Origin of the sequence: Synechococcus sp. MU1611 (assembly GCF_020514255.1) — a bacterium.
Lineage (GTDB): Bacteria > Cyanobacteriota > Cyanobacteriia > PCC-6307 > Cyanobiaceae > Parasynechococcus.
Window position 1 is genome coordinate 169,770 of record NZ_VTLC01000004.1, and the last position, 56,876, is coordinate 226,645.

Annotated in this window: 56 protein-coding genes, 1 tRNA gene, 1 other RNA gene and 1 riboswitch (1 of these 59 only partly in view); of the genes, 30 read left to right on the plus strand and 28 right to left on the minus strand. The window is 56.4% G+C overall.

The genetic code is table 11. The features are described from left to right. The 4 genes from FZZ92_RS09645 to FZZ92_RS09660 form a co-directional block, all read right to left on the minus strand. On the minus strand, window positions 1–614 hold the start of the coding sequence (locus tag FZZ92_RS09645) for an ABC transporter ATP-binding protein (RefSeq protein WP_226423106.1). It extends 1,225 nt beyond the left edge of the window; 614 of the gene's 1,839 nt are visible here — the first part of the coding sequence; it begins with the start codon at window positions 612–614; the stop codon falls past the left edge of the window. 66 nt (window positions 615–680) lie between these two features. Then, window positions 681–1,718, minus strand: a complete 1,038-nt coding sequence (locus FZZ92_RS09650; protein WP_226398753.1) for a glycosyltransferase — start codon at window positions 1,716–1,718, stop codon at window positions 681–683. 10 nt (window positions 1,719–1,728) lie between these two features. Beyond that, window positions 1,729–2,442: a heme oxygenase (biliverdin-producing) gene (locus tag FZZ92_RS09655; RefSeq protein ID WP_226398754.1), complete on the minus strand. Its 714-nt coding sequence runs from the start codon at window positions 2,440–2,442 to the stop codon at window positions 1,729–1,731. A gap of 75 nt (window positions 2,443–2,517) precedes the next feature. After that, window positions 2,518–2,925, minus strand: a complete 408-nt coding sequence (locus tag FZZ92_RS09660) for a hypothetical protein (protein WP_226398782.1) — start codon at window positions 2,923–2,925, stop codon at window positions 2,518–2,520. Window positions 2,926–3,038: 113 nt separating this feature from the next. Here FZZ92_RS09660 and FZZ92_RS09665 point away from each other — a divergent pair, with 113 nt between their 5' ends. Beyond that, a complete protein-coding gene (locus FZZ92_RS09665) occupies window positions 3,039–3,794 on the plus strand; it encodes a 5'-methylthioadenosine/adenosylhomocysteine nucleosidase (protein ID WP_166015749.1) in 756 nt (251 codons plus the stop codon). After that, window positions 3,794–4,999, plus strand: coding sequence for a ChbG/HpnK family deacetylase (locus FZZ92_RS09670; protein ID WP_370631270.1), 1,206 nt, complete (start codon window positions 3,794–3,796; stop codon window positions 4,997–4,999). The genes FZZ92_RS09665 and FZZ92_RS09670 overlap by 1 nt, the downstream gene beginning before the upstream one ends. Here FZZ92_RS09670 and FZZ92_RS09675 read toward each other — a convergent pair. Further along, complete coding sequence (locus tag FZZ92_RS09675; protein WP_226398756.1) at window positions 4,982–5,932, minus strand: glycosyltransferase family 2 protein; 951 nt, start codon at window positions 5,930–5,932, stop codon at window positions 4,982–4,984. The two genes, FZZ92_RS09670 and FZZ92_RS09675, sit on opposite strands and share 18 nt — an antisense overlap. Window positions 5,933–6,014: 82 nt before the next feature. Between FZZ92_RS09675 and FZZ92_RS09680 the strand changes: the two genes are divergently transcribed. The 3 genes from FZZ92_RS09680 to FZZ92_RS09690 are packed head-to-tail and all read left to right on the plus strand — an operon-like array spanning window position 6,015 to window position 9,606. Continuing rightward, on the plus strand, window positions 6,015–7,439 hold the full coding sequence (locus tag FZZ92_RS09680; RefSeq protein WP_226398757.1) for an NADP-dependent isocitrate dehydrogenase: 1,425 nt from the start codon (window positions 6,015–6,017) through the stop codon (window positions 7,437–7,439). Window positions 7,440–7,460: 21 nt separating this feature from the next. Beyond that, window positions 7,461–8,186, plus strand: a complete 726-nt coding sequence (locus tag FZZ92_RS09685) for a sulfotransferase family 2 domain-containing protein (RefSeq protein WP_226423108.1) — start codon at window positions 7,461–7,463, stop codon at window positions 8,184–8,186. A gap of 43 nt (window positions 8,187–8,229) precedes the next feature. Continuing rightward, window positions 8,230–9,606, plus strand: a complete 1,377-nt coding sequence (locus tag FZZ92_RS09690) for a (Fe-S)-binding protein (RefSeq protein ID WP_226423109.1) — start codon at window positions 8,230–8,232, stop codon at window positions 9,604–9,606. Here the strand turns inward: FZZ92_RS09690 and FZZ92_RS09695 are convergent. Continuing rightward, on the minus strand, window positions 9,505–10,851 hold the full coding sequence (locus FZZ92_RS09695) for a four-carbon acid sugar kinase family protein (RefSeq protein WP_226398760.1): 1,347 nt from the start codon (window positions 10,849–10,851) through the stop codon (window positions 9,505–9,507). The genes FZZ92_RS09690 and FZZ92_RS09695 overlap by 102 nt on opposite strands. Window positions 10,852–10,865: 14 nt before the next feature. Between FZZ92_RS09695 and FZZ92_RS09700 the strand changes: the two genes are divergently transcribed. Further along, window positions 10,866–12,017 carry an FAD-binding oxidoreductase gene (locus tag FZZ92_RS09700; protein ID WP_226398761.1) on the plus strand — a complete coding sequence of 384 codons (1,152 nt, stop codon included), beginning with the start codon at window positions 10,866–10,868 and terminating at the stop codon, window positions 12,015–12,017. Here FZZ92_RS09700 and FZZ92_RS09705 read toward each other — a convergent pair. Beyond that, window positions 12,002–12,856, minus strand: a complete 855-nt coding sequence (locus FZZ92_RS09705) for a galactose mutarotase (RefSeq protein ID WP_226398762.1) — start codon at window positions 12,854–12,856, stop codon at window positions 12,002–12,004. The genes FZZ92_RS09700 and FZZ92_RS09705 overlap by 16 nt on opposite strands. 28 nt (window positions 12,857–12,884) lie before the next feature. After that, window positions 12,885–13,805 (minus strand): alpha/beta fold hydrolase, encoded by a 921-nt coding sequence (locus tag FZZ92_RS09710; RefSeq protein WP_255614325.1) that lies wholly within the window; start codon window positions 13,803–13,805, stop codon window positions 12,885–12,887. Between the two features lie 36 nt (window positions 13,806–13,841). Here FZZ92_RS09710 and FZZ92_RS09715 point away from each other — a divergent pair, with 36 nt between their 5' ends. After that, entirely contained in the window at window positions 13,842–14,159 is a 318-nt protein-coding gene (locus FZZ92_RS09715) for a hypothetical protein (protein WP_226398764.1), read from the plus strand. A gap of 3 nt (window positions 14,160–14,162) precedes the next feature. On the opposite strand, the gene FZZ92_RS09720 is transcribed toward FZZ92_RS09715, so the two are convergent. After that, entirely contained in the window at window positions 14,163–15,536 is a 1,374-nt protein-coding gene (locus FZZ92_RS09720) for a cation:proton antiporter (RefSeq protein ID WP_226423110.1), read from the minus strand. A 212-nt stretch (window positions 15,537–15,748) separates the two neighbouring features. On the opposite strand from FZZ92_RS09720, the gene FZZ92_RS09725 reads away from it, so the two are divergent. Next, window positions 15,749–18,271 (plus strand): glycogen/starch/alpha-glucan phosphorylase, encoded by a 2,523-nt coding sequence (locus tag FZZ92_RS09725; protein ID WP_226398766.1) that lies wholly within the window; start codon window positions 15,749–15,751, stop codon window positions 18,269–18,271. A gap of 58 nt (window positions 18,272–18,329) precedes the next feature. Here the strand turns inward: FZZ92_RS09725 and FZZ92_RS09730 are convergent, their stop codons facing one another. Together FZZ92_RS09730 and FZZ92_RS09735 are read right to left on the minus strand one after the other, a co-directional pair. Then, a complete protein-coding gene (locus tag FZZ92_RS09730; RefSeq protein WP_226423111.1) occupies window positions 18,330–18,797 on the minus strand; it encodes a hypothetical protein in 468 nt (155 codons plus the stop codon). A 37-nt stretch (window positions 18,798–18,834) separates the two neighbouring features. Further along, window positions 18,835–19,161, minus strand: coding sequence for a hypothetical protein (locus FZZ92_RS09735; protein WP_226423112.1), 327 nt, complete (start codon window positions 19,159–19,161; stop codon window positions 18,835–18,837). Between the two features lie 321 nt (window positions 19,162–19,482). Between FZZ92_RS09735 and FZZ92_RS09740 the strand changes: the two genes are divergently transcribed. After that, a complete protein-coding gene (locus FZZ92_RS09740) occupies window positions 19,483–21,369 on the plus strand; it encodes a tetratricopeptide repeat-containing sulfotransferase family protein (protein WP_226423113.1) in 1,887 nt (628 codons plus the stop codon). A gap of 37 nt (window positions 21,370–21,406) precedes the next feature. On the opposite strand, the gene FZZ92_RS09745 is transcribed toward FZZ92_RS09740, so the two are convergent. Then, window positions 21,407–21,480, minus strand: a tRNA-Arg gene (locus FZZ92_RS09745). A 38-nt stretch (window positions 21,481–21,518) separates the two neighbouring features. Between FZZ92_RS09745 and rnpB the strand changes: the two genes are divergently transcribed. Beyond that, window positions 21,519–21,909: RNase P RNA component class A (gene rnpB, locus FZZ92_RS09750), an RNA gene on the plus strand. Between the two features lie 27 nt (window positions 21,910–21,936). After that, complete coding sequence (rnc, locus tag FZZ92_RS09755) at window positions 21,937–22,662, plus strand: ribonuclease III (protein ID WP_226423114.1); 726 nt, start codon at window positions 21,937–21,939, stop codon at window positions 22,660–22,662. Here rnc and FZZ92_RS09760 read toward each other — a convergent pair. Then, entirely contained in the window at window positions 22,620–23,447 is an 828-nt protein-coding gene (locus tag FZZ92_RS09760) for an ion transporter (protein ID WP_226423115.1), read from the minus strand. The two genes, rnc and FZZ92_RS09760, sit on opposite strands and share 43 nt — an antisense overlap. Before the next feature lie 4 nt (window positions 23,448–23,451). Beyond that, entirely contained in the window at window positions 23,452–23,637 is a 186-nt protein-coding gene (locus tag FZZ92_RS09765; protein ID WP_115024823.1) for an NAD(P)H dehydrogenase subunit NdhS, read from the minus strand. 55 nt (window positions 23,638–23,692) lie between these two features. Here FZZ92_RS09765 and rimM point away from each other — a divergent pair, with 55 nt between their 5' ends. Continuing rightward, window positions 23,693–24,226: a ribosome maturation factor RimM gene (gene rimM, locus FZZ92_RS09770; protein ID WP_226423150.1), complete on the plus strand. Its 534-nt coding sequence runs from the start codon at window positions 23,693–23,695 to the stop codon at window positions 24,224–24,226. A 76-nt stretch (window positions 24,227–24,302) separates the two neighbouring features. Beyond that, a complete protein-coding gene (locus FZZ92_RS09775; RefSeq protein WP_226423116.1) occupies window positions 24,303–25,763 on the plus strand; it encodes a mannose-1-phosphate guanylyltransferase/mannose-6-phosphate isomerase in 1,461 nt (486 codons plus the stop codon). A gap of 3 nt (window positions 25,764–25,766) precedes the next feature. On the opposite strand, the gene glmS is transcribed toward FZZ92_RS09775, so the two are convergent. Beyond that, window positions 25,767–27,656, minus strand: a complete 1,890-nt coding sequence (gene glmS / locus FZZ92_RS09780) for a glutamine--fructose-6-phosphate transaminase (isomerizing) (protein WP_226423117.1) — start codon at window positions 27,654–27,656, stop codon at window positions 25,767–25,769. A gap of 54 nt (window positions 27,657–27,710) precedes the next feature. Beyond that, window positions 27,711–27,956 carry a photosystem I iron-sulfur center protein PsaC gene (gene psaC, locus FZZ92_RS09785; protein WP_006850103.1) on the minus strand — a complete coding sequence of 82 codons (246 nt, stop codon included), beginning with the start codon at window positions 27,954–27,956 and terminating at the stop codon, window positions 27,711–27,713. A 148-nt stretch (window positions 27,957–28,104) separates the two neighbouring features. Here psaC and acpP point away from each other — a divergent pair, with 148 nt between their 5' ends. The 9 genes from acpP (at window position 28,105) to FZZ92_RS09830 (ending at window position 38,490) form a co-directional block, all read left to right on the plus strand. Beyond that, window positions 28,105–28,347 carry an acyl carrier protein gene (acpP, locus tag FZZ92_RS09790; RefSeq protein ID WP_011363161.1) on the plus strand — a complete coding sequence of 81 codons (243 nt, stop codon included), beginning with the start codon at window positions 28,105–28,107 and terminating at the stop codon, window positions 28,345–28,347. 8 nt (window positions 28,348–28,355) lie between these two features. After that, entirely contained in the window at window positions 28,356–29,603 is a 1,248-nt protein-coding gene (gene fabF / locus FZZ92_RS09795; protein WP_115024827.1) for a beta-ketoacyl-ACP synthase II, read from the plus strand. Between the two features lie 54 nt (window positions 29,604–29,657). Beyond that, complete coding sequence (gene tkt, locus FZZ92_RS09800; RefSeq protein ID WP_226423118.1) at window positions 29,658–31,667, plus strand: transketolase; 2,010 nt, start codon at window positions 29,658–29,660, stop codon at window positions 31,665–31,667. 66 nt (window positions 31,668–31,733) lie between these two features. Continuing rightward, on the plus strand, window positions 31,734–32,753 hold the full coding sequence (pseB, locus tag FZZ92_RS09805) for a UDP-N-acetylglucosamine 4,6-dehydratase (inverting) (protein ID WP_226423119.1): 1,020 nt from the start codon (window positions 31,734–31,736) through the stop codon (window positions 32,751–32,753). A gap of 8 nt (window positions 32,754–32,761) precedes the next feature. Next, complete coding sequence (gene pseC, locus FZZ92_RS09810) at window positions 32,762–33,955, plus strand: UDP-4-amino-4,6-dideoxy-N-acetyl-beta-L-altrosamine transaminase (protein WP_226423120.1); 1,194 nt, start codon at window positions 32,762–32,764, stop codon at window positions 33,953–33,955. A 1-nt stretch (window position 33,956) separates the two neighbouring features. Next, window positions 33,957–34,664 (plus strand): pseudaminic acid cytidylyltransferase, encoded by a 708-nt coding sequence (gene pseF, locus FZZ92_RS09815; protein ID WP_226423121.1) that lies wholly within the window; start codon window positions 33,957–33,959, stop codon window positions 34,662–34,664. Window positions 34,665–34,703: 39 nt separating this feature from the next. Further along, the gene (gene pseG, locus FZZ92_RS09820; protein WP_226423122.1) at window positions 34,704–36,299 is read left to right on the plus strand and encodes a UDP-2,4-diacetamido-2,4,6-trideoxy-beta-L-altropyranose hydrolase; all 1,596 of its coding nucleotides are present in this window, start codon (window positions 34,704–34,706) and stop codon (window positions 36,297–36,299) included. A 41-nt stretch (window positions 36,300–36,340) separates the two neighbouring features. After that, window positions 36,341–37,390, plus strand: a complete 1,050-nt coding sequence (gene pseI, locus FZZ92_RS09825) for a pseudaminic acid synthase (RefSeq protein ID WP_226423123.1) — start codon at window positions 36,341–36,343, stop codon at window positions 37,388–37,390. A 14-nt stretch (window positions 37,391–37,404) separates the two neighbouring features. Further along, window positions 37,405–38,490 carry a hypothetical protein gene (locus tag FZZ92_RS09830; RefSeq protein WP_226423124.1) on the plus strand — a complete coding sequence of 362 codons (1,086 nt, stop codon included), beginning with the start codon at window positions 37,405–37,407 and terminating at the stop codon, window positions 38,488–38,490. 1 nt (window position 38,491) lies between these two features. Here the strand turns inward: FZZ92_RS09830 and FZZ92_RS09835 are convergent, their stop codons facing one another. Then, window positions 38,492–39,418 (minus strand): NAD-dependent epimerase/dehydratase family protein, encoded by a 927-nt coding sequence (locus FZZ92_RS09835; protein ID WP_226423125.1) that lies wholly within the window; start codon window positions 39,416–39,418, stop codon window positions 38,492–38,494. A gap of 2 nt (window positions 39,419–39,420) precedes the next feature. Then, window positions 39,421–40,950 (minus strand): hypothetical protein, encoded by a 1,530-nt coding sequence (locus FZZ92_RS09840; RefSeq protein WP_226423126.1) that lies wholly within the window; start codon window positions 40,948–40,950, stop codon window positions 39,421–39,423. Window positions 40,951–41,152: 202 nt separating this feature from the next. Between FZZ92_RS09840 and FZZ92_RS09845 the strand changes: the two genes are divergently transcribed. Together FZZ92_RS09845 and FZZ92_RS09850 are read left to right on the plus strand one after the other, a co-directional pair. After that, entirely contained in the window at window positions 41,153–41,899 is a 747-nt protein-coding gene (locus FZZ92_RS09845) for a hypothetical protein (RefSeq protein WP_226423127.1), read from the plus strand. Between the two features lie 88 nt (window positions 41,900–41,987). Beyond that, window positions 41,988–42,704, plus strand: a complete 717-nt coding sequence (locus FZZ92_RS09850; protein WP_226423128.1) for a hypothetical protein — start codon at window positions 41,988–41,990, stop codon at window positions 42,702–42,704. Window positions 42,705–42,763: 59 nt separating this feature from the next. Here FZZ92_RS09850 and thiC read toward each other — a convergent pair whose 3' ends face one another. Then, entirely contained in the window at window positions 42,764–44,143 is a 1,380-nt protein-coding gene (thiC, locus tag FZZ92_RS09855) for a phosphomethylpyrimidine synthase ThiC (protein WP_226423129.1), read from the minus strand. Between the two features lie 46 nt (window positions 44,144–44,189). Next, a riboswitch (TPP riboswitch) is annotated at window positions 44,190–44,297 on the minus strand. Window positions 44,298–44,387: 90 nt separating this feature from the next. Between thiC and FZZ92_RS09860 the strand changes: the two genes are divergently transcribed. Then, on the plus strand, window positions 44,388–45,095 hold the full coding sequence (locus FZZ92_RS09860) for a class I SAM-dependent methyltransferase (RefSeq protein WP_226423130.1): 708 nt from the start codon (window positions 44,388–44,390) through the stop codon (window positions 45,093–45,095). A gap of 3 nt (window positions 45,096–45,098) precedes the next feature. Here FZZ92_RS09860 and FZZ92_RS09865 read toward each other — a convergent pair whose 3' ends face one another. Genes FZZ92_RS09865 through ruvB form a run of 5 tightly spaced genes read right to left on the minus strand, consistent with a single transcriptional unit; the run spans window position 45,099 to window position 48,951 of the window. Then, window positions 45,099–45,713, minus strand: a complete 615-nt coding sequence (locus FZZ92_RS09865; RefSeq protein WP_226423131.1) for a HEAT repeat domain-containing protein — start codon at window positions 45,711–45,713, stop codon at window positions 45,099–45,101. Next, window positions 45,710–45,937 (minus strand): DUF3188 domain-containing protein, encoded by a 228-nt coding sequence (locus tag FZZ92_RS09870; RefSeq protein WP_226423132.1) that lies wholly within the window; start codon window positions 45,935–45,937, stop codon window positions 45,710–45,712. Before FZZ92_RS09870 ends, FZZ92_RS09865 begins: the two co-directional genes overlap by 4 nt. Continuing rightward, complete coding sequence (locus tag FZZ92_RS09875) at window positions 45,934–47,130, minus strand: amidohydrolase (RefSeq protein WP_226423133.1); 1,197 nt, start codon at window positions 47,128–47,130, stop codon at window positions 45,934–45,936. Before FZZ92_RS09875 ends, FZZ92_RS09870 begins: the two co-directional genes overlap by 4 nt. A 1-nt stretch (window position 47,131) precedes the next feature. After that, window positions 47,132–47,896 (minus strand): tetratricopeptide repeat protein, encoded by a 765-nt coding sequence (locus FZZ92_RS09880; protein ID WP_226399010.1) that lies wholly within the window; start codon window positions 47,894–47,896, stop codon window positions 47,132–47,134. Next, on the minus strand, window positions 47,893–48,951 hold the full coding sequence (gene ruvB / locus FZZ92_RS09885) for a Holliday junction branch migration DNA helicase RuvB (protein WP_115094544.1): 1,059 nt from the start codon (window positions 48,949–48,951) through the stop codon (window positions 47,893–47,895). Before ruvB ends, FZZ92_RS09880 begins: the two co-directional genes overlap by 4 nt. Window positions 48,952–49,001: 50 nt before the next feature. Here ruvB and smpB point away from each other — a divergent pair, with 50 nt between their 5' ends. Next, complete coding sequence (gene smpB, locus FZZ92_RS09890) at window positions 49,002–49,502, plus strand: SsrA-binding protein SmpB (protein WP_115024835.1); 501 nt, start codon at window positions 49,002–49,004, stop codon at window positions 49,500–49,502. On the opposite strand, the gene FZZ92_RS09895 is transcribed toward smpB, so the two are convergent. Then, window positions 49,496–51,286, minus strand: a complete 1,791-nt coding sequence (locus FZZ92_RS09895; protein ID WP_226423134.1) for a serine/threonine protein kinase — start codon at window positions 51,284–51,286, stop codon at window positions 49,496–49,498. The two genes, smpB and FZZ92_RS09895, sit on opposite strands and share 7 nt — an antisense overlap. Before the next feature lie 68 nt (window positions 51,287–51,354). On the opposite strand from FZZ92_RS09895, the gene egtB reads away from it, so the two are divergent. The 4 genes from egtB to FZZ92_RS09915 are packed head-to-tail and all read left to right on the plus strand — an operon-like array spanning window position 51,355 to window position 54,195. Next, window positions 51,355–52,515: an ergothioneine biosynthesis protein EgtB gene (gene egtB / locus FZZ92_RS09900; protein ID WP_226423135.1), complete on the plus strand. Its 1,161-nt coding sequence runs from the start codon at window positions 51,355–51,357 to the stop codon at window positions 52,513–52,515. Beyond that, window positions 52,512–53,465 carry an L-histidine N(alpha)-methyltransferase gene (egtD, locus tag FZZ92_RS09905; RefSeq protein ID WP_226399005.1) on the plus strand — a complete coding sequence of 318 codons (954 nt, stop codon included), beginning with the start codon at window positions 52,512–52,514 and terminating at the stop codon, window positions 53,463–53,465. The genes egtB and egtD overlap by 4 nt, the downstream gene beginning before the upstream one ends. Before the next feature lie 20 nt (window positions 53,466–53,485). Next, on the plus strand, window positions 53,486–53,719 hold the full coding sequence (locus tag FZZ92_RS09910) for a hercynine metabolism small protein (RefSeq protein WP_226423136.1): 234 nt from the start codon (window positions 53,486–53,488) through the stop codon (window positions 53,717–53,719). Then, a complete protein-coding gene (locus tag FZZ92_RS09915) occupies window positions 53,716–54,195 on the plus strand; it encodes a hercynine metabolism protein (RefSeq protein WP_115024838.1) in 480 nt (159 codons plus the stop codon). The genes FZZ92_RS09910 and FZZ92_RS09915 overlap by 4 nt, the downstream gene beginning before the upstream one ends. 1 nt (window position 54,196) lies before the next feature. Here the strand turns inward: FZZ92_RS09915 and FZZ92_RS09920 are convergent, their stop codons facing one another. From FZZ92_RS09920 to rpaB, 3 genes are read right to left on the minus strand one after another with little or no spacing between them, the layout of a single operon-like run. Next, window positions 54,197–54,460: a hypothetical protein gene (locus FZZ92_RS09920; protein WP_006851112.1), complete on the minus strand. Its 264-nt coding sequence runs from the start codon at window positions 54,458–54,460 to the stop codon at window positions 54,197–54,199. Window positions 54,461–54,487: 27 nt separating this feature from the next. Further along, a complete protein-coding gene (gene lysS / locus FZZ92_RS09925; protein WP_226423137.1) occupies window positions 54,488–55,996 on the minus strand; it encodes a lysine--tRNA ligase in 1,509 nt (502 codons plus the stop codon). 44 nt (window positions 55,997–56,040) lie between these two features. After that, complete coding sequence (gene rpaB, locus FZZ92_RS09930; protein ID WP_115024840.1) at window positions 56,041–56,802, minus strand: response regulator transcription factor RpaB; 762 nt, start codon at window positions 56,800–56,802, stop codon at window positions 56,041–56,043. Between the last annotated feature and the right edge of the window lie 74 nt (window positions 56,803–56,876).

Below are 56,876 nucleotides of genomic sequence, written 5' to 3' on the forward strand. Positions count from 1 at the left end.
AGCACCGAAGCCACTGCGTAGGCAATCAACATCAGCAAGAAGATGGCCAAGGCCTGATAGCCAAGGACAAAAACAACACCAACCAATAGAGACGTGACCGACAAAGCATTGCCGGCAATCGCAATCAAAGGAATCACAACCTTGGTTGAAACACTATTGAGAATTCGATTGAATTTTTCGGAGAGGTTGGCCGTACGGTTTTCAATAAAAAATTCATATCGCTGCTGAAGAACATTTTGGTACACCTGATTGACGAGGTCATTCCAAATCTCCGCACTCAGGAGACTTTGCATCAAAGATACAAGAAAACGCACGAAAGATGTAAGCCAGAATGAAGCAATCAATAAGGCCAAAAGCCAGCCCGTTTGATCTAAAATTCCGCCACCAAAAACCCAAATTCCTGGCAAGCGATCTGCAAGCTTTGCACCTGAGAACAGGCCAACAAATCGGGCCAAAAATGCAATCAGAAGAAGATCAAGGATGCCCTGAAAAAACGACGCAAGAAGGACAAAACCGACCAACCGTTTCCGCCTTGCCGGCAACTTGCCCAGCAACGCCGAAATATCTTTCCAAGTCTGACTCTGCAGGGAAAATCTCGGAAACTGACGGCTCATCTTTCCCAAGCCAGAACCGACGCATCAACCTCTTCAGTGACCGTACGCGCCAAGGATCATGCTGCCCTAACGGGAAGGCCAGACGGGCAACCGATTGACCACTCGCTGAAGCCGTGAGAGCAGCTGCTGCAGCTGCAACCGCCACGTGGGGGCACTACTCAGATCTGGCCCGGATGCAGCTTCCAGGGCATCCAGAAGAGAGAAGGCGTCTCGCCAGCGCTTCAGCAGCTCAGCTTCTGAACATTCCTGCAGCAAAGCCTCCAAACGGTCGACTGAAGGGCGCCAGCTCTGGGGAGCAGCAACAGCGCCCTTGATTCGTTCGAGGTCGAAATGCAGCCGACCACAACCGATCTGATGCACGGTGTGACTGGGATCGCCGTAGTCGGCCAGGGCATGATTCAGGCTGCTGAACACAACACAGCCGCAAGCCAGCGCTTCCAGCGGCGGCAACCCGAAACCCTCGGTCACGCCGCGGCCGCGCCAGTACTCCGCTGAGTCGTAGAGGTACACCGTGGAGCGATTGAACAGTTCGACCAAGTCATCCACCCAGCCGGCCTGCACCTCCACCACAAGACCGGCCTGCCGCAACGCCGGCACCAACTGATTCAGTACATAAGGGCTGCTCTTGCGGGCTTGCACCAGCACATCGATGGATCGACTTTGGCGTGCCGAACGGTCGCCACGGTCAAGCCAAGCCTGGCCCAGGGCATTCGGAACCAAGAACAAGGGATTGCGGGGAGCCTTGTCACCCCAATAGCCCAGGGTGTTGCGGCTGACGGCCAATACCGGGACTCCAGGGGGCAACCCAAAGCCGTATTGGCTGCTGTGGGCGTGATACACAACCCGACGGCCGTTCAACCGACGGATCAAACCAGGAACGTCAAAGCCCCAGCTGACCACCCAGACAACTTGAGCATCAGGGAGCTCATGACGAAGACAATCATCCAGGTACGGATGATCGGGTGAACGCTCGCGGTAAGTGACCAATTCGGTCGAGCACAGATTTGCCACCAGTCGGGCGGTCTGCTGTTCGACGCTGAGCCCACCACAACGAAAGCGGCGACCGGTCCCGGGGACCAGAAAACGAATCAGTTCGGTGGGCACCAGCGAAAACTCAAGCGGCGGCGGCCTCGGTGCTGCCAGCCCGCTGACGACGAGTCAGGAAACCGAACAGAACCTTGCCAATGGCGGCAACGAGATTGCCCTCAAGCTCCTTGAACATGTTCATGTTCAGGTGGAAGGCATGGTTGGCTTCCTCAACAATGCGATCAGCCGTGGCCTGATCGATCGGGAGATTATCCATGGCAGCCCGGTACTGGGTCTTGAACGCCTTCTCGTCGGCAATGTCATCAAAGACATAGAAACGAAGACCATCGTCTCCATCCATATTCATTGCCTTCTGAGCGATGTTCTTGAGGATCTGACCACCGGAGAGATCACCGAGGTAACGGGTGTAGTGGTGACCCACCAAGAGCTCAGGGGACTCCTTCGCAACAGCATGAATCCGTTCGACATAAGCCACTGCCGACGGAGACGGCTGAATCTGCTCTTTCCAACCCTCACCGAAGTAGTAGGTGAGGTCTTGCTCGAGAGATTCACGACGATTGAGCTCTTTCTTGCCAATCGGTCCAACAACAGGATGATCACCCAGCTTGTCGATCTCCTCTTCCATCGCCTCATAGACGAAGTAGAGGTCTGCAACAAGCTTGCGATAGCTGGATTTGTCGACGACGCCTTTTAAGAAGCAACTCACAAAGCCGGTGTTTTCGGCCATGGTGTGAGACTTTTTCGTGCCTTCACGGATCTGGGCAGCCAGTGCAACGGACATGAATGCTTGTGATTGGACCGATAGAAGGACCCTATAAGCAGTCCACGTAAGGGTGGCCTTGAGCGTTGCGAAGGGTTACGCCGCTGTATCAGATACAGCATGTCCCTCGAACAGTTCAAACAACTGGCGACAGATCTGCTGAAGCTGCTTCACCTGCTGCTGCTGGGGCAAATGGCGGCCTTCCGGCAACCACTCACCGACCGTAGCCAGGCGCCAGCGTTCGCCGTCGTAGGTCATGCCCCGCATCAACACCCCCAGCAGACGCAGCTGTTCATCACCTCTCTCTTCGCTGATGCGCAATTGCATCAGCAAACTGCGGCATTCCAGCCGTGGACTCCAGCCAGGAAAGTGGAATGAAAGATCCAACGATTCCTCCTCACTCCACTGCCGGGTCTGCGGGTCATCCCGCCAGGGGCTGAGGTTGGCCTGTGCAGCAGGAAACTGTTGACGCACCAGCGTGATCGTGGAGGCCAGTGCTCGCATCCGGGCCACGCTGTGTACCGACTCACCCGCGTTCACTGGACCCTCCGACTTCCGCACAGTGTGCAGGGAGATGCAAGAGGTCGCCGTTACGGTTGCCCGAGGTTTAAGAAACCATGACGCAACCGCTGCACATTGCCCTGCTTGGCGCGATGCCGGAGGAGATCGGCTCCGATCTCAGCCACCTCAAGGACCTGAGCTGCAGCGAACACGGAGATCTCAAAATCCATCGGGGATCCTGGGGTGACAACGTGCGCCTCAGCCTGGCCTGGAGCGGCTGGGGCAAGGTGAGCGCTGCGCGGGCCGCCACACGTCTGCTCGCCAGCGATCCCAGCATCGATCTGCTGTTGTTCACCGGTGTCGCCGGCGCTGCGGATCCAGCCCTGCGTCAATGGGATGTGGTGTTGGCCGATGCCGTGGTGCAGCACGACATGGATGCCCGCCCCCTGTTCCCACGGTTCACGCTGCCAGCGCTCAATCAGGACCAGCTCCGACCACAGCCGACCTGGTTTCACTGGGCCAAGACCGCTCTTCAGGAGGCTCACGGCGCCAGCGAACTGGACGGATTCGCACGTCCACGCAGCGGTCTGATCGCCACGGGGGATCGCTTCATCGGCGATCCCGCGGTGCTGCAAACACTGCGGGACGCCCTTCCCAATCTGCTGGCCGTTGAGATGGAAGGCGCCGCCGTCGCGCAGGTCGCCGAGCAGGAGGGCGTCCCCTGGCTTGTGCTTCGGGTGATTTCCGATGGTGCCGATGAGGCGGCAGCCCAGAGCTTCGAAGACTTCGTCAAACGCTACGAGGAGAAGGCATGGCGGCTGATTGAGGCCCTGCTGCAACGCTGCAACGACACGCCCCAACGATGCGCATGATGCCTCTGCTGAACCGCTTGCTGCGGTACGGCGTCGTGGGGGGCACGGCCGCCGCGGTTCACATTGGCGTGCTTCTGCTGCTGGGCCAGTGGATGACCCTGAGCCTGGCCAACCCCATCGCCTTCCTGGCCGCCTCAGTAGCGGGGTATCTGGGCCACGCCTTACTGACCTTCCGGGAAGAGACTGGTGGTCGCCAGTTCGCCCGTCGCTGGCTGCTCCTGCAGTACGTCGTCAACATCAGCGTCTGCGCTCTGCTGCCGCTGCTCAACGCCCCGATCTTGGTGCTGGTGTTCACACCCACGGTGCTGAATGCACTGATCTGGAGTCGAGCGGCCCGCTTCAGTGCCAAGTCGCGCCACCAACAAAACGGCCAACCACCGCTGCTCCATGCCGACGACCTCGGGTTGGCTGACGGGGTTGATGCGGCGATCATCGATCTCGCCCGAAGGGGACAGATCCAGGGAGCCAGTCTTCTGGTGAATGGTCCAAGTGCAGCTGCCGCTGTCGAAGCCTGGCGCGACCTTGCTGATCCACCACCACTCACGCTTCACCTCTGCCTGACCGAAGGGCATCGCCTGCCCAACGCTCCGGATCTGCCAACCGGATTCGGCACCTTGCTGCTGGCCTCGATCCTGCCGTGGCAACGCCAACGCATCGCACCCCAGCTGCGCACGGTTCTGCTGCAGCAGATCAGCCGCTACCGCCAACTCACCGGGCTGCAGCGGATCCGACTCGATGGCCACCAGCACATCCATCTCGTGCCCCTGGTGCTGGATGCCGTGCTGGATCTGGCCCGTTCCGAATCGATCACCTGGGTGCGCACGACGCGGGAACCCCTGCCGGAAAGCTTGTCCCTGAAACTTTGGTGGCGCAGCCTGCACACAGGAGGGCTGATCAAGTGGCTGGTACTGCAGCTGCTGAGCGGGCTGGCCATCCCCCGGCTACGCCGGGCCGGGATTCCAACCAACCAGCGCTTCGCCGGTGTGTTGTTCAGTGGATCGATGTTCGGCAATGCGTTGCGTCGCAGCTGGATCACGGCCCACAGCCCCAGCACGATCCCTCGCGAATCAAGGCCCGTTGTGCTCATCCACCCGGCCCGCCGCCATGCCGCATCTGGCATGGATCAGGAGACCTTTCAGCAGTCCGTGGCCTTTTTCAACTCCTCCCACCGCCAAAAAGAGTGGACTTCAGCGCAACAGCTCTGAACCCTGATGCACGGCTCTGACGAAATAGTGCGGCCGCCGTTTGACATCGATGTAGATCCGGCCGATGTATTCGCCCAGCACACCGATGCCAATCAACTGAATCCCCCCGAGGAACAGAACAGCCACGATCAGTGAGGCATAGCCCGGCAGATCCACACCAAAGACCAGGGTGCGCAGAACGATCAGTGCGGCATAGATGAAGCTCAGGAACGAAATCAGAACACCGATCACGCCCCAAACCTTCAACGGCTTCACCGTGAACGAAAAGATGCCGTCCAGGGCATAGCGCCAGAGCTTGAGAGAGCTCCAGGATGTGGCACCAGCGACGCGAGCCACACGGCTGTAGGCGATCTCCTCGCTGCGATAACCGGTCCAGGGCATTAAACCCTTGGAAAAACGCGTGGCCTCACGCAACTGGGTCACCGCCTCAACCACGGGTGCACTCAGCAGACGGAAATCACCGGCCCCCTCCTGAAGCTGGATCGAATCCACCAGGCGGTTGAACACCCGGTAGAACCAGGATGCCGTGGCGACCTTCACCAGCCCTTCGGCATCGCGGTCATCCCGCACCGCGGTGACCACCTCGGCGCCATTGCGCCAGGCCTCCACCATCGCCGGAATCCGTTCCGGAGGGTGCTGAAGATCGGAATCGATCAACACCGCCGCGGCACAGCGTCCGTTGGCGTAGTCCAGCCCCGCCAACATCGCCGCCTCCTTGCCGAAGTTACGGGTGAGCTCCAGCAGCGTGACGCCCTGGTCGGCATGCCTCTGCTGCCAGGCTTGGATCACCGCCACCGTGGCATCAGACGATCCGTCGTCAATGAGGAGAAGACGGTCAACATCCGGCAAGGCCATAACCCGCTCGATGAAGGCGCTGATCACCTCGGCTTCGTTGAAGCAGGCCGCCACCACCCACACCTGCTCACTGGCCATGAATGCGCGGTTTGCACTATCGGGAACCGTAGGGCTACCGGCTCAGTCATAGGCTCGGCCTGCTGACGCCCGACCAACCGCCATGGCCCAGTTCGAGAAGCTCACCGCCCCCAGCCAGGGCACACCGATCCGCTTCGAGAACGGTCAACCCGTGGTGGCCAACAACCCGATCATCCCCTTCATCCGGGGCGATGGCACCGGCGTTGACATCTGGCCCGCCACGCAAAAGGTTTTGGATGCGGCCGTGGCCAAGGCGTATAGCGGCAGCAAGAGCATTGAGTGGTTCAAGGTGTATGCCGGCGATGAAGCCTGCGACCTCTACGGCACCTACCAGTACCTGCCAGAGGACACCCTCGAAGCGATCCGCAGCTACGGCGTGGCCATCAAAGGCCCCCTCACCACACCAGTGGGCGGCGGCATCCGTTCGCTGAATGTGGCCCTGCGCCAGATCTTTGATCTCTATTCCTGCGTGCGCCCGTGCCGCTACTACGAAGGCACCCCAAGCCCCCACAAGCGTCCCCAGGATCTGGACGTGATCGTCTACCGGGAGAACACCGAAGACATCTACATGGGGGTGGAATGGGAAGCCGATGACGCCGTCGGCCAAGAGCTGCGCAAGCACCTCAACGAAGTGGTGATCCCCGCCAACGGCAAGCTCGGAAAGCGCCAAATCCCCGAGGGATCAGGCATCGGCATCAAGCCGGTGAGCAAAAACGGCAGCCAACGCCACATCCGCAAGGCGATTCAGCACGCCCTTCGCCTTGAGGGCAACAAGCGCCACGTGACCCTGGTGCACAAGGGCAACATCATGAAATTCACGGAAGGGGCCTTCCGTGACTGGGGCTATGAGCTGGCCACCACCGAATTCCGCGATGTGTGCATCACCGAGCGGGAGAGCTGGATCCTCGGCAACCTCGAGAAGGACTCCAACCTGAGCGTGCAGGCCAACGCACGGATGATCGAACCGGGCTACGACAGCCTCACACCAGAGAAGAAAGCCGACATCGATGCGGAGGTGCAGGCGGTGATCGACGCCATCGGCAGCAGCCACGGTGACGGCAAATGGAAAGAAATGGTGCTGGTGGATGACCGCATCGCCGACAGCATCTTCCAGCAGATCCAGACCCGCCCCCAGGAGTATTCGATCCTCGCCACGCTCAACCTCAACGGCGACTACATCTCCGATGCCGCGGCCGCGATGGTGGGAGGCCTGGGCATGGCCCCTGGCGCCAACATCGGCGAGAACGCTGCCATCTTCGAAGCGACCCACGGCACCGCCCCGAAACACGCCGGCCTCGACCGGATCAACCCGGGGTCGGTGATCCTCAGCGGCGTGATGATGCTGGAGTTCCTCGGCTGGCAGGAGGCTGCTGATCTGGTAACCAAAGGCCTCAGTGCCGCCATTGCCGACAAGCAGGTCACCTACGACCTGGCCCGACTGATGGAACCCCAAGTGGACCCCGTGAGCTGCAGCGGCTTTGCCGAGGCGATCATTGACCGCTTCTGAACAATCAACTGCTAGAGATTCGTGATTATTAATCACTCAAATAAATTCATATTTTTTGCCAACCGGAAGACAGCATCGACATCAACAGCGATTGCACTGTCCAGCAGCTGCAATCGCAAAGACGTCATTACGCCATTAGGTCGAGACGAAAAGATTCGCCGGGAGCTTGGCTACCAGGGACCCACAAATTATATTCCCTGGTGGAACAAAATCAACTACTTTGCAATTAAAGCAAAGTGCAAATTACAGAAAAAAGGCGTCAGCCGCTATATCAAATCGATTGGATTGCACACACACATTGAGGCAACAACTGCCCTTAGCAAAAATTACATCAGTGCATCGACATTCGAGAGCTATTACAGCTTCTGCTTTATTCGAAACCCATGGGACCATGCTCTTTCCCAGTTTTTTGAACTCAAAAAAGACCAGAAAAGCCACAAAGACCTCGATCTAGACACTTTTATCAACGGCGGTCTTCTAGAAAATTTCGCAACTTCTTGCCGATCAATTTATAGCCACAAAGGAACAATCCTCGTGAACCACTTATATCACTATGAACAACTTCAGGAAGCCATTGAGAATCTATTTAATGATCTCAATCTAGCCGGAAATCCACAACTTCCCAAAGCCAAATCCACCTTACGCACCGACAAAAGGCCCTACAAAGAAATACTCAATTCAAATCAAAAAGACGCCATTGAGCGCATCTTTTACCAAGAAGTGGAATGGGGAAAATATCAGTTTTAAAGCCTTCCAGGCAAGGAAATCGTCAAGCAGTCAGACTTGATTGATGGGACTCGAATCCGGCTCTTCATCTCGCACCCAACTCCCCGGCCTTCCCGCCGGTGCCGCCGACCCCTGCGTGCACTGCGGCTTCTGCTTGCCCACCTGTGCCAGCTATCGCGTGCTGGCCAGTGAGATGGATTCCCCCCGCGGCCGCATCCATGCACTGCGGGCAATAGAAGCCGGCGAGCTGGAACTGGATGCCACGGTCGCCAGCCATTTCGACACCTGCCTTGGCTGCTATGCCTGCGTGAGCGCCTGTCCTTCGGGGGTGCGCTACGACCAGCTGATCGAAGCCACCCGGCCCAAGCTGATCGATGCGGGCCAGCGAAGCCCATGGCAGGTGGCCTTCCGCCAGCTGCTGCTGCAGGTGCTGCCCTACCCCAAGCGCCTGCGGGCCCTGCTGCAACCGCTGCGGGCCTATGCCGGCACACCACTGCAACACCTGGCCCGCCGCTCCGGGCTCACCCGTCTGTTCGGGCCGGAGATCGAAGCGATGGAGCAACTACTGCCCCCCCTGGTGCCGGAAAGCTTCAGCGACCAACTGCTTCAGATCAATCCCGCCAGCGGCGAACGCCGCGGCCGCGTGGCGCTGTTGCTGGGCTGCGTGCAGCGCTGCTTCGATCCCAGCGTCAGCACCGCAACGGTGAAGGTGCTGCAGGCCAACGGTTTTGAGGTGGTGATTCCACCAGACCAAGGCTGCTGCGGTGCCGTGAGTCATCACCAGGGTGAGCTGGAGCTCACCCGCCAACTCGCGAGGGATCTCCTCCGCAGCATGAACGCTGTGCAAGGTGAGCTGGATGCGGTGCTCGTGGCCGCCTCCGGCTGCGGCCACACGATGAAGGCCTACGGCGAGCTGCTGAACGGCGACATCCAATTCCGTGCTCCGGTGCTGGATGTGCAGGAGTTCCTGGCGGATCGCGGCCTGCTGGAGACGTTCCGCACGCAACTGCAACCTCTCCCCGTGGTTGTGGCCATGCATGACGCCTGCCACATGATTCACGGCCAGGGCATCCAGGCCCAACCTCGCCAACTCTTGCGAGCCATCCCCGGCATTCAGCTGAAGGAAGCGACCGAAGCGGGGGTGTGCTGCGGCAGTGCAGGCATCTACAACCTTGTGCAACCGGAGGAGGCCGCTGAACTGGGGCGGATCAAGGCCGATGACCTCAGCGGCACCGGAGCTGAACTGGTGGCCAGCGCCAACATCGGTTGCACCCTGCAGTTGCGGCGGCACCTAGGCGATCGGGCCCAGGTACTGCACCCGATGGAACTGCTGGCTGCCTCAGCCGGCCTCCATGCGCTGCCAGGCGTCCCGCAGGGTGTCGGCACCACCAAGATTGCCGGGGAAGGTGAGAATTGGCAGACCGCTGCAGGGTCCCCCTGACGGGCGCACGAGCGAGAGTCCCGGCAACAGCTGCCCTTCCAGCTGCACCGACTCAAGTGACAAACCACCGGCCAGCAGGGTCTGGGTGGTGATGCCCCCTTTGCTGATCAGATAGCCCAAATCAGGGGCGAAGGCGGCCGCAAGTCTCCCCATCAACGCAGCCAGTGCGCAGGACAAGCGCCGGCCCTCGTGCTCTGAAGCACAGCGCAGCTCACCGCGGCTGGTGAACAGCACCGGTGTGGCGCCAGCGTCGAGCAGCGCTCGCAACTGCTGCAACCAGACCCGCTCCAGGTCTGCCAACAACAGATCGGGTGTTGGTCCCTCCAGCACCTTGGCGATGCGATGCACCGGCAGCTCCAGGCCAGCACAACCGGGGGCAGCCAAAAGCCGGTCGAGTTGCCGATCCGCCAAGGGCACGTGCGAGCCCACCATCACCAATCCCGGCAGAGCCGTTCCGTCGGCAGCTCGTCGCCGCAGCCCCACAAGGCCTTTTGCATCCAACGGCGGTGGGCCGGGATCCGCCAAGGCCTTCACCATGCTGGCGGCAGAGCGGAACAGAAAACGTTTCTCTCCCTGAAGGGCACGCACCGCTGCGGCTAAAGCAGTGAGCTGCTCCTGACGCTCGGCATCCACCACCACCGACACATTGGCCTGGAAACAGCGGAGGCGATCAATCAACTGCGGCAGGCCAGCACCACAGGCGGCATCGAGCTCACGGCAAGACATCCGCAGCACCGAAGCCGCGGCAATGGTTCCATCGCTTTTCTCCTCCAGCCAGCAGGCCAGATCACTACTGCTGAAACCAAACAGCCGGTCTTGGGCAAACGGCGTGGTGTGCACCGGTTCGCCGTGGAGGAGATGTACCCCGTTCACGGTGGTACGGCCTCCTTCCAGAAAAGCCGGCACATGCAAGGTGGCATCAAAGGGGCCGAAGGACGCCTGCAAGGCCTCAGGCTCTCGTACCCCATGGCCGCGCAGAGTCGAATCCCCGCGACTCACCAACAGCACCTGATCGCGCGCCAAACCCTCCCGCAGCAACGCCTGATCCAGCGCAGCGGCAATGCTGCGGTTGCGTTCAGCCGCATCCGTTGGCGTCAGCGCCCGGGTGTCCGCCAGCAAAAACAACAACGACGAGGGTTGGCGCAACCCCCGGCGCAGGGTTTCGACATCCCAGCGCAGCAGCAGAGGACAGCTGTGCACCGTCTGCGAGCCGGTGGGATCGTCGTCAATGACCACAACCTTCATGGCACCATCGTGCCGTGAGCCATTCCCCCGCTACCCGCAGCGATCTGATCGACCTGGTTCGCCAGTGGCATCAGAGCGCCACACCCTGGACGCCCAGTGGCCTGGAAACACGCCTGGACTGGGGCCCGCCGCTCAATCCCAGCCACGAGGTGCTCTCGTGTCGTCAGCTCAATCGGGTGATCGACCATGCGGTGGACGATCTAACCATCACGGTGGAAGCCGGCCTGCCACTGCAAGACCTGCAGGATCTACTGGCGGACCAGGGGCAATGGCTACCGATTGACTGGCCCCGGGCCGGCGCGCCCGGAACCATTGGCGGACTGGTGGCCCGGGGGCTGGCGGGGGGACTGCGTCAACGCCATCTGGGGGTGCGCGATCAGATCATCGGGATCGGCCTGTTGCGGGCTGATGGCGTCGAAGCCCGGGCCGGTGGACGGGTGGTGAAGAACGTGGCGGGCTACGACCTGATGCGTCTGCTCTGCGGCAGCTGGGGCAGCCTGGCGCTGATCACGGAACTCACCCTGCGGCTCCAACCGCAGCGCCCCGCCCGCAGCAGCCTGCTCGTGGATGGCGACCTTGCAGCCCAAGACAACTTCCGGACTGAACTTCTGCGCTCCAGTCTCACGCCAGAACGCTGTGACTGGATCAACAGCGGCGATGGCTCCTGGCAGCTCCGGCTGGTGGTGAGCAGCGTGTCGAACCAGGCGGTGGAGGACCAGCTGAACCGGCTGGAAAGCTTGGCGTTGCAACAACAGCTCAGTGCAGAACGCCAGCCCTGCACCGATCCGCTGACCACACCCCTCGATGCCAGCCAATCAGCCCAGCTGGTGCGGCTGGTGTTGCCGCCAGCCCAGTTGCAGCTGTTGCTGCGGGATGACGCCATGACAAACCTCAAGCCATGGTGCTGGGAACTGGCCGCCGGAGCCGGCTGTGGTGATGGCTGGTGCGACATCGCCACACCGGATCACCAGCTGGAGGCGCTGCGCCGCAGCGTGAGCCGCCTCGGCGGCGAAATGACGCTGTTGAAACGCACCGCCGGATCAACCCTGCCAGCGTGGGTTGATCGTCCCTCCCGACCACTGATCGAAGCGGTGAAACGCCAATTCGATCCCAAGCTGCAACTCAGCCGCGGCCGTCTGCCCGGGGTGCATCAGGAGACGCTGTAGCGACAGGCGAGGGTCTGCTCAGCACCGGGCTCCAGCACCAGTTTTCGATCACCGCTGATCAGGGATTGGCGCGGCCCCGTCCAGGGTTCCAAGCAAACCATCGGGCGAGGCGGCTCGGTCCAGACCACGGTGAGATCCATCGGATCCTGGTGCTGGAGCTGCAGCTGGGCGCCGTTGGTGTCATCGATCAGCGTGACCGAACCGGCTGGGCGGCAGAGAAAATCGACCCCATCCGGCAGACGGGTGAGCTGATCAGCCGTGGCGGCATCAGCCATCTCCAGATGGTTGAGACAGCGCTCCGCCAAACCGGTGAGCCGGGTCTGGGCCAGGTCACTCACGTTGAAATAGGGATGCAGCCCGAAGCTGAAGGGCATCGCCGCAGCGCTGCGGTTGTGGATGGTGGTGCTGATCTCCAGAGCACTGTCAATTGGCCGCACGTCCATCTCCACCAGAAAGGCGAAGGGATAAGCCTTGAGGGTTTCATCGGTGCTGGAGAAGCTGAGACGAACCCCGCTCTGGTCGTCTAGCAGCTGCAATGCCCAGGGAAGATTCCGGGCAAAGCCGTGCTGCTGGAGCGTGTGGTCGACCCCATCGACCGTGAACACGTCGCCGGGCAGATTGCCGCAGATCGGAAACAACACCGGTATACCTCCGCGGATGCTGTTCGCAGGATCGGCATAACGCTCCTGATCGAAATAAAGCACCTCGCGCTCACCGCAACGCCACTCGCTGACGATTCCTCCCCGCTCAGGGATGATCCGCAGCCGGTCACCGCTGGTGGGGTGCACATACTCCCAGTGGGCATAGGGAGCGGCTTGCTGGGTGAGGGTCATCGGCATCCGCCAAGGTGCGGAAAGTCTGGCCTAATCAAGTAGCGGAGTTCTCCGGATATGTTGGTGCTGTGGCCGACGTCAAGCCCGCCAGCCACTCCAACAGAGCTGCATTCACCTGCTCAGGCACCTCATCGTGGGGGCAGTGACCCGCCTCCAACACCACCTCAGTGGTGGCAGCCGGCGCATGGCGCTGGAAGGTGGAACGCCGCCCGGGCGCATTGATCCAGGGATCATGAATCCCCCACAACAGCAGCAATGGCGCCGTGAGTTCAGCGAACAACTCATCGAGGGGCTGGCCGCGGGGAATGTCGAACACCGTGCGGAACACACCAAATGCACCGGGATCCAGTGACGGGCGGCGGATCGACTCCACCAGCCAGTCATCGACGTTGGTCTTGTCCACATACACCTGGTTAAGCGTGCGGCGGATCGTGGCCGGACGGCGAAGGTTCTCGAACATCAGCCGCTGCAGCACCGGGCTCTTCAGCAGCGCCGTGGCGATGCTCTGACGGGCGATCGCCCCCCAACCTTGCGGAGATTTCTGCTCATCACTGAACGGACCGGCGGCATTGAGCAGCACGACCCCCGCACAATCCGATCCCAATGCGGCCCCAGCGGCGAGAGCGGCGAATCCCCCCAAGGAATTACCGGCAATCACGGTCGGCCTACCAATCCGCTCACGCACGTAGGCCACCAGCTGATCGCGCCACAGGGCGCCGCCATAGTTCAGCTCCGCCGGCTTGGCACTCCTGCCGAAGCCCAGCAGATCGATGGCGTGCACGGCATGGGTCTGAGCCAACACGGGAATGTTGTGCCGCCAGTGATCTGTGGAGGCCCCGAACCCATGCACTAACAGAAGAGCCGGGCGATCTCCAGAGGCGTCAGGCTGTTGCTGCACCGCATGAACGGTGTGGCCGAGATGGTTCCAGGGCGTGGACTCCACAACGTCGCGCAAGAGCCGCGATGCTAGGCAGCAGTTTCGGGGAACTGAATGCAGGAGACCGGTGTATTCATCAGCCCGCTCGCCGATGGGGGGGTCTGGCGGGGTGCCCTGCTCTGGGCCATTGCCCTTTACATCCCCTTGAGTGCACCTCTGGCAGCGTTCGAAACCAGCCTGGCGGATAGCCCCCTGCCGCAGCTGTGGCGCCAGATTGTGCTGGTGACCAGCAGTCTCCTGCTGGCGCTGGTGGTGGGATTGGTCACCCAACTGGTTGCCAGCTGGGCCCTGGGTCCAGGCTGGGCCTCCAGCCTGGCGGCGATCGCTATCGGCTGGAGTCTGCTGTTGGTTGCCTTCAATCGCCAGGATTAACGCTCAATTGCCAGCCAGTGGATCAGCAGCGAATTCTTCAGGCACTTGATTGCCGTCCTCGGGGGGCTTGCCTTTCAGAACGATGCGTAGCAACACAGGCGCCAGGAAGGTAGTCCCGATCACCATTAAAAGAATCGCCGCCTCAAGGCTGGGGCTGAGCAAACCGGAGGCTGTTCCCAGTCCCAAGAAAATCAGGCCGACTTCGCCGCGGGGCATCATCCCAAGACCCACCACCAATTTGTTGGTCTTTTCCTTGCTGAAGATGGCCCAGCCGGCAGCCACCTTGCCGATGATCGCCACCACAAAAAGAAAGGCTGCTACCACCAGGGCAGAACGGGCACCGGGGTCAGAGGGATTGATCACCGAAAGATCCATACCGGCACCCACCAGCACAAAGAAAACGGTGGCGAACAGGCCAACGATGGGGGTGACCGCCGCCTGAATCTCATGGCGGTGCTTGGACGTGCTGGCAATCAAACCAGCAGCAAAGGCCCCAAGGGCGGCTTCCAAACCGATGGCGGACGCCACAAAACAGCTGACAGCGAGAAGCAGATAGGAACCAATCAGTTTGGCGCCAGGAGCCTTGAGTTGATCAATCATCCAATCAAAAGCCGGTGCCGCCTTCTGGCTCAACAACAGGGCAACCACCACGAACAGCACCGCCGCCACCACCAACTGCACGATGGGTCCAATCTCCAGACTTCCACCGGCTCCCAAGGACACCACAATGGCCAGGATGACGATGCCGAGGATGTCGTCGAGCACGGCAGCTCCGATCACGATCTGACCCTCCCGAGTGCGCAGATAACCCAGTTCACCAAAAACACTGGCGGTGATGCCGATGCTGGTAGCCGTCATCGAGGCACCCGCAAAGATCGCTGGGATCGCATCCACATGGAAGATCCCCATCAGTCCTAGCGTGCCGAGGGCGAAGGGCAGCACCACACCCACCACGGCAACACTGAAGGCCTGGGCCCCCACCGCCATCAGTTCCTCCAGCTCGCTTTCGAGACCGGTGAGGAACAGCAGGGAGTAGAGACCCAACGTGGCCACCGCCTGCAGGGCTCCGAAGCTCTCGTTGTAGAGAGCTGGGATTTCGTCCACCGGAACGTGCGACAGGCCGGAGACCAGCTCTGAAAAAGCTCCGGAAAGTTGCACCTGGGTCTCCGGCGGCACCAGAAGATGCAGACCCGAAGCACCGATTAGCACCCCAGCAAGAAGCTCACCAAGAATTGTGGGCAGCTCGAACCTCACGAGCACCTCCGCGAGGGAGCGGGCCGCCACAAAAATCAGCATGAAGCGAAGGACGCCGATCAGCGTTTCCGCCAATTCGAGGTCATGGCTGCTGATTTCGCTCAGCAGGGTGGGCAGCAGCATCAAGCCGGGCGTTATTCACGCCGAACCTTAATGGTGAATCCGCCGACGAACTGTTCGCTGGACGATCCCAATTGACCGGGAATGCTGTAGAAGCACGCTTTTTTGCAGGCAGCCCCAGTTGTGATCGCTACGGTCCGGGTAATTCATCGAGTTGGGCTCCGAGCACCCCTGGCCTGACGGTGATTCCACGCTCCTTGGCTCGCTGCCCCCCCATGACCACGTCCCAACCGTTCGATCTGCGTCTGCCGACCCCCGGCTGTTACAACGACCCCGAACGCGCCGGGCTGGATGCCAAGAGCGTGTTCGACGGCATGACCGAGCACCTTTTCTTCACGCTCGGCAAGCTCGCTCCCACCGCCAGCCGCCATGACCTCTACATGGCCCTGAGCTATGCGGTGCGCGACCGCTTGATGATGCGATATCTCGCCACCACCGAAGCGATGCGGGCCCGCCCGCAGAAATCGGTGGCCTACCTGTCGGCGGAATTCCTGATCGGCCCGCAGCTCCACAGCAACCTGCTGAACCTGGGGATCCAGAAGGAGGCCGAGGAGGCACTAAAGAATTTCGGCATCGAGTCGTTGCAGCAAATCCTTGATGTGGAGGAGGAACCGGGTCTGGGCAACGGCGGTCTCGGTCGCCTGGCGGCTTGCTATATGGAGTCGCTGGCGAGCCTGAAGATCCCGGCCACCGGTTACGGCATCCGCTACGAATTCGGCATCTTCGACCAGCTGATCCGCGATGGCTGGCAGGTGGAGATCACCGACAAATGGCTCAAGGGTGGCTGGCCCTGGGAACTGCCCCAGCCCGATGAGGCCTGCTTCGTCGGCTTCGGTGGCCGCACAGAGAGCTATATCGATGACAAGGGCAACTACCGCTCGCGCTGGATCCCAGCGGAACACGCGATTGGCATCCCTCATGACGTACCGGTGCTGGGCTACCGGGTCAACATCTGCGATCGGCTGCGACTCTGGCGTGCCGATGCCACCGAAAGCTTCGACTTCTATGCCTTCAACATCGGCGACTACTACGGCGCCGTTGAGGAAAAGGTGGGCAGCGAAACGCTCTCCAAGGTTCTGTATCCCAACGACGGCACCGACGAAGGTCGGCGGCTGCGCCTGAAGCAGCAGCACTTCTTCGTCAGCTGCTCACTGCAGGACATGCTGCGCAGCCTCGATAACCGAGGACTGGCCGTCGAAGACTTCGCCAACTACTGGACTGTTCAGCTCAACGACACCCATCCAGCCATCGCCGTTGCGGAGTTGATGCGACTGCTGATCGACGATCGGCATCTGGAGTGGGATAAGGCCTGGGACATCACCTCCCGATCCGTGGCTTACACCAACCACACCCTGCTGCCAGAAGCACTGGAGAAGTGGGATCTCAACCTGTTCAGCAGCTTGCTGCCCCGCCACCTGGAGCTTATCTACGAGATCAACCGCCGCTTCCTGCAGCAAGTGCGACTGCGCTATCCCGGCAACGACGCGATCCAGCGCAAGCTCTCGATCATCGATGAAGAAGGCAGCAAAGCCGTGCGCATGGCGCACCTGGCAACAATCGGCGCGCACCACGTCAATGGTGTGGCGGCTCTCCACTCCGATCTGGTGAAAACCGACCTACTACCGGAGTTCGCAGCGCTCTGGCCGGAGAAGTTCACCAACGTCACCAATGGCGTCACCCCGCGGCGCTGGGTCGCCCTGGCCAACCCCGAGATGTCTGCCCTGCTGGATGAGCACGTGGGACCAGACTGGATCTCCAACATGGAGAACCTGCGGAAGCTGGAGGAAAGGCAGAACGACAATGGCTTCCTCGAGCTTTGGGGCAACACCAAGCTGTCGGTGAAACGCAAGCTGGCCTCCTACATCCACCGCAACACAGGCGTGCTCGTTGATCCCGCCAGCCTGTTCGACGTGCAGGTAAAGCGCATCCACGAATACAAGCGCCAGCACCTCAATGCACTGCAGGTGATTACCCAGTACCTGCGGATCAAGAACGGCCAGACCGAGGGCATGGCGCCTCGCACTGTGATCTTCGGAGGCAAGGCCGCTCCCGGTTACTACATGGCGAAGCTGATCATCCGCTTCATCAACGGCATTGCCGACACCATCAACGCAGACCCCGACATGGATGGCCTGCTGCGGGTGGTCTTCCTGCCGGACTACAACGTGAAGCTGGGCGAGCAGGTCTACCCCGCCTCCGACCTGTCTGAACAAATTTCCACTGCCGGCAAGGAAGCCTCAGGCACCGGCAACATGAAGTTCGCCATGAATGGTGCCCTCACCATTGGCACCCTCGATGGAGCCAATGTGGAAATCCGAGACCTCGTTGGTGCCGAGAACTTCTTCCTGTTCGGCAAGACCGTGGAGGAGATCACAGCCTTGAAGCAAGGTGGCTACCGCCCAAGCGACGTGGTCGCCGCGCTGCCTGAACTGCAAGAGGCCCTGCGGCTGATCGAGATGGGCCACTTCAGCAACGGCGACGGCGAGCTATTCCGCCCTCTGCTCGACAACCTCACCGGCAACGACCCCTTCTACGTGATGGCCGACTACGCCGACTACCTCCGGGCCCAGGAGGCAGTCAGCCATGCCTGGAGCGACCGGATGCACTGGAATCGAATGTCGCTGCTGAACACGGCTCGCACAGGGTTCTTCTCCTCCGACCGATCCATCAGTGAGTACTGCAACAACATCTGGGCCGTGGATCCACTCAACGTGGAGATCACCTGCGACGTTCGCTGAAAACAGCCAAAAAAGAAGCCCTGGAGTCTTCTCCAGGGCTCTTATCGGACATCGAGTGTCAGTTCCGATCAGGTAAATCCGGAGTCTGGTGCAACAGGCGATTGAGCCTCAGACGGTCAACATTCAACGGGTCAGGAGCCAACTCACCGGCCAGCTCGCGGAACTTCTGTTCAATTTCTTCGGGAACGCGCACATCAAAGACCCGTTCCATCAAGGCCTCAATCGAGAACAGATGGGCGTTGATGTTCTCCAGATCAGCGATGGCCTGCTGGAGACCATCACCTGATTCCTCAGGGAGAGGCGCTCCAGTTGCTGCAGGCTTTGATGCTGCTGCATCTGCTGTCTGACGGGACCCGTGCTGCTTTTGCAGATCCTCCAGAACGCGTCCGGACAAGGTGCGGAACGACTGGAGAGCGGCCCAGTTGAGCTCCTGTTGTTGACGAAGCGTCGGGGACTCCCGGATCAACCGGTCATGCTCCCGGTAAAACCGTTGGCAATCCGGGCACTGGCAGGGCTCTTCCGGCAATGCAGTCCCTCGCGGTCACTTCCCACTATGCCACTGATCAAGCCGCCTGAGGCCCCAAACCCTCCTCAGCCTGAGGACCATCCTCACCAGCAGTGTCGGGCAGAGGGATCTCAATGGACGACACCACACCAATTACATCCCGCAGCCGCATCGAATCGGCGAACCAACCCATGGCCTGTTCCGTGTCTCCGCGCCGTTCCGCGTCACTGGCCTGGTCTTCGTGGGCCTCCGCCAGGAGAGCCAGCCAACACAGGCAGCGGGCCTGCACCACGGATAAGTCCAGATCCGTAGGCTGGGATTCAGCAATCCGCTCACTTTCCTGCTGCACCAGCAGCCGTAAACGAAGATCGTGAAGCTGGGTCATTGCACCCAAACCCGGTTGCATCAACCCTAGCGGTGGTGGGCAAAATGTGAAGCCCACTACATGTAGTGTCAGCTACAAAGGACATTTTCAACGCACTCCGAATCGCTCGATTCTCAGATGCGAAAAGGCGCGAGAACGATCAACAGCTCAATAAAGATGTAAAGAGAGGAGCTCACTCAGCAATTAAGACTTCAAAATGAACAGCACAAAAGAGGGGGCTTCAAATCGAGGTTCTACCCTGCATTAAATCGACTTGAATGAAATGACAATTCTACTTAGCACTATGATTAGCAGCACGAAGACCAAGCATAGACTCACCACATGGAAGGGTTCGGAACAAAAAACCCAGAGAACAACAAGCGACAGAGATATCAGAAATCGAAGCAGAGCATCAATGAATTAACCAGTCACGCCCTCAAGGCCTATCAAAACAAAGACATTAATGGTGCGCGAAGGAGCTGCAGACTCATTCTCACAAATCAACCCCAAAACGCACCCATTCTGGGATTTTTAGCAATTATTGAAAAGCAGCTGGGAAATTTCAAAGAATCTTACAGGCTATTCAAAAAATCGCTAGCGATTAGTCCCAATAACCCCGACACACATCACAACTTTGCAGGCCTTTTAGCAGAGGAAGAAGTTGAAGAAGCCTTAGAGCACTCAAGAATCGCAACAAGCCTAGATCCCGAAAATAGCGAATTCCTAGCACGGCTTGGCTACGTCTACTGGAAATCAGGAGACATTCTCAATGGCATCAAAGTCTCGAAACAAGCAATTAATTACAACCCAAAACTCACGGGAGCGTTAGTGAATATTGGATGCATGATGCTTGAACAAGGAAATACAAAAGAGGCCGAAGCATACACCCAAAAAGCACTATCGACTCAACCTTCAGAGATACAAGCCTTAATCAACCTGAGCGGAATCAAGAAAAACGGGAATGACCTTGAAATGGCAATATTTTATGCAGAAAAAGCAGTAAAAATCGAGCCGAACAACTCTCAATGTTTAATCAATCTAGCGCGTATTCTAAAAGACTCCAACAAGCTTGAAGAGTCTCTTGCATTTGCCAAACAAGCCCTAAGGATTGACTCAAGCAATTCAAACTCTTGTGTAACAGCATCAAGCATTCATCGTTCACTCGGGAACCGAACAGAAAGCCAAAGACTACTCAAGAAAGCTCTTCGACTCGACTCAGAAAACTTAGAAGCCATCTATGAATCAAGTACAACACTTGAAAACCCGTTAGATGCCAAGAAGCTTCTCAACACCATTCAAGATTTGACGAAAAAATATACTCACCAATCAGACCTTATTTTAATTGAGTTCGCGCTTTCGAACTGTTTCCACAGCCTGAATAAATTCGAACAGTCCGAACAACATCTGATCAATGCAAATCTAAAAAAAATAGATCTTCATAAATCCGAAATAGACTATCACATTAATAATATCAACGAAAACCTGAATAACCATGTCTCAAAATCACTACCAATCCCTACTCACGATAGCAAGCGCATTTTTATCGTAGGAGTCCCACGCTGCGGGTCTTCGCTGTTAGAAAATATTTTAAGTACCAATCCACAAGTGCAAGCTCTTGGAGAAACTAATGCCTTAACACTGGCTCTTTCAAACTTCAAAAGCGAACAACTCACTGAAACCAAAATGATAGAGTCTCTATATCTAAAATTTGCCAAACACCGAGGAAAAGGCTCTAACTTCACCGTTGATAAAAATTTGTACAATTTCCGGTGGATTGGAGAGATCTTATCCACCATCCCAAATGCACAAATAATTCATTGCAGCAGAGATCCAAGAGATAATGTTTTATCAATGCTCAGAAGCAATTTGACCACAGGGAATAACTACACCTCAAGCGCATTTGACTCGGCACTTTTGATTGTTGAGCAAGAGAAAGCAATTAGGAAGTGGAAAAAAATTTACAATGACTGCATATACTCTTTAAATTATGATTCCTTGGTGCGTTCGCCAAAGCAAACGATAATTCCACTAATTAATTGGCTAAAATTGGAATGGAACGAGAATTACATTAATCCGCATTTAAACAAAAGAGGTATAAACACAAGAAGTGATACTGAAATAAAAAAGCCTATTCATCCAAAGTCAGTAGGTGGCTGGGTCAATTACAAAAGCATTCTTGAACCAGCCATAGCGATTTTTAAGACAAGTGGATTGTATGAACTTAGCTAAAATTTATACGCTGAAATTCAATATCTAATTGAAAAAGCAGGGCTGGCGGGACTCGAACCCACGACCTACGGTTTAGGAAACCGTTGCTCTATCCAGCTGAGCTACAGCCCCTCGTTAGGAATTATGCATGGCAAGGCATGATGGGTTCTGAAAGCAGGCGAGGTGGTTGCGGCCGATCTCTTTGAGTGTCGGCTGAGGAAAGTCCGGGCTCCCTTATGGCCAGGCTTGCTGGGTAACGCCCAGTGCGGGTGACCGTGAGGAGAGTGCCACAGAAACACACCGCCGATGGCCGGTTCGCCGGCACAGGCAAGGGTGCAAAGGTGCGGTAAGAGCGCACCAGCAGCATCGAGAGGTGCTGGCTCGGTAAACCCCGGCTGGGAGCAAGGCCAAGGAACGAAGGCTGGCCATTGGCCCCGTTCCGCTTGAACGCGCCGCTTGAGGCCGTCGGTAACGGCGGTCCCAGATAGATAGCCACCCACCCTCTGCAGACAACCTCTGTGGTGGCGTGAACAGAACCCGGCTTATGTCCTGCTTTCAACCCCTTATCAGCGTTGCTCAGGAGTGCCTGTGGATTCATCCCGCGCCGCAGAGCTCACCGGCCTGATCCAGCGCCTGCACGCTGAGATCCCGATCGAAGCGGAGTTACTGGTCCAGGTGGACCAAGCTCTCACCCACGTGTCGACCGGTCGCGCCCGCAACCTCGAACGGCTGGAGTTTCTCGGGGATGCGGTGCTGCGGCTTGCCGCCACCGAATTCATTGACCGCAACCACCCCCATCTCGCGGTGGGGACCTGCTCCAACCTGCGGGCCCAGCTCGTCAGCGACCGCTGGCTAGCGGAGGTGGGTGCAACGCTTTCCATCGAGACACATCTGCTGCTGGGGCGACACGCCGAAGGGGATCGTTCCGCTCAGGCCAGGCTGCGGGCCGATGCCACCGAGGCGCTGATCGGAGCCTTGTATACCGCCCTTGGCGACCTGCAGGCGATTCATCGCTGGCTCACTCCCCACTGGCGTGTCACAGCCGAAGCGGTACTGGCCACCCCCCATCAATACAACGGCAAAACAGCCCTGCAGGAGTGGAGCCAGGGCCTCGGCCTGGGACTACCCCACTACGTCACCGAGGAATGCAGCCTCCAGCACGGCGACCCCGAACGCTTCCTCTGCCGGGTGAGCGTCAGCAACAAAGAGCTGGCCGAGGCCAAGGGCCGCTCCCGCAAGGAGGCCGAACAAAACGCAGCGGTAGCCGCACTTCAAAGTCTGGAGGGCAGGGACGCACCACAGGCATCGCAATGACGGGCATCCTTGCGGTGCCCCTGCCGTCCGCACTTGCCACAGGTCAGATCCACACCTCGCTGCTGGTGATGCCGCACCCCCGACACGGTCAAGATCCCAGTGGGGATGGCAATGATTCCGAAACCCAGCATCATCACCGCTGAGGCCAGCAGCCGCCCCAGCTCCGTCTGGGGAACCACGTCGCCGTAACCAACAGTGGTCATGGTCACGATCGCCCAATAAACGCCGCTCGCCACCGTCTGGAACTGGGAGTCCGGCCGGGCGCTCTCGATCACAAAGATGCTGTAGCCGAGCACCACTTGCAGCAGAAAGACAAAGAACAGGAAGACGCCAATGGTGCGGGCACTGCCCCGCAGCGCCTGACCCAGCACGCGGGCCTCATCAATGAACTTGAGCAGCTTGAACACCCGCAGGATGCGGCCGAACTTGAACACCCACAGCAACAGCTCGCTGCGCACCTGTGGCACGAAGAAGAACAGCACCGCTGAGGCGTCAATCAATCCGGTGAAGCTGAACAAATAGCGCCGGGGCTTCTCCACCAAGGCCAGATGCAGCACGAAATCCGCCGCAAACACCGCAAGACAAACGTTTTGAACCAGATCGATCCAAAGCACATTCGTCTGGCGTAGGGCTGAGTTGCCCAAGGGGTCGGGCTCCAGCAGCAACGCCAGAACGCTCAACAGAATTGCCCCGAAAATGACGGCGTTATAGGCCTTGCCCGCTGGGGTACTGGCTTCCAGCACCGTGGCCCGCAGGCGTTGTCGCAGGCTGCGGTCTGCGTTCATCGCCCTAGGCCGGCTGAAGGTCTTTCAAACGCAAGGTCACCAACTTGTCCCAGTTACCGCCCTCAAACAAAACAGCTGCACGGTCACCGCTGATCCGCTGCACGAAGCCGGTGTAGCCGTTGTAAATCGAGGTGGCATCAGCCACGGTCACCGTGGAGCCAGGAAGGATCGGAGCAGGTGCAGACGCCATGGCTCGGTCGCGGACGGATCTGGCGCCATTATCGGCAGAGTGTGCTGCGGATGGCATGGCAGAAAGCGACGACTGGCTGAGCGTCGGCAAAATCGTGGGGGTCCAAGGGCTGCAGGGGGAACTGCGGGTCAACCCCGCCAGTGATTTCCCAGAGCGCTTCACGGCACCGGGGCCCCGATGGCTGCGCAGCCGCCAAGGGGGTGAGCCCACGGAAATCCAGCTCAAAAAAGGCCGGCAACTGCCGGGCAAGTCGCTATTCGTGGTGCGGTTGGAAGGAATCGATAATCGCAGCGCCGCCCAGGCTCTAGTGGGACAGGAGCTGCTGGTGGCGGGAGACGATCGGCCTGAGCTGGCGGAGGGGGAATTTCACCTGCTCGATCTAGTCGGGCTGGAGGCACGGCTCACAGCTGATGGCCCAGCCATCGGCACGGTGACCGACCTCATCAGCGGCGGCAACGATCTGCTCGAAATCAAAACCGCCGATGGACGCAAGCTTCTGATTCCATTCGTGGACGCGATCGTTCCGGAGGTGCAGCTCGAGGACGGCTGGCTGCTCATTACCCCGCCGCCGGGCCTGCTGGAGCTCTAATGCGAATCCATCACCTCCAGGGCATCGACAGAAGCCCCTGAGGCAAGCGAATCTGGGTCACCGCCTTCAGGACGAGATGGCCGCCACACCGCTGATTCCTGTGATCCTCTGCGGAGGAACCGGCACGCGCCTGTGGCCGCTGTCACGAGCGAGTTATCCCAAGCAGTACTGGCCGTTAAGTGGTGACGGCGAAGCGACGCTGCTGCAACAGACCCAGCAACGCCTCAATGGTCTGGAGGCCCTCGCGGCTCCGCTGTTGCTCTGCAACGAAGATCACCGCTTCATCGTGGCCGAACAAATGCGGCAGATCGGGGTCGAGCCGAACGCGATCCTTCTGGAGCCGATGGGCCGCAACACCGCCCCCGCCGTGACGGTGGCTGCACTGCAGGCCACGGCCAACGGCGACGACCCCCTACTGCTGGTGCTGGCGGCGGATCACCTGATCCGCGATGCCGCCCAATTCCGCCGGGCCATCGACGCAGGACGCAAACCGGCCGAGGAGGGGCGCCTGGTGACCTTCGGCATCGTGCCGACAGCACCAGAAACCGGCTATGGCTACATCGAGGCCAGCGAACCGTTCTCGCTCAATGGACCCGAGCATGTGCCGATCAAGCGGTTTGTGGAGAAGCCCGACCAAGCAACGGCAGAACAATTCCTGGCCACCGGCCGCTTCACCTGGAACAGCGGCATGTTCTTGTTCCGGGCCAGCGCCATGCTGGCGGAACTGGAGCGGCTGGCCCCGGAGGTGGTGAGCTGCTGCCGCGCGGCTCTTGAGCAGGACACTGCTGACCTGGAATTCCATCGGCTGGAACGGGAGGCCTTTGCCAAGTGCCCCAACGTGGCCATTGATGTGGCAGTGATGGAAAAAACGGAACTGGGCAGTGTGCTGCCGCTGGATGCGGGCTGGAGCGATGTCGGCAGCTGGAGTGCCCTTTGGGAAACCTCAGAACAACGTGATTCCCAGGGGAATGTGCTGCAGGGCCACGTGATCTCCGAAGGCAGCCGCAACTGCTACCTGCGCAGCGAACACCGCTTGGTGGTGGGGCTGGGGGTTGAAAACCTCGTGGTGGTGGAAACCGACGATGCCGTGTTGATTGCGGATCGCTCCAAGGCCCAGGAGATCAAGACGGTGGTGAAGCAGCTGGAGGCAGCTGGCAGCCCCGAGGGCAAGGCCCACCGCAAGATCTATCGCCCCTGGGGCCATTACACGGGCGTCACCGAAGGGACCCGTTGGCAGGTGAAACGGATCTCAGTGAAACCCGGCGCCAGCCTCTCGCTGCAGATGCACCACCACCGTGCCGAGCACTGGGTTGTGGTCAAAGGCACGGCCCTGGTGGAGCGCGACGGCACCGAGCAGCTGGTGGGAGAAAACCAGAGCACCTACATCCCCATGGGCTGCAAACACCGCCTGTCCAACCCCGGTCGGATCCCGGTGGAGCTGATTGAGGTGCAAAGCGGGGAGTATCTCGGTGAAGACGACATCGTGCGCTTCCAGGACCGCTACGGCCGTAGCGACCTCAGCATCAGTACCAGCTGAGGCTTATTCCACCGTGACGCTCTTGGCCAAATTGCGGGGTTGATCCACATCCAGGCCGCGATGGGCGGCGATGTGATAACTCAGCAACTGCATCGGCACCACCGTGAGCAAAGGGCTGAGCCACTCGCTTACAGAAGGCACCGGCAGCAGTTCATCAAACAAATCGGTATCGGGCCCTTGGGGCGCCACACCGATCAGCTGTGCATCGCGGGCCTTGGCTTCCTGAGCGTTGCTGAGCACCTTTTCGAACACCACACCGGGCACGGCGATCGACACCACTGGCACCCGGGAATCCAGCAGGGCGATCGGCCCATGCTTCATCTCACCCGCCGGGTAACCCTCGGCATGGATGTAGCTGATTTCCTTCAGTTTCAACGCTCCTTCCAGAGCAATCGGGTAGTTGATGCCCCGGCCCAGGAAAATCACATCCTGAGTGTCGGCAAAGCGGTGGGCCAGGGCCTCCGAGCGCTGATCATGCAGATCCACCAACTGACGCAGCTGCTGAGGCAAGGTCCGCAATTCATCCGCCAAAGCTTTGATCTCAGCCGCTGAGCGTGCGCCACGACGTGCAGCAAAAGCCATGGCCAAGCCATAGAAAGCCAAAAGCTGGCCTAGGAAGGTCTTGGTGGCGGCCACGCCGACCTCGATACCGGCCCCGATATCGAGAATGTGCGGCACCTGACGCGACAGGGAGCTTTCCGGACGGTTGGTCACCCCCAGTTGGCGGGGGGCAAAGGCCGGATCCCCATGGGCCAGACGCCGCTCCGCCTCCATGGCCAGGGCGGCCAGGGTGTCTGCCGTTTCACCGGACTGGGTGACGCCAATGGTGAGGGTGTGGGGAGCCAGCGGCGGCGGGGCGTAACGGAATTCACTGGCGTAATGCACCGATGTGGGTATTCCTGCGAACTGCTCCAGCAGGTAGGCCCCCACCATCGCGGCGTGGCGGCTGGTGCCGCAGGCCAGGATCTGAATCCGCTCGATCCCTGCGTAGAAGGCATCGTCCATCGGCAGCGCCACCGGCTGCTCAGTCGCCAGCCCCTGGGGCAGATGGCGGGCCACCCACAGCTCCGCGGTTTCCGGTTGCTCATGGATTTCCTTGAGCATGAAGTGGCGGAACTCGCGTTTGTCCGCCACATGATCCACGCCGCTGAGCTGGGTGGGCATGCGTTGCTGGCGCACCCCTGCGGCGTCGTAAAGCTCAACGCCAAGGGGTGAGAGCAAGGCCACCTCGCCGTCTTCCATCGGCAAGATCGTGCGGGTGAAACCTGCTAAGGCCGGTGTGTCGCTGGCACAGAGGAATTCCCCTTCACCCAAGCCGATCAAGAGAGGTGCCGCCTTGCGAGCCACCACAAGTGCACCCGGCGCCTGATTCCAGATCACCGCCAGGGCATAGGCCCCTTGCAACTTGGGCAGCACCCGCTGCAGAGCCTCCAACAAAAGACCACCGCCTGGGGTGCCGCCCCCTGCTTGCAGCTGCTGAAGCTCCACAGCAAGAAGATGAGGAATTACCTCGGTGTCCGTCTCCGACTGAAACACCACCCCTGAAGCCTGCAGCTGCTCCCGCAGGGAACGGTGATTCTCAATGATCCCATTCTGCACCACGGCCACAGCCCCATCACTGCTGCGGTGCGGATGGGCATTGCGCTCCTCCGGTTTGCCGTGGGTGGCCCAGCGGGTATGGCCGATGCCGCATTGCCCGGGAGCCCCTTGAGCTTCCACAAAGGCGGTGAGGTTGCGCAGCTTGCCCTTGGCCCGCAGACAGGTCAGCACCCCTGGAGCGTCAACCGTCGCAATCCCGGCGGAGTCGTAACCGCGGTACTCCAGCTGACGAAGTCCCTCCAGAAGCTGGGGTGCCGCTTCTCGGGAGCCCACCAGGGCAACGATTCCGCACATACAAAAAAAGCCCGGCTGAAGCCGGGCAGAGCTTATGAGGTGAAACGGTTGAAATCAGTAAGCCAGGCCCATGGAGCGGGTCGTCTCATCTCCGAGATAGACGCGGATGCTCAGGAAGTCGGTAGGGCAGGCAGTTTCGCAGCGCTTGCAACCCACACAGTCTTCGGTGCGCGGCGATGAAGCGATCTGGCCGGCCTTACAGCCGTCCCAGGGGACCATCTCAAGCACGTCGAGAGGGCAGGCACGCACGCACTGGGTGCAACCGATGCAGGTGTCGTAGATCTTGACGGCGTGGGACATGTGCCCGATTCATACGAAGGCTTGAAGCAAACGTACCCCTCCCTGGGAAGTCCTTGGCCATGCCGTCACCGTTGTTAACGGCGGGGGCACTTCGCGAGGTGATCCCTGAGGGCGTGCCCGTAAGATGCAGCGTCCCGTTGCCACGGCTATGTCCCAGGAAGCGATCCTCGAGAAGGTCCGTTCGATCGTTGCGGAGCAACTGAGTGTTGACTCCGGCGAAGTGAAGCCTGAATCCAACTTCCAGAACGATTTGGGTGCTGATTCTCTGGACACCGTGGAACTCGTGATGGCCCTAGAAGAGGCCTTCGACATCGAGATTCCCGACGAAGCTGCTGAAGGCATCACCACTGTTGGCGACGCCGTCAAATACATCGAAGACAAGCAAGCCTGAAGAACGCAATGGTGGATGGTCTCCATCGCGTCGTCATTACCGGCCTCGGCGCGGTCACACCGATCGGCAACACGGTTCAGGATTACTGGAACGGCCTCACCTCCGGCAGCAACGGAGTAGAGGCCATCACCCTGTTCGATGCATCTGAGCACGCCTGTCGCTTTGCGGCGGAGGTCAAGGATTTCGATCCGACAGGTTTCATCGAACCGAAGGAAGCCAAGCGCTGGGATCGGTTCTGCAAGTTCGGCGTGGTGGCAGCCAAGCAGGCTGTGGCCCATGCCGGCCTTGACATCAACGACGCGAATGCGGATCGGATCGGCACGATCATCGGCTCCGGCGTCGGCGGACTGCTGACGATGGAAACCCAAGCCCACGTGCTCGAGGGCCGCGGACCGGGACGGGTGAGCCCGTTCACCGTGCCAATGATGATCCCCAATATGGCCACAGGTTTAGCGGCGATTGCCCTGGGCACCAAAGGCCCCAGCTCTGCCGTGGCCACGGCCTGCGCCGCCGGCTCCAATGCTGTTGGCGATGCCTTCCGGTTGCTGCAGCTGGGCAAGGCGGACGCAATGGTCTGCGGTGGTGCCGAATCGGCGATCACACCCCTAGGGGTGGCCGGCTTCGCCAGCGCCAAGGCCCTGTCGTTTCGCAATGACGATCCGGCCACGGCCAGCCGTCCGTTCGACAAGGAGCGGGATGGCTTTGTGATCGGTGAAGGTGCTGGCGTGCTGGTGCTCGAAACGCTCGAGCACGCCCAAGCCCGTGGTGCCACGATCCTCGGCGAAGTGGTGGGCTACGGCATGACCTGCGATGCCCACCACATCACCTCACCCACGCCCGGCGGCGTCGGGGGAGCTGAAGCGATGCGCCTGGCCCTGGCCGATGGCGGGATCGATGCTTCGGAAATCGACTATGTCAACGCCCACGGCACCAGCACCCCGGCGAACGACAAGAACGAGACCTCGGCGATCAAGAGCGCACTGGGCGACCGTGCGCTGCAGATTCCCGTGAGCTCCACCAAATCGATGACCGGTCACCTGCTGGGTGGCTCCGGCGGCATCGAAGCCGTGGCCTGCGTGCTGGCGTTGCAACACGGCGTCGTGCCCCCCACGATCAACCACACCACCCCGGATCCCGACTGTGATCTGGATGTCGTGCCGAATACGGCTCGAGATCAGACACTGGGAACCGTCTTGTCCAACTCCTTCGGTTTCGGCGGCCACAACGTCTGCCTGGCCTTCAAACGCGCCAGCTGAGCCTTCCCGCTCACGCCGTGCGTCAAAATCGCTCCAACTTTCCCTACTAACACCATGGTCGCTGCGCCCGCGTCACTCGACACGCTCTGCATCAACAGCATTCGGATGCTGGCTGTCGACGCCATCAACAAGTCCAACAGCGGCCACCCCGGCCTACCGATGGGCTGCGCACCCATGGGTTATGCGCTCTGGGACAAATTCCTGAAGCACAACCCCAAGAATCCCAAGTGGTTCAACCGCGACCGCTTCGTGCTGTCGGCTGGCCACGGCTGCATGCTGCTCTATGCGCTGCTGCACCTCACCGGCTACGACTCGGTGACCATCGACGACATCAAGCAGTTCCGCCAATGGGGCTCCAAGACTCCCGGTCACCCCGAAACCTTCGAAACCCCTGGTGTTGAAGTGACCACCGGCCCTCTGGGCGCCGGCATCTCCAACGCAGTGGGTCTGGCCATCGCTGAATCCCACCTGGCAGCCAAGTTCAACAAGGCTGACGCCACCGTGGTGGATCACTACACCTATGTGGTGATGGGTGATGGCTGTAACCAAGAAGGTGTCTCTTCCGAAGCTGCCTCCCTGGCTGGTCACCTCAAGCTTGGCAAGCTGATCGCCCTGTACGACGACAACAGCATCACCATCGACGGCCGCACCGATGTGTCCTTCACCGAGGACGTTCTGAAGCGCTACGAGGCCTACGGCTGGCACGTGCAGCACGTGGCCGAGGGCAACACCGATGTGGATGCCATTGCTAAGGCGATCGAAGCCGCCAAGGCAGTGACCGACAAGCCGTCGATAATCAAGGTGACCACCACCATCGGCTATGGCTCCCCCAACAAAGCCGACACCGCCGGTGTTCACGGTGCTGCTCTGGGTGAAGAGGAAGCAACCCTGACCCGTCAGAAGCTGGGTTGGGACTACGCCCCCTTCGAAATCCCCCAGGACGCCTACGACCAGTTCCGCAAAGCAATCGACCGCGGCGCCAGCCTCGAAGCCGAGTGGAATCAGACACTGGCCACTTACCGCACCAAGTACCCCACTGAAGCCGCCGAGTTCGAGCGGATGCTGCGCGGCGAGCTGCCCGAGGGTTGGGACAAGGACCTGCCCACATACACCCCGGAAGACGGTGGCCTGGCCACCCGTAAGCACTCCCAGATCTGCCTGGGTGCATTAGGTCCCAACCTGCCCGAGCTGATCGGCGGCTCCGCTGACCTCACCCATTCCAACTACACGGACATCAAGGGTGAAACCGGCTCTTACCAGGCCAGCAGCCCTGAGAAGCGCTACCTGCACTTTGGTGTGCGCGAGCACGCCATGGCCGCCATCCTCAACGGCATCGCTTATCACAACAGTGGTTTGATCCCCTACGGCGGAACCTTCCTGGTGTTCGCCGACTACATGCGGGGCTCGATGCGCCTGTCTGCCCTGAGCATGCTGGGTGTGATCTACGTACTCACCCACGACTCCATCGGCGTCGGCGAAGACGGCCCCACCCACCAGCCGATCGAAACCATCCCATCTCTCAGAGCAATGCCCGGGATGTTGGTGTTCCGTCCTGGCGATGGCAACGAGACCAGCGGTGCCTACAAGGTGGCGATCCAAAACCGAAATCGCCCCAGCTCCCTTTGCCTCAGCCGCCAAGGCATGGCCAACCAGGCCAACTCCTCGATCGACAAGGTGGCCCTGGGCGGTTATGTGCTCGAGGAGTGCGCTGGAACCCCTGATCTGATCTTGATCGGCACCGGCACCGAGCTCGACCTCTGCGTGCAGGCCGCCAAGCAGCTCACCGCAGAGGGCAAGAAGGTTCGAGTGGTGTCGATGCCCTGCGTCGAACTGTTCGACGAGCAAACCGATGCCTACAAGGAAGAGGTGCTCCCCAACGCAGTGCGCAAGCGCATGGTGGTGGAAGCGGCTGAGTCCTTCGGCTGGCACCGTTTCATCGGCCTCGATGGCGACAGCGTCACCATGAACCGCTTCGGTGCTTCCGCCCCAGGGGGCACCTGCCTTAAGGAATTTGGATTTACAGTAGAGAATGTTGTAACGCAAGCAAAAGCATTGCTGTCCTAAACAACGCTAAATTCAAATTCAAAACACAGGGAGCCAGGAGGCTCCCTTTTTTTTCCAATCAATTCAATGACATTCAATTCAAACTCCAAGCTTTTGATCACAGGAGGCACGGGGAGCTTTGGCAAGGAATTCATTAAAACAATCCTGGAAAACCATCCTGACATTCAGAGGATTGTCGTTTACAGCAGAGATGAGCTGAAGCAATGGGAACTTCAAAAGCAATACCCTCCAGAAAAATTCAAGCAATTAAGATTTTTCCTGGGCGACGTACGTGATCAATCAAGACTCAGAAGAGCACTAGAAGGCATAGATACAGTCATACATGCGGCAGCACTAAAGCAAGTGCCAGCGGCCGAATACAATCCAATGGAGTTCGTCAAAACGAACGTACTAGGCGCAGAAAATATTATTCAAGCCTGCCTAGATACGGAGGTAAAAAGAGTAGTGGCACTTAGCACCGACAAAGCAGCTGCTCCAATCAATCTATATGGAGCCACAAAGTTATGCTCAGACAAACTATTCGTAGCAGCAAATAATATTAAAGGAACCAGAGGGCTGCGTTTTTCAGTCGTGAGGTATGGAAATGTGATGGGATCCAGGGGATCCGTAATCCCATTTTTTCTTGATAAAACAAAAACCGGTACGCTTCCAATCACAGACACAAGAATGACGAGATTCAACATATCACTAACCGAAGGAGTAGAGATGGTGCTATGGGCACTAAGGAATGCTATTGGAGGAGAAGTATTTGTGCCCAAGATACCAAGCTACCGAATTATTGATGTAGCCGAAGCAATCGGACCTAATTGCAAAAAAGAAAATATTGGAATAAGGCCTGGCGAAAAGATTCACGAAGAAATGATCACAGCATCAGATAGTTTTTCAACAATAGATCTTGGCCAATATTACGCAATTCTTCCAAGCGATGGATCGGCCAATGGTCAATATAGCAATAGTGGCAAAGCAATCAAAGCGGTTGAACCTGGATTTGCATATAATTCCGGGAGCAATCCTGAGTTCCTGACAGTTGAGCAAATTCGAGATTTAATTCGCAAGCATGTTGATCCAACATTTCAGCCAACCTGAATCCGCAAATGCCTGAATCTTTTATTCCATATGGTCGCCAGACAATTACTGAAGAAGACATCAGTGCTGTGGTTGAAACTCTACGGAGCCCTTTTCTGACACAGGGACCAGCGGTACCAGCATTTGAACGAGAACTGTCGAGAGTATGTGGCTGCAACCATTCCGTTGCATTTAATAGTGCAACAAGTGCGTTACATGCATCGTGCCTAGCCCTGGGTTTAGGTCCAGGAGATCGACTGTGGACCAGTCCAGTGTCATTTGTAGCAAGTGCGAACTGCGCTTTGTACTGCGGCGCTGAAGTTGATTTTGTCGACATAGAAAGCAATACTGGATTAATGGATATTGTGAACTTAAAGCAAAAACTGCGTGAAGCAAAGCAAAAAGGGAAACTTCCCAAAATACTTGTACCTGTCCATCTCGCAGGAACAAGTTGTCCAATGCGGGAAATAGCTGAATTAGCAGATGAATATGGTTTCAAAATTTTAGAAGATGCAAGTCATGCAGTTGGAGCTTCCTATGGAGGGTCTCCAGTTGGTTCATGTCAGTTCAGTAGCATTACAGTATTTAGTTTTCACCCTGTAAAGATAATAACCACAGGAGAAGGTGGCGCGTCACTTACAAACGATCCGGTCCTACGCAATCGTCTGGAATCAATTAGATGCCATGGGATAAATCGGAATAACTTTGAATCAGAGTCACCAGGACCATGGTATTACGAGCAACAAAGCATTGGATACAACTATCGACTTACGGATATGCAAGCAAGTTTAGGACTTAGTCAAATTAAGCGTTTACCTACAATCATTAATCGAAGACGCGAACTGGCTCGTCGGTATCGGGATAAGTTGAGCGAATCTTCTGCTTCCCTACTAAAAGAACCAAATAATTGTGAAAGCTCTTATCATCTTGCGATTCTGAGAATTCCTCATGCGACGCCAAACCAGCATCGCCTGATCTTTGAAGACATGCGTAACGAAGGGATTGGAGTACAACTTCATTATTGGCCAATTCCCCTACAGCCATATTATAGAAAACTAGGCTTTTCTGAAGGTCAATTTCCAAAAGCCGAGCAATATGCACTGACATGTTTCAGCATGCCCTTGTTTCCAGATATGTCAAATAATGATCAGGATCGCGTGATTCATGCATTACACAAATTATTAAATAAGCATGGCCTAAGTCGCTCGCTGGAGGAGAATTAGCATGAATATATGTATAATTCCAGCGCGTGGCGGAAGCAAACGAATTCCAAATAAAAATATTCGGCTTTTCCGAGGACAACCAATTCTTGCATGGTCAATTCAGGCAGCTAAAGAGGCCGATTGCTTTGATTCTATTGTGGTCAGCACAGACGATCAAAATATTGCAGATATTGCCCAAAAGTATGGGGCAGAGGTACCTTTCTTGAGACCTGCTGAGTTGTCCGATGACTTTACACTTACCAAAGAAGTCATCCAACACGCAATAAAGTTTCTTGGTTTAAACGACAGTATCAATGATTCTGTCTGCTGTCTTTACGCTACAGCGCCGTTTACACAGGCTGGTGATTTAAAAAAGTCAAGAGATTTATTAAGTTCCTCCAGCATCAATACAACAGTATTTACAGCTACATCATTTCCATTTCCAGTTCAGCGAGCGATTCGCATTGATAGCGAGGGTTATTCACAAGCTATAGATAGCTCCGCGGCAGCATGCCGAAGCCAAGACCTTGAGCCACTTTTTCATGATGCTGGTCAATTTTATTGGGCCAAAGTATCAACCTGGGGGGAAAATACAAATATTTTCGATACCGGTCTTCCCTTGATATTACCTCGTTGGCGAGTTCAAGATATAGATACAGAAGAAGATTGGACACGCGCCGAATTAATGCATGCCACATTATTCCCTAGTCATGAAAAAATGGAAAAATGACCGCAGATTTGCAAACAACGATAATCAAGTCATAAGCTGATGAAACAGATAATTATCCGTTGCGACGCTTCAAACCTAATCGGAACTGGCCATGTGATGCGCTGTCGAACTCTCGCACGTCGATTACGCCAACGAGACGCTGATATTACATTTATCTGCAGATGCCAGGATGGTGACTTAATAACACTGTTAGAGGAAGAATTTAAGGTCTTAACCCTATCTCATCAAAAAATATCCAAGAATATAGACAATAAAAACCGACCATCAAAAAATCAAGAGCTATATAATACTTGGCTAGGGTGCACCCAAGAGATAGATGCAATGCAGACAATACAAGCTTTGCGAGACAATATCAAGACAAACGTTCAATGGCTGATAGTAGATCATTATGGCATTGGTAAAGAGTGGGAATTATGCTTACGCAACTATCTTCAGAAACAAGAGCCACTATTCCGGATTCTTGTAATTGATGACCTTGCAAATAGATGTCACGATGCCGACATAATTTTAGACCAAAATTTATCGGATGACGCCACTGAAAGTCGCTACCAAGAGCTAGTAACTAGCTCTTGCTTAAAACTGATTGGACCCCAATATGCATTGATGAATCCAGAATATGCAGCCCTTAGGGAGCTAACTCCCAATCGAAACGACTTACAACGAATACTAATATTTTTCGGGGGAATAGACAATTTTGGATTGACATTCAAGACCCTAAGGGCTTTAAACACTGCCCGCTTTTCTCATTTAGCAATCGACATTGTCGTTAGCATGAAGTCTCTTAACTACTCTGACGTCGTAAAGCTAGCTGATCAACGACCAAAAACTACCATCTATTCCTCTCTCCCGAGCCTTGCATGCTTGATGGTTAGAGCGGATTTGGCAATTGGTGCCGGTGGAACAACAACATGGGAACGTGCCTGCCTGCGCCTACCAACATTTATTGTGTCAGTTGCAGAGAATCAAATAGCGGCAAGCAAAGCATTGGATAAGTATGGTTTTATAAAATTTCTTGGAACGCACAAAAATGTAGATGAAACTGATATTTCAAGTGCAGTCGATTCGTGGGAAAATAAGAAAATGGCATTTGTATCTGGGGAGTACCTTACGGACGGTTATGGTGCTGATCGTATTGCAATAGCTTTAACAGGCTACAGCAATGCTATTTATTTACGCGATACCAATACTTCTGATGAAGCACTCTTATTACGTTGGGCAAATGATTCGTCGGTACGAGCAGTGAGCTTAAATAGAAATAACATCAGTATGGAGCAACACCATTCGTGGTTTGAGAACAGCTTATTAAATCCTGATCGCATTCATTTGATAGCAGTTACTAGAGACAATGCACCTATTGGTCAGATCCGATTTGATCGCTTGCCAGACAGCTCCTCAGTACGTCTGAGCTTTTCCTTAGACAAGGCGGTTCGTGGACAAGGGCTAGCAGTTCCATTTATCCGAGCAGCGCTAAATGCTCTTCAACAGCGCTGGGGAGATGATATAGAGGTGTTTGCAGAAGTTTTGTCAGAGAATCATGCCAGCCAAGCCTGCTTTGCACGCTCCCGTTTTCAGCAAAAGCCAAGTGAGGTGGTTGGCCTGACCATCTGGCAATGGCATCCGATGCAAGACCCGTAAATCTGTCATGATTGGGTAATAGGTTCGTCAAAGGCCCAAGGATGAGCATCTCCATTGCAGGTCGTTCCATTGGGTGCGAGCAGCCACCTTTTGTGATTGCTGAAATGAGTGGCAATCACAATCAGAGTCTTGATCGTGCTCTGGAGATCGTTGAAGCTGCTGCACATGCAGGAGCCCATGCCATCAAACTACAGACATATACAGCCGACACTATGACATTAGCTGTCCGAGGAGGAAGCTTTGAGATCAAGGACTCCAACTCACTTTGGGCCGGTCGTAATCTTCATGAGTTATATCAACAGGCGCACACACCTTGGGATTGGCATGAGCCAATTCTGCGGAGAGCGAACCAACTCGGATTAATCTGCTTTAGCTCTCCTTTTGATGAAAGCGCCGTTGATTTCTTAAATGAACTTGGTGTTCCTGCATTTAAGATTGCCAGTTTTGAAAACAATCATCTGCCTTTAATCGCAAAAGCAGCTTCTACTGGCAAACCATTAATTATTTCAACTGGAATGGCTACCCTGGCAGAACTAGAGTTAGCAGTTAACACTGCGAGAGAGGCTGGATGCAGCCAATTGGTCCTACTTAAATGTACAAGTACCTACCCTGCAACACCCGTGAACACAAATATTTCAACGATTCCTCATCTACGCCAATTATTTAATGTGGAGGTTGGATTGAGCGACCACACAATGGGAGTTGGAGCAGCAGTAGCTTCTGTAGCTTTGGGAGCTTCAGTAATTGAAAAGCACTTCACATTATCAAGAAGTGATGGTGGTGTCGACAGCGCTTTTTCTTTAGAACCAGGGGAGCTCTCTTCTCTTGTGGTTGAATCAAAACGAGCTTGGCAGTCACTTGGAGAGATTCGTTACGGCCCAACCGAAGTCGAGCAGAAAAGCCTGATGTTCAGGCGATCAATCTACGTATCAGAAGACATTAATAAAGGTGATAAATTTACAAAAAAGAATCTTCGCATTGTACGCCCAGGAGATGGACTGCAACCCCCCTTTCTCGAAGATTTGCTTGGAAAAACCTCACGGAAAGACCTTAAACGAGGCAAACCTCTTAAAATCGAGGATATTATTTAATTAGCAGTCACAAAATGAATCGCAGATTACTTGTTCAGGCATCAAACAGAATCACGGCCACATTAAATACATATAAAAAATATCGCATTGATTTCCTAAGAGAACTAGACTCAAAAAAATACAACTTTGTAGACAAAAAATATGGAAATGAAGCATACGAATCATATAAAGATAACCAGCTATATGGAAATGGTTCACTTTACAGGTATGCACACCAGCTCGAAGCCGACAAAGATTTACATGTATTAATCCCCCATGGCTTTGCTCCAGGAAGCGTTGTTTGGTCAAAGGAATTACTAGCACGCCTGCCAATTGCATGCTTTTCAGATTACGTCAAATTAAAATATAGCAGAGTCGCTAATAAATATAATATCAAGGTAGAGCTATTTTCAAGTATCCATCCGTTCAAATCATTGCTTGAGAAAGTCGATATAATTACAGAATCAATACGAGATAACGATTCTTCTTTTATGGAAGAAGCCATATATTTTCCACTACATTCTACGAAAGCAGTAGCTGCAAGCATTCATGCCTCTATTGACAAAGCCAAATCTAAACTAGAAATTCTTCGCACAAAATACAATCATATCAACCTATGTATTTACTATATTGACTATCTTAACTTAGTAAAAGCTGGTCAATGGGAATCTTATAGTTCTGAATTCAATAAAGTTTATTGCTGTGGAAGCAGATATGAGCCAGCCTTCTTAGTCAATTTGGCCTTGATCTTAAAAGATCACAAATGCTTAATAACAGAAGGACTTGGAAGTCATATATTTTTTGGATCGATGGCTAAAATAGATTTGCATCTATTAAAACTTGATCAATCGAATAACTCATATGCATTCAACGATTCTTCCAAAAGCATTAGAAATGATCATAAAGCAAGGCAGAGTAATATCGACGCATTGGCAGAACTTCATCATATTCTCGACAATCAAGAAGAAAATAGAGAAATTATTATAAATAGATATATAAACCACTTCCTTACCAAAGATGAGCAAAAAGATGAAAAAAAATATATTGGGACAGGTAAAAGCGAGTTGCATCAGGCTTTTTTGCCTGAGTTTGACTCTAAAATGTACCCATTAATCTATTAGATTATAGATTAGTTGCATGACTAATCAAAGTAGAAAGTGCTTCTTCCATAGAAGTAAGTGGATAGACCTGTTGCTCTAATAATTTGGTTAGCAAACCATTGGATAATCTCGACTCACGCACTTCATAGTAAGGTTGATCAGAAACGGTAGAGATATTTGGAAAAATATTTAATTTATTCATCAAAGATACAAGATCGATCGCGCTAAAACTTAAGCCGGAACATACATTTATGCAAGGAGGTAGTTCTGAATGCTTTATCAGTCCAATTAGAATTTGACAAAAATCTTTTGCGAAGAGATAATCTCTTTTTTGCTGACCATTTCCTCTCAAGGAAACAATATATCCCTCCTTAGCGCTATACAGTAGAGCATTTATCAATCCCTTCCGTCGAAACATATTCTGAGTAATACCAAATGGGTTTGAAATTCGAAGAGCACAATATTGACAACCAACAATCTTTGAGTAATGGTAAAATATATCTTCTAGAAGCATATTTCGCTTTCCATAAATTGACAATGGTGCCAATAACGATTCTTCGTGATGGGGAATTACAGAGCTATAACTATCCCCATAGATCGCTCCAGCAGAGCTAAAGAAAAAAAGTTTTCGAAGAGAGCTAGTACTAACGGAGGACAAAGATTCGAAGAAACCACGAAGTTGAGACATGTGGGTTATTAAATCATCTGCTGGATTTAATTCAGATTTAAGGATATCTGTAGAGCCAGCCATATAAATAATACATGTTACTCGATCAATTTTTTCGGAATATAGATTAAACATACTTGCATCACATATAAATCTTGTTTCATTTGGGATAGGGCTCCACTGAAAGGAGCTTGACACAGTAATTATTTCTTCGCCAATCTCAACAAGCGAGCTTGAAAGGATGCTACCTAAGTAACCTCCAGCACCGATCAGTAATATCATAATTATTGAGCTTTTCTAATAGATAAATTAGCATCAAGTAGATAATTTAGATAATCTTTGGCAAATAAAATATTTTGTCCTTCCAGCTTTGTGAGCAACTGTTTCTGCTCGGCGGCTAATTGAACTAGTGCTTGTTTAGATTTAATCAAGCTAGAAACTTTTTTGTTTAATAAAGAAACGTCTTCGATGGGCAGTACTCCCGGAGGCAGCTGTTTTGAATTACTCAATGCAGATGACAAGTAAGGTAGTGCAGAGGATTCTCTATTGTGCTCAGAATCAAAAAGAATGGAGGGAATATTTGCTTTAATGGCTTCCAATATAGTCAAACATGAGCCCCTTGGGAAAGAATCTAAGTAAAGATCAAGACACTGACACCATTGTTTGGTATTAACCCATCCTAGATGGTGAAATGATTGCTTAAAGGGGCTATTTTTCAAACGTGCTTTGACAAATTCAGGAATAAAAGGGGCTGCCAGTACAAAATGCACATTTTCATTCTGAGCTATGACTTTTTCGAGCAAATTCCAATAAGCATCATTGTTAAGCTTCTCAGATCGTACAAAACAGCCAATTACAAAAGAATTTATAGGAATGCCTGCTGATTCAAGTAATTTTTCTTTTGTCTTACTATTAATCTTTGAAAATGCCAAGCTAGGGAATGCTCGCCCTCGAAACCATTCAACGTCGTCATAATAAAAGCTTTTCCCTCCAAAACCTAGGCCTGCATACTTGTCAAGAGAGTCCATTACTATACTATGATATTTCATAGACCAATACGACTGCTTTGGAGCAGACTTTTGACCCATATATAGAGACAAATTCTGAACACATGCTACCCAAGATATATGATCAAAGTTATTAGAAGACATGTAGTTTCTATATGCCATAAGCTTGTCATATGGAGATGTCTTGTCCGATGTGGAAACAATATTTATATGTTCTAGACCTCTATTTTTAAGGGCTTTAGATCGTTCATCGATCAAGAAAAGAGTTATCTCAACTTGATCACGAAAGAATTTACTGCCTACCAAAAATTCTTGAAAAAACTCTGAGTGAGCTAGTTGGAATCCTCCTTTGAATACAAAGCATATGCGTTTTTTGTTATTTGTAAACGACTTGCTTGGAGCTAGCATATTTGTCAAAGAAGAAGTATTTAGTGAGCGGGCAAGCCGTAGTCCGTAGTTATTTACATTCCAAAAAGCCCTACGGAATCTTACTGGGTCTTCATCTCGCCTTATATATGTTGTAAAAAGGAGATGATCAATTTCACTATATAAATCTATTGCCTGTTCTATGTCAAATGAAAAGAGTTTGTCAAAAAGAGGCGCAAAAACTTGCAAGAAAATAAAATCATCCCAGAATTCATTTTTTTGGCCAAATTTCATCTCATCAACTAGCTTCTTAATTCCTTTCTTCGTATCCAGAAGTATGTGACTTATATACATATGTTTATTCTCAACCAACTTTTGGCCAATAGATGAGCCTGGATGGTAGACGTAAAATTTCTCTCCCACAGCATCCGGTCTTGGCATCTGTCATCCATGTCGATAAGACATCCTACAACGTTTAAAACCGTAACAATCGCTCATCACTGAAAAAAGGCAGCTAACGAATTACCTGTTGGACTGGGAGTGAAAGTGTGTATATGGCAAGCCAAACTTAATGTTTAACAAGACGAAAGAGAGATTTCTGTGGTTTTAATGTTGTAAGCTTATATTCACATGCAATAATTTTATGGCGGAAGACGATACAATTGTACCAATAGCCTGGAAAAATGCCCAAATACCACTCACAAAAATTGTTACCAGGAATTTTTGCTTACCACAAGAGCTTCCACACTATGACTTTTGTAGAGCATATTTTGAAAGCAGAACCATAGAAGCGCTGAATAGATCTGCTTACTCAAGATGGCTACCTCGCAATCATACAGATTACTTTATACATTATCCATCAAATTTGCAACGGAAGCCAATATGGTGTGAGCTGCCATGGGGTGGATTTAACAAGTTAGATATTAAAATTGATAGTGAAAAATTACGGGCTTCAAGGCTGCAAAGCTGCCGTGATTATCTGAAATTACTTAATTCAATTCACAAAAACGGCTTTGACTTCAGCAAAGGCCCATATACGCCCATCCATATTTTGATCGATAACAATAATTATGTTGCAATTCAATATGGATCTCATCATCGGCTCGTTGCTCTTCGGTATTTACTCGACAATAACCATAAAGACTTACTTAAAACCCTATCTTTCGATAGTTCTGGAGTACCGCTAGTACCATGTTCGGTGAATTTAATTATCGACAAAGAGGACTTGCCGCAACTGGCAGCAGTAGGAAATGCGAAAGATCAGTTTTCTTTAGAAGATGCTCTAAAGTGGTTCAATCTCTGCTTCAAATTAATTGATAATGGCGAGAGTTATCCGCAAAGCTATATCACAAATCGGATATTAGATGCATTAGACTTATTGATTGAATAATGTCAACAACAACCTTTTCTTTTAATTTTCTTCAATGGTATCAATCAAAGGTCACAACAATTCGACAATTAACTGGCAATCATGTGAAGTGGATACAGATTTAATCTGTACGCGGGCATTTTCGAGATTAAGCAAAACATCGCATCATAGATTTTGTAAAGCATTTTTTGAAAAGGGTGAAAAAGAAGCATTAAAAATAACTGATTACTGCCCAATTAATTTAAAATCACACGAAGATCTTTTCGACAATCTTCCGAAGGACTTAGATCGACAACCTATTTGGTGGCTTATGCCTTGGGGAGGCACTCTAAGGAAGCCAGACCTCAACAAAGAAGCTCGAATTCAAATTAAAAATATATATACAGCTAGATACTTAAAATTATTAAAATCTGTTGAAAAAAAAGGTTTTATAGTCACTGAGGATTTCATGCCTCCGGTCCATCAATTGATCAAAAACCAGAAGAGTGTCTATATCCTGCAAGATGGACATCACCGATCCGCAATTTTTAAATATCTCAGCAACAGTACTCACCAGTCTTTAATACGCACAAAAAACAACGATTCTACAAAAAAGATTAAAGTTAGCAATCAATTGATAGTGCGTAATTCCTTTGTTCCCCATCTTAAATATGTAAACATAGGCAGCAATAATGGTCACTTCAGCTTAAGAGATGCATTCAAATGGTTTGATCTTGCTTTTGAAATTTTGGATTCAAATTTAAAAACCCAAGAAAATCAACTAGAAAATCGCTTATCACAATATCATGATAAGCTATTAAACAAACTAAAGCAGCCGGGAGCTTGACTATTGATCAGTAATATATTGGATGCACGTTTGATCAATAAGTAAAGTCCGTTTTTTAACTAGTTAACCGAAGAATTAACTTTATTATTTTCTAAAACATTTTCCAATTCCATCAAATCACTTTCCGTAATCTTGGTCTGCATTGGGCAGTGCTTGGGTCCACACATAGAGCAAAATTCAGCTTGTTTGTAAATGTCAGCTGGGAGTGTTTCGTCGTGATACTCTTTGGCCCGCTCTGGATCTAGTGACAATTCAAACTGCTTATTCCAATCGAAGTTATATCGAGCGCGGCTTAGCTCATCATCACGATCTCTCGCTCCAGGGCGATGGCGAGCGATATCAGCGGCATGAGCAGCAATCTTGTAAGCAATCAAACCTTCACGCACATCCTCTGCATTAGGCAGGCCTAGATGCTCCTTCGGGGTCACATAACAGAGCATTGCTGTTCCATGCCAACCAGCCATAGCTGCACCAATAGCTGAAGTGATGTGGTCGTAACCAGGAGCGATGTCCGTAACCAAGGGGCCGAGCACATAGAAAGGAGCCTCACTGCATTCCTCCATCTGCTTCTTCACGTTGAACTCGATCTGATCGAGAGGCACATGGCCCGGACCTTCCACCATCACCTGCACATCGTGCTTCCAGGCACGACGGGTCAATTCACCGAGGGTATGCAGTTCAGCGAGCTGAGCAGCATCAGAAGCATCGTGCTGGCACCCCGGACGAAGGGAATCCCCCAAAGAGAAGGTGCAGTCGTAACGCTTGAAGATTTCGCAGATGTCGTCAAAGCGCGTGTAGAGCGGGTTCTGACGGTGGTGGTACAGCATCCATTGGGCAAGGATGCCGCCGCCGCGGCTGACGATGCCGGTGATACGCCCCTTCACCTTGGGCAGGTGCTCAATCAACAGACCGGCGTGGATGGTCTGGTAATCAACTCCCTGCTGGCAGTGCTTCTCAATGATGTGGAGGAAGTCATCCTCATCGAGCTTCTCGATTGAGCCATGCACGCTTTCCAGCGCCTGATACACAGGCACTGTGCCAATGGGGACCGGTGAAGCATCGATGATTGCGGTGCGCACCTCATCGAGGTTGACCCCACCAGTGGAGAGGTCCATCACCGTGTCGGCGCCGTACTTCACCGCCAGCTTCAACTTCTTCACCTCTTCGGCCGCATCGGAGGCGTTCGGTGATGCGCCGATGTTGGCATTTACCTTGCACTTGCTGGCGATGCCGATCGCCATCGGCTCAAGATTGGCGTGATTAATGTTCGCCGGAATGATCATGCGGCCCCGGGCCACCTCTTCCATGATCAGAGATTCCGGCAGATTCTCACGCTTGGCCACATGGGCCATCTCCTCAGTGATCAGCCCCTGACGCGCGTAATGCATCTGAGAGACATTCGCCTGGCCCTTGCGAGATTCAACCCAGCTAGCGCGCATGATCTGAGAAGCAACGGAGTGCCCAGAGGTCGACTGAATGGCCGCAGATCACGCTCAAACACTTCCCTGCGCCGGTATGACCCGGAATCAGGTTCGGAGGGTGTGATCTCAGTCCGAGGCTTGTTAGAAAACCCGGACACCCCTAGTGATGACCAAACCGTAGCAAGAGCTGGGACGATGAATGGCCAACCCGAAGAGTCAGATCTGAGAAGATCCTCCAGACAACCATTCACCCCCAAATCCTGTGCTTCGCCTTAATCCCTCGACGCTTAGCCAGGCCTTCGGGCAACAACTGCTGGATGGAGGTGCCCATCTCAAGCCTGTCTTTGAGCAGAAGCTTCTGCCACTGATCAGCGCACGCCTGCTGGACCCCAGCCTGCAACGCAGCAATTCAGGCAGTATCGGCCTAGGTAGCGCCCTAAGCCTCTACTTAGCTAGTCATCGAAGAGCCCCCAAATTAATTGCGGAGGTAGGGACTTACATCGGCAACAGTGCTGCTGCCATGGCATGTGGTGCCGGCATGGCTCAACAAGCCGTTCAGCTGATTACTTGCGACATGCATCCCTGCACCCAACAACCGTTAGCAGGATTGAGCTTGCCGGAAGGAAGCAAAGCCCAGGTGGTGCAGGGGACCAGCACCAAAATGTTCGAGTTCCTCACTTCCAAAGGAGCAAAACTCGACATGCTTCATCTTGATGGTCGCCTGATGAAAGATGACATCAAGCTGCTGAGCCAACTTCTTAAAGCAGACACCTTGATCGCCCTTGACGACTGCGAAGGCGATGAGAAAGGCCACATGAATCTGGATCTTCTCAGGCGCGCTGGACTCATTCAGAAACATGCATTTGTAGAGCCATTCCCAAGAGAACTTTTCCGTCGGTGGAGCCTGGAAACACGTTCTGTCACTGGATTTCTGGTGCCGCTGAGTTCGATCAGCTTCACTAGGCAATAGCGTTCAAGCCCTCTGTAATCCATTCAGAGCCGCAGCGACCACTCGGTGATCGCCGTCCTGCTGCAGCGGCTGAAGGAGGGTTCTTGCCTGCTCACCAATCGGCAGAGCTGAACCCTCCCGCACAATCCGACTCAGGATTTCAGCTCCACTGACCCGCACAATGCCATCGGCATCGGCAACGGCGAGCGTCGCCAATTCAAGCAACCAACCCAGATCAATGCCGGGCTGCTCCGCCAAGGCGGACAAAATGCTGCAGCGCACCAACCAGGCGTTGTCCGCCTCGAAAGCCGAGAGCAGCAGAGGCCAGGCCCGCTCGACCCCATAACTGGCCAGGGAGTTCGCTGCTTCGGCCCGGACGTTGGGGTCCTCATCCGCAGTGATCAACTCACTCAGCACGGCCCAGCCCTGCTCAGTGCGCTTGTAGCCCAGGCCGCTGCAACTCAACGAGCGCACCAAAAAGGGTTTTTGCTCTGTGCCCAGCACCAGCAACGGCACCGCCTCCGCATCCGAGCAATGGCGAAGCTGGGTGATCGCTGGCATCGCCTTCACAGGGTCTCCGCTAGCGATGGCCAGGCGCACAGTGTCGAGATCAGGCTTCTGGGGGTCGGTCTCACTCATGAGTTGCTGCCGGGGGTGCGCGCCCGCTGAAGATCGGCTAACAGCCTGGCGCGGCGACGCTGCCGACCGAGAGCGCTGCTGATCATCAGGCCCGAACCAACAAGCACCGCCGGAAGCACCTGCACTTGATCTTTCCCCTGACGCTGCTGTGAGGCCAGCAGGGCCAGCAGGATCAGCAGTGGTGCCCCAAGGGAAACCCAAATCACAGCGCGGCGTTGGTTCATGACGAAGCGTTCTCCGCGATCCAAGCCAGCAAGGTGGCAGTGAGCACGGCAATACCAACACCGAGGGCATCCTCCTCCAGGGCGAAGGCCCCGTTATGCAACGGGGCACACCCTTCAGGCCCAGCAACCCCCAGCCGCACCATCATTCCCGGCACATCCCGAAGCAACTCAGCAAAGTCTTCCGCCCCCAAGGAGGGTTGCTCCACCGGCAGCACCTTGTCGCGGCCCAAACAATCCACCGCACAGCGCTCGAGGAGATCCGTGAGCTGCGGATCGTTGTGCACCGGCGGCGCAATGCAGCGGTAGTTCACCACAGCCGTGCCGCCTCCGCTAGCGCAAATCCCCTGCACCGTCTCTTCGATCCAATCCGGCAACTGGGCGTGCTGCTGCAGATCCAGGCAGCGCACCGTGCCCAGCAAGCGCACTTGATCGGCAATCACGTTGAAGGCGCGACCGCCGTCCACCTTGCCGAAACTGATGACCACTGGCTGCAGAGCATCCAAGCGGCGAGCGATCGTCTGCTGCAACTCCGTGATCACGCGGGCGGCAAGCCAAACAGCATCCACCGACTGATGGGGGCGTGCACCATGCCCCCCTTCCCCCTGCACGAAGACCTCCAGCTCGCCGGCCGCCGCGGTGAGACAGCCCCGTCTGATCCCGACTGTGCCCACCGGCAGATTCGGCACCACATGGAGCCCATACAAGGCACGGAGGCCATCTACAGCACCCGCATCCCGCATCCACACCGCCCCCTGGGCCAACTCTTCAGCGGGTTGAAACAGCAGCCGCACCCGGCCGCCCAACCTCGGCTCCTGGGCCAACAACCGCGCCACCCCCAGGCCTGTGCAGGTGTGCAGGTCGTGGCCACAGGCATGCATCAGCCCCTGGCGGGTGGAGGCATAGGGCAGACCGGTGCGTTCCTCCACCGGAAGTGCATCCATATCGACTCGCAGCCCCACCGTGGGCCCTTGCTCTGGCCCCAGCTCGGCCATCACCCCCGTGCGACCGACCCCCTCGCGCACGCGCCAGCCCAACTGGCGCAACTCCCCCGCCACCAGGGCAGCCGTCTGGTATTCCTCACCGCTGAGTTCAGGGTGAGCATGCAGATGCCTGCGCAGCTCCAGCAACTCAGGCAGCTCACGGCTGAGTCGATCGGAAAGAGCCGACGCCTCAGTTATCTCAGGCTGGCTCATCTCAGGAGGCCTCCAAGGCCAGGAATGCCATCAGATCCGCCGTCGGCTGCGGCGGCCAACGGCGCACTTGTTGCAGCCAATCCGCCTGGCGGTAGCGCTGGTCCAAACCCGCTGCCGCAGCCCAGTGGCTTTCGGCTTCACCGCTTGATCCCTCACGCCAGAGCAGGCCACTGAGGGCTGCCCGGGCATCAGCAAACAAGGGGTAGCGGCGAATTAACTTGCGCAATTCCGCCTCCGCCCAATCGAGATCTCCCGACTGCCAAGCCGCCAGGGCCTCGCTGGAACGGGCCATCGCAAAACCAGGACGGGCAAGGGCAGCCTGGCCGTAGAGCGAACGAGCCTGAGGCCAATCCCCCTGCGAGCCGCGCACATTGGCCAGGTTGTAAAGGGCTGAGGCATCGTCTGGATACCGCTCCAGGATCCATAGATAGTCGTCTGCCGCTGCGGACCACTCCTGAAGCGCCTCCTCCGCCGTGCCCCGGTTGAGGCGTGGGTCGCTTTCCTCCGGTGCCAAAACGATCGAGGCGCTCTGGTCTTCGATGGCCCCTGAAGCATCCCCAAGGGCAAGACGAACATTGCCGCGGTTGCTCAGTGCGGCTGCATCCTCTGGGGCCTGCTCCAGGAAGCGGTCCCAGAGGGGCAACGCCTCAGCAAAATCCCCCTGACGGCTCGCCGTCAGCGCCTGCTCATAGAGCCCCTGAAGATCCAGGGCCTGCACCGGCAGCGCCAGCACCATGCTCAGCAACAGCACCAGAAGCCGGTTCATGCCGCCTCCGCCAGATGGCTGCGGGCCGCATCCGTGACCATCCGGCCGCGGGGGGTGCGCATCAACAGCCCCTGCTGCAACAAAAAAGGTTCCACCACGGTTTCCAAAGTGACGGGGTCATCTCCGAGGGCCGCCGCCAGGGTCTCCAGGCCCACCGGGCCACCTCCATGGTGGTCAATCAGCAGCTGCAATAGCCGACGGTCACTGGCATCAAGGCCGCGATGGTCGACCCGGTGGAGGCTGAGGGCCTCTCCCACCAGAGCCTGATCAATGGTGCCATCGCTACCGCTCATGCCACCACCGCGGACGCTGGCCACATCCCGCACCCGGCGCAGCAAACGATTAGCGATTCGCGGAGTGCCGCGACAGGAGGCCGCAATGCTGCTGCGAGCCTCCGGCGTCAGGGTCAACCCGATCAACCCTGCTGTGCGGGACACAATCGCCTCCAAATCCGACTGGCCGTAGAACTCCAACCGCTGAATCAGGCCGAAGCGGTCCCGCAGCGGGGAGCTCAGCGATCCGGCCCTGGTGGTGGCCCCCACCAGGGTGAACGGCGGCAGGTCAAGGGAGCGGGTGCGCGCCGTGCTGCCCTTGCCCACGGTGAGATCCAAGCGACGGTCTTCCATCGCCGGATACAGCAACTCCTCCGCAACCCGGCTGAGACGGTGAATCTCGTCAATGAACAGCAGATCGCGGGGCTGCAAGTTGACCAACAGACCAACGATGTCGCGCGGGCGTTCCAGGGCCGGCGCACTGGTGACCTTGCACTGAACCCCCATCTCCTCGGCCAACACCATGGCCATGGTGGTTTTGCCCAAACCCGGCGGGCCGTAGAGCAGCACATGATCGAGGGCATCGCCGCGGCCGAGTGCCGCTTGCACCGCAATGCCCAGCACCTGCTTCAGCTCGCTCTGACCGATGTAGTCGGCCAAGCGCTGGGGCCGAAGCTTGTCTTCCGGCCGACTCACCGCCTCTTCAGGGGCCGGCTGGGGGTCCACCAGCGCTTCGGGGCGGCGTGCTGGCTTGCGACCGGAACTGGAGGAGACAATCGCCATGCGGGCAGGGTACCCAGACCTGGATAGGGTCGGAAGACGCAGCCAGAGCCATGGCCAAGGGAGGAGCGAAAAAAGCAGCAGCAGCAGCAGCACGGGCCGCTGCCAATCGGATGCTGGCCGACAACCGTCAGGCCCGACATCAATACGAGATCCTCGAGACCCTGGAAACCGGCATCGAGCTCGTGGGCACCGAAGTGAAGTCCATCCGGAACGGCAAGGCCAACCTGCGCGATGGCTTCTGCCTGATCCGCAGTGGGGAACTGCAATTGCACAACGTGCACATCTCACCCCACACCCATGCCAGCAACTACTTCAACCACGACCCGCTGCGCACCCGCAAACTGCTGGCCCATCGCCGCGAGATCGACAAGCTGCGCGGTTTGGTGGATCAGAAAGGTCTCACGCTGATTCCCCTCAACCTTCACCTCAAGGGGTCCTGGATCAAGCTCACCATCGGGCTGGTCAAAGGTCGCAAGTTGCACGACAAGCGGGCCGCCGAAAAGGAGAAGCAATCCAAGAAAGAGGTGAAGGCGGCGATAGCTCGCTACTGACCGTTCGAATCCAGCCCCGGTGGCCTCACCAATTCCCCCGTGGCCGAGTCGGGCAGCGGATCCAGGTCCACTGCCGGCAGGGGAGGACGAGGACGATCTGCTCTACAGGACAAGGTGAACAGACCGGAGGAGACCCCCTCGTTGGTGATCAGCACCTGCAGGGGTGAACCCGACTCAGCGGCAATCCTGGCCACCCGCAGCGGGCCGCGCTCCTCCACCACCTGCCCATTCGCTCCGAACACCACCATCTGCATCAGCGGAGTGCCGTTGATGCCAAGGGCCAGGGCATCACCGTCCGGAACCTGCACCAGCACGAGGCGAGCGCCACCGGCAGGAATGCGCAAAGACGTGTTGGTGGGTTCGAGGGGACGCGCCTTAAGTCGCACGATTTCGACGTCATCAAGACTCTCCATCGCCGCTGCAATCCAAAGCTGACGGAAGGGTTCCGCTGGTTTGCGGCCCTGCATCGTCCCGGGCAGCAGATCCTGAGCCGCGGCACTCACCAGATGCTCCACCACCCTTGGATGAACACCCTGTTGCTGCAGCGCCAGACGCGGCTGCTCCCAGTCCCCATCCCGCAGACGCCCCAACCGGGCCCGGATCGCCGGCGGCAGCTGCTCGATCCGGGCCAACCATCCCTCCGCCAGCTCGGTCCAGACCTGTCGCAGCGGCGCAGCGGCCAGCGATTCCGAACGGAGGCGGCCGCCCCGCTCAGGAAAACGGCTGGTCAGGCTGGCATCCACCAGCTTGAGGAACCAATCGCGATCCACCTGAAGGGCCCGCAACCGGCTGAACAGCTGCTGGCGCTGATCCAGCTCCGCCGCCGGCAGGCTGAGAGCAGGCTGCTGAATCGCCCGATCTCGGCCTGTGCGGGGGCCCTTTTCTATCGGGGAAGTGCGTGGGAGCAGCAACCAGCCGATAGCGGAACCCACCAGGGCCGACAGCGCCAGAGCAAGAACCACGGGCCAGAGACGACCCTCCGCTCCCTGCTCGCGGGCCATGGCCCGGCTGGTTCGCGGCGACACGGTGAGCTCCAGGAGGCTGGGATCAGTCACTGATGGGGGCAACACAACCGAATCCAAAGCCTTGAGGACATCGGATGCTTCGCTAAAACGGCGCGCCGGTGCTTCAGAGAGAAGGCGCTCCAACACCTGGCAAAATCCCGGCTCAAGCGAAAGACCCTCCGGCCAGGACCCGTCCTCGCCATTTGTGGCCATCAGGGCTGATGACTCCTTGCCGCTGAGCAACTCCAGAGCGGTGACCCCCAGGTCATGCAGATCCCTACAGGCAGCCTCCTTCGAGGTGGCGCTCTCCCGCTGCATCCGACCACCATCCAGCAGTACAGGCAGGCCATCACTGCCGCGACGCAACAGATGGCGGGGATTCACATCACCGTGAACAAGCCCGCAGCCATGGAACATCTCCAGCAAAGGCAGGATCTGGCGCAGCAGCAACAGCACATCGCCGGCCCCGAAGCGCGTTTGCCGTCGCAGCACGTCGTAAGCGACGCCATCCTGCCAGTCGCGCACGAGCCAGAGCGCCCCATCCAACTCGAACAGTTCTCCGCAGCGGGGCAACTGGGGATGCGTTAGCGACTGCAACTGGGGCCAGATCCCCTGCAGTCGCTGCTGGGCTGCCGTGGTCTCCAGTTGGCGGATAGCCACTGGCACATCACCAGCCATCACATCCACCGCACGCCAAAGGGATCCCTGCACCGGATCGGGCCCACTCAGCCGCTCCTCCAGGCGGTAACGCTCCACCAGCACAGTGCCGGAACCGCTCAAGTAAATCAGCCAAATCAATTGGCTGATGGTACCGATGGTCTGCAGCAGCCCCTAGGGTCCGCAGAAGATTGGCCGGACCCGTGCTGCTGGACACTCTGCTGGCGGTGCGGCGCCGCAGCGAAGCACTGATCGAACCCCTGGAACCGGAAGACCTGATGATCCAAGGGATGGCGGACGCCAGCCCACCCAAATGGCATCTGGGCCACACCACCTGGTTCTTCGACACCTTTGTGCTTCAGCCCCACGCACCTGGGCACAAGGCCTGCGACGCGCTCTGGAGCTATCAATTCAACTCCTATTACGAGGCCGTCGGAGACCGCCATCCCCGACCACAACGAGGCTTGCTCAGCCGCCCGGCCATCGGCGCGGTGCTGGCCTGGCGCCAACGGGTGGATGCCGGGCTGGAAGAGCTGCTTCAGAACCCACCCGAAGACTTAACAGCCCTGGTGGAGCTTGGGCTGCACCACGAACAGCAGCACCAGGAACTGCTGCTGATGGACCTATTGGATGGCTTCCACCGCCAGCCTCTGGAACCCACCTACAACCCAGACGCCGAGCTGACCCTGCAGATGGAGCCAGACCAATGGCTCCCCTGCCCTGGCGGCCTGTTGGAGATCGGCCACCAGGGCGACGGCTTTCACTTCGACAACGAGACACCGCGGCACCGGGTGTGGCTGGAGCCGTTTGAGCTGAGCAGCACCCTGGTGAGCAACGGCTCTTACGCCGCCTTCATCGCTGACGGGGGCTATCAGCGCGCCGAACTGTGGATGAGTGAAGGATGGGCCTTGATCCAACAGCACCAGTGGCAGGCTCCGCGCTATTGGGGCGGAGACAACGACGAGTTCACCCTGGCGGGCCGCCGCCGCCGCGACCCCCAGGCACCCGTGCGGCATCTGAGCTGGTTCGAAGCGGATGCCTATGCCCGCTGGAGCGGTACCCGTCTCCCTACAGAAGCGGAATGGGAGCACGCTTATGGCGTACACGGCAGCGCCATGGAGCAGGCCCACCGGGTGCTGTGGCAGTGGACCTCCAGTGCCTACAGCCCTTATCCCGGATTCCTGCCGGTAGAAGGGGCCATTGGGGAATACAACGGCAAATTCATGAGTTCACAGATGGTGTTGCGGGGCAGCAGCTGGCTCACCCCTCCAGGCCACGAGCGCGACACCTACCGCAATTTCTTCCAGCCAGCGAGCCGCTGGATGGCCGCGGGCATCCGTCTGGCCCGATGAACATCACCCTGCTCAACCTTTACCCACCCCCGGCGGATCTGGCGCGCCTGGTCGACGAGGGTCTGCGGCGCAGCCCCCGCCAGTTACCAGCCTGGATGCTCTACGACGCCGAGGGATCACGGCTGTTCGCCGAGATCTGCCGGCAGCCGGAATACACCCTCACCCAACGGGAAATCACCCTGTTGGAGGACCATGCGCCCGCTATCGCCGCCGCAACGGGACCCGGGCTGGTGGTGGAGTTCGGCATCGGCAACGCTCGCAAGGTGGATCCGCTGCTCACGGCCCTCGGCAGCAGCGTCTTCGCCGCCTTGGACATCAGCCTCAGCGCCCTGGAGGAGGCCCTTTCCGGTCTCGCCGCCCGGCACCCGAAGACCGCCATGGTGGGCATCTGCTGTGATCACACCCGCCTTCAACGGCTGCCGCCGCACCCCGCCCTAGAGAAACAACGGCGCATCGGCTTCTTCCCTGGCAGCTCCCTGGGCAACTTCACCCCGGAGGACGCCGTGCACTTCCTCCGCAATGCCCGGCAGCTGCTGGCTGGAGGCCCGCTGCTGCTGGGGTTGGATCAACCGCGAGAGCCAGCGCTGATGGAAGCGGCCTACGACGATGCAGCCGGCGTGTCCGCCAGCTTCGCCCGAAATCTCCTACAGCGACTCAATCGCGACCTCCAGGGCGATGCCGATCCCGCGCAGTTCCGCTACCAGGCCAACTGGCAACCGCAGCAGCAGCGGATCGAAATGGCCCTGATCAGCAGGCGGGATCAGACCGTGCACCTGGGCGGTGAGGCCTGGTTCTTCCGCAACGGCGAGGCCTGGATCACAGAACACAGCGTCAAGTATTCGCCGGGGGCCGCAGCCGCCCTTGTGGCACGAGCTGGCTGGCGGATTGAACGCCGCTGGGAGGATCCACACCAGCAGATCGCTCTGCATCTACTTTTGCCGGCAGACTGAGCTCAAGAGCTCATGGCGGCATGAAAAAAGACGAACGGCGTCAGGCGATCAAGCAGCAGCGCGAGCAGCTGATCAAGGAGCTGGAGGCGGTGTACTTGGCGGCCTTTGATCGCCTGGGGGAATTGGAAGGTGAAGTCGGCGAGGTCAAAGCGGCTCAACTCACCATGATGATTCTCAACTCCAAAACAGCCGCAATCGAGCCCCTGGAAAAAGAGATCGAAAAACCGGTGATCACCACCCCCGGCGAAGCATGAGCAGCTGGCTGGAGCAGTTGGAGCGGGAGCTGGACGCAAGACTCTCCGCCTTTCTTCGCAACAACCCCGTCCAGGACAACCTGTTCAGCGAACAGCACCTGAGGGATCGAGCCGGAGCCCTGCAACGGCAACGCCAGCAACTGCAAAGCGAAGCGAAGCAGCAACGGCAGCAGCTGCTCCGGCTTGCCGACGACGTGCGGGGTTGGCGCAGCCGGGTTGACCGCGCTAGAGCAGCTGGAGCAGACGATCTAGCCAAGCGGGCCGAACAGCACCTCAGCAGCCTGATGAACCAGGGACGAGCCCTCTGGGCCGACCTGGAAGACCTGGGACGCCGCTTCAATGAGGTTGAACGGCAGCTGGATGAGCTTGTCCAGCAACGGCAAACTCCCAGCCCCTCAACATTGGAGAAGGACTGGGCGTTGTTTGAAGCGGAGCAGGAGTTGGAACAGCTGCGCCGCGACGCTGGACTGACTTAACTCAGGCCTTGGGGGCGGGAGGCTCAAGGCTGACACCCTCGGGCGGAGGTGTGGGGTCGGGATCGGCGATCAACATGTGCTGCAGCACGATCTCCGGGCGCTCACTGTCGCGCCAGCGGATGCGATAGGCGGGCATCTTGGTGCCGCGGCTGGTGGTCTGCTCAACCGGCTCCATCACCCATCCCCTGCGGGAACGGCCCTGGGGATTCCGCTTGACCACTGCATCAGCGTGCTTGAAGCGAAACCCGACGCGTTCTCCACTCATGAGGATTGGACTATGCCACTGCCTTCATTATTCCACTGAGGGTGTGTCCTGCTTGCGAGCTTCCGGTTTCAAAAGTGGGAACGCGATCACATCGCGGATCGATGGACTGTCTGTAAGGAGCATCACCAGTCGGTCAATACCAATGCCCAAACCACCCGTGGGGGGCATGCCCACCTCCAGGGCCGTGACGAAATCCTCGTCCAGACCCTGGGCTTCAAGGTCGCCCGCCGCCTTGCGCTCCTGCTGGGCCTCCAGTCGCTGACGTTGATCCACAGGATCCGTGAGTTCACTAAAGGCATTGGCGTGCTCGCGCCCGACGATGAACAACTCGAAGCGTTCCACCAGTCCGGGCTTGCTGCGATGTGGCCGGGCCAGGGGCGAAATCTCCACTGGGTAATCGGTCACGAAGGTCGGCTGAATCAGGGTCGTCTCCACCGCTTGCTCGAAGGCCTCGTTGAGCAGACGGCCCACCGAATCGGCCAGTTCAGGCGCATGCAAGCCCTGAGCAGTCATCGCCGCGGCCGCCGCCGCCCGACTGCTGAAACTAGTGAAATCAAGCCCCGTCGCCTCCTGCACGAGATCGTGCATCGTGACTCTGCGCCACGGAGGCGCGAGATCGATCTCGATGCCCTGATACGTGATGGTGGTTGTCCCGCAGACCTCCTGACACACCGCGCTGACCATCTGCTCGGTGAGCTCCATCATCCCGATGTAATCGCTGTAGGCCTGATAGACCTCCACCGAGGTGAACTCGGGGTTGTGGCGGGTGCTGACCCCCTCATTGCGGAAGATCCGGCCCAGCTCGTACACCCGCTCAAAGCCGCCCACCACCAAGCGCTTCAGGTGCAACTCCGTCGCAATCCTCAGGGTGAGGGGGAGGTCGAGAGCGTTGTGATGGGTCTCGAACGGCCGTGCGTCGGCACCACCGGGCTCGCTCTGCAATACGGGGGTCTCGATCTCAAGAAAATCCCGCTGATCGAGCCAACGACGGATGCCACTCACCAGACGGGCCCTGCGCCGGAAGGTCTCACGGCTGTCAGGGGAGACGACCAGGTCGAGGTAGCGCTGGCGGTAGCGCTTCTCCACATCGGCCAGACCATGCCACTTATCCGGCAGCGGTTGCAGTGCCTTCGTGAGCATGCGCCAATCGCTCACCTTCACCGACAGTTCTCCGCGATCGGTGCGACGGAGGGTGCCGGTCACCCCCAGCCAGTCACCACTGTCCACCAGAGAGGTGATCTGTTTGAACCAACCCTCCTGCTGTGCCTCAAGACCCGCCTTCTCCAAAAACAACTGGATGGATCCCGTCTCATCAGCAAGGGTGAAAAAGGCCAGTTTTCCCATCACCCGGCGCGTCATCACCCGTCCTGCCACGGAAACACTGACGTCCCGTTCTTCGCCCTTAGGCAGATCGGCATGGGTCTCCTGCAGCTCAGCCATGCGGTGGCTGGGGTTGAAGGTCAGGGCATAGGGCCCTTGCCCCAGCTCCTTTAATGCCCTCGCCTTTTCCAGACGGGTATCGCGCAGCTCAGACACAGCAGCAGATCAGTCGGGCGCCATCCTGCCCGGCCGCGGGTTGGTCAAACCGCTGCGGAGGCCTCGCCCATCCGCTGGGAGGAATAACCGATGCCGCGGACCGTGAGAATCAGCTCCGGATTACGGGGGTCAGGCTCCAGCTTTCCTCGCAGGCGAGCGACGTAAACATCGACCACCCGAAGGTCAGCAGCGCGACGTGGGGGATAACCCCAAAGTTGTTCGAGGATCTCCGCCCGAGGAACCACATGGCCTGGATCACGGAACAACAACTCAAGCAAGCTGAATTCTGTGTATGTGAGGTTGATGCGCTCCGAACCTCGGGTGACTTGACGTCGATTGGTGTCGACGACCAGATCACCGAGGCGCAGCACGCCCTGGCCAGTTGGCAGTTCGCGGCTTTCGACAACCGCATTGCCGCGGCCCACCCGGCGCAAAATTGTAGAAATACGCGCTTCTAATTCCTTAGGGCTGAAGGGTTTGGGCAAATAATCATCAGCGCCTAAATCAAGACCAGCGACCCTCTCTGAGATCGCCTCAACGGCCGAAAGGAAGATGATCGGCACACACGATTCAGCCCGAAGGCGACGACACACTGCAAAGCCATCCAGCTTGGGCAGCATCACATCGAGCACCACCAAGTCAGGAGACTCGTTGTGGAACATTTCCAAGGCCTGCTCACCGTCCTCGGCGCAGATGACGCGGTACCCAGACAACTGAAGGCGCATGACCAAAACGCGCCGAACAGCCGCCTCGTCATCGACGACGAGAATGGTCGCTTTCGGTTGTGAGGGCAGGTTGCCCGTCATCCGAATCAAACCCTTAACGAGCCGCAACCATACCTGTCAGGAGATGGAGATCGACGCAAACGCCCTGTCGCACA

Coding starts and splice junctions, on each gene's coding strand:
- FZZ92_RS09655 (WP_226398754.1), bottom strand. CDS start 2,442: ATGTCCGTTGCACTGGCTGCCCAGATCCGTGAAGGCACGAAAAAGTCT.
- FZZ92_RS09660 (WP_226398782.1), bottom strand. CDS start 2,925: ATGCGAGCACTGGCCTCCACGATCACGCTGGTGCGTCAACAGTTTCCT.
- FZZ92_RS09665 (WP_166015749.1), top strand. CDS start 3,039: ATGACGCAACCGCTGCACATTGCCCTGCTTGGCGCGATGCCGGAGGAG.
- FZZ92_RS09670 (WP_370631270.1), top strand. CDS start 3,794: ATGCCTCTGCTGAACCGCTTGCTGCGGTACGGCGTCGTGGGGGGCACG.
- FZZ92_RS09675 (WP_226398756.1), bottom strand. CDS start 5,932: ATGGCCAGTGAGCAGGTGTGGGTGGTGGCGGCCTGCTTCAACGAAGCC.
- FZZ92_RS09680 (WP_226398757.1), top strand. CDS start 6,015: ATGGCCCAGTTCGAGAAGCTCACCGCCCCCAGCCAGGGCACACCGATC.
- FZZ92_RS09690 (WP_226423109.1), top strand. CDS start 8,230: ATGGGACTCGAATCCGGCTCTTCATCTCGCACCCAACTCCCCGGCCTT.
- FZZ92_RS09695 (WP_226398760.1), bottom strand. CDS start 10,851: ATGAAGGTTGTGGTCATTGACGACGATCCCACCGGCTCGCAGACGGTG.
- FZZ92_RS09705 (WP_226398762.1), bottom strand. CDS start 12,856: ATGCCGATGACCCTCACCCAGCAAGCCGCTCCCTATGCCCACTGGGAG.
- FZZ92_RS09715 (WP_226398764.1), top strand. CDS start 13,842: ATGCAGGAGACCGGTGTATTCATCAGCCCGCTCGCCGATGGGGGGGTC.
- FZZ92_RS09720 (WP_226423110.1), bottom strand. CDS start 15,536: ATGCTGCTGCCCACCCTGCTGAGCGAAATCAGCAGCCATGACCTCGAA.
- FZZ92_RS09725 (WP_226398766.1), top strand. CDS start 15,749: ATGACCACGTCCCAACCGTTCGATCTGCGTCTGCCGACCCCCGGCTGT.
- FZZ92_RS09735 (WP_226423112.1), bottom strand. CDS start 19,161: ATGACCCAGCTTCACGATCTTCGTTTACGGCTGCTGGTGCAGCAGGAA.
- FZZ92_RS09740 (WP_226423113.1), top strand. CDS start 19,483: ATGGAAGGGTTCGGAACAAAAAACCCAGAGAACAACAAGCGACAGAGA.
- FZZ92_RS09760 (WP_226423115.1), bottom strand. CDS start 23,447: ATGAACGCAGACCGCAGCCTGCGACAACGCCTGCGGGCCACGGTGCTG.
- FZZ92_RS09765 (WP_115024823.1), bottom strand. CDS start 23,637: ATGGCGTCTGCACCTGCTCCGATCCTTCCTGGCTCCACGGTGACCGTG.
- rimM (WP_226423150.1), top strand. CDS start 23,693: ATGGCAGAAAGCGACGACTGGCTGAGCGTCGGCAAAATCGTGGGGGTC.
- FZZ92_RS09775 (WP_226423116.1), top strand. CDS start 24,303: ATGGCCGCCACACCGCTGATTCCTGTGATCCTCTGCGGAGGAACCGGC.
- glmS (WP_226423117.1), bottom strand. CDS start 27,656: ATGTGCGGAATCGTTGCCCTGGTGGGCTCCCGAGAAGCGGCACCCCAG.
- psaC (WP_006850103.1), bottom strand. CDS start 27,956: ATGTCCCACGCCGTCAAGATCTACGACACCTGCATCGGTTGCACCCAG.
- acpP (WP_011363161.1), top strand. CDS start 28,105: ATGTCCCAGGAAGCGATCCTCGAGAAGGTCCGTTCGATCGTTGCGGAG.
- fabF (WP_115024827.1), top strand. CDS start 28,356: ATGGTGGATGGTCTCCATCGCGTCGTCATTACCGGCCTCGGCGCGGTC.
- tkt (WP_226423118.1), top strand. CDS start 29,658: ATGGTCGCTGCGCCCGCGTCACTCGACACGCTCTGCATCAACAGCATT.
- pseB (WP_226423119.1), top strand. CDS start 31,734: ATGACATTCAATTCAAACTCCAAGCTTTTGATCACAGGAGGCACGGGG.
- pseC (WP_226423120.1), top strand. CDS start 32,762: ATGCCTGAATCTTTTATTCCATATGGTCGCCAGACAATTACTGAAGAA.
- pseF (WP_226423121.1), top strand. CDS start 33,957: ATGAATATATGTATAATTCCAGCGCGTGGCGGAAGCAAACGAATTCCA.
- pseG (WP_226423122.1), top strand. CDS start 34,704: ATGAAACAGATAATTATCCGTTGCGACGCTTCAAACCTAATCGGAACT.
- pseI (WP_226423123.1), top strand. CDS start 36,341: ATGAGCATCTCCATTGCAGGTCGTTCCATTGGGTGCGAGCAGCCACCT.
- FZZ92_RS09830 (WP_226423124.1), top strand. CDS start 37,405: ATGAATCGCAGATTACTTGTTCAGGCATCAAACAGAATCACGGCCACA.
- FZZ92_RS09835 (WP_226423125.1), bottom strand. CDS start 39,418: ATGATATTACTGATCGGTGCTGGAGGTTACTTAGGTAGCATCCTTTCA.
- FZZ92_RS09840 (WP_226423126.1), bottom strand. CDS start 40,950: ATGCCAAGACCGGATGCTGTGGGAGAGAAATTTTACGTCTACCATCCA.
- FZZ92_RS09845 (WP_226423127.1), top strand. CDS start 41,153: ATGGCGGAAGACGATACAATTGTACCAATAGCCTGGAAAAATGCCCAA.
- thiC (WP_226423129.1), bottom strand. CDS start 44,143: ATGCGCGCTAGCTGGGTTGAATCTCGCAAGGGCCAGGCGAATGTCTCT.
- FZZ92_RS09865 (WP_226423131.1), bottom strand. CDS start 45,713: ATGAGTGAGACCGACCCCCAGAAGCCTGATCTCGACACTGTGCGCCTG.
- FZZ92_RS09870 (WP_226423132.1), bottom strand. CDS start 45,937: ATGAACCAACGCCGCGCTGTGATTTGGGTTTCCCTTGGGGCACCACTG.
- FZZ92_RS09875 (WP_226423133.1), bottom strand. CDS start 47,130: ATGAGCCAGCCTGAGATAACTGAGGCGTCGGCTCTTTCCGATCGACTC.
- FZZ92_RS09880 (WP_226399010.1), bottom strand. CDS start 47,896: ATGAACCGGCTTCTGGTGCTGTTGCTGAGCATGGTGCTGGCGCTGCCG.
- ruvB (WP_115094544.1), bottom strand. CDS start 48,951: ATGGCGATTGTCTCCTCCAGTTCCGGTCGCAAGCCAGCACGCCGCCCC.
- smpB (WP_115024835.1), top strand. CDS start 49,002: ATGGCCAAGGGAGGAGCGAAAAAAGCAGCAGCAGCAGCAGCACGGGCC.
- egtD (WP_226399005.1), top strand. CDS start 52,512: ATGAACATCACCCTGCTCAACCTTTACCCACCCCCGGCGGATCTGGCG.
- FZZ92_RS09910 (WP_226423136.1), top strand. CDS start 53,486: ATGAAAAAAGACGAACGGCGTCAGGCGATCAAGCAGCAGCGCGAGCAG.
- FZZ92_RS09915 (WP_115024838.1), top strand. CDS start 53,716: ATGAGCAGCTGGCTGGAGCAGTTGGAGCGGGAGCTGGACGCAAGACTC.
- FZZ92_RS09920 (WP_006851112.1), bottom strand. CDS start 54,460: ATGAGTGGAGAACGCGTCGGGTTTCGCTTCAAGCACGCTGATGCAGTG.
- rpaB (WP_115024840.1), bottom strand. CDS start 56,802: ATGACGGGCAACCTGCCCTCACAACCGAAAGCGACCATTCTCGTCGTC.